At 54.9% G+C, this 57,671-nt stretch carries 51 protein-coding genes (2 of these 51 running past the window's edge); 41 read left to right on the forward strand and 10 right to left on the reverse strand.

What is annotated here, in order from left to right; translation table 11 throughout:
• The 27 genes from csrD to SAMA_RS19565 form a co-directional block, all read left to right on the forward strand.
• Positions 1-1,553: the 3' portion of an RNase E specificity factor CsrD gene (gene csrD, locus SAMA_RS02415; protein WP_011758569.1), read on the forward strand. 355 nt of this gene lie to the left of the window's left edge; only the last 1,553 of its 1,908 coding nucleotides appear in the window; its start codon lies beyond the left edge, outside the window; the stop codon is at positions 1,551-1,553.
• Between the two features lie 170 nt (positions 1,554-1,723).
• Entirely contained in the window at positions 1,724-2,593 is an 870-nt protein-coding gene (locus SAMA_RS02420) for a hypothetical protein (RefSeq protein WP_011758570.1), read from the forward strand.
• The gene (locus tag SAMA_RS02425; protein WP_011758571.1) at positions 2,590-3,192 is read left to right on the forward strand and encodes a PilN domain-containing protein; all 603 of its coding nucleotides are present in this window, start codon (positions 2,590-2,592) and stop codon (positions 3,190-3,192) included. Before SAMA_RS02420 ends, SAMA_RS02425 begins: the two co-directional genes overlap by 4 nt.
• The gene (locus SAMA_RS02430) at positions 3,189-3,842 is read left to right on the forward strand and encodes a hypothetical protein (protein WP_011758572.1); all 654 of its coding nucleotides are present in this window, start codon (positions 3,189-3,191) and stop codon (positions 3,840-3,842) included. Before SAMA_RS02425 ends, SAMA_RS02430 begins: the two co-directional genes overlap by 4 nt.
• A complete protein-coding gene (locus SAMA_RS02435; RefSeq protein WP_011758573.1) occupies positions 3,826-4,122 on the forward strand; it encodes an MSHA biogenesis protein MshK in 297 nt (98 codons plus the stop codon). The genes SAMA_RS02430 and SAMA_RS02435 overlap by 17 nt, the downstream gene beginning before the upstream one ends.
• A gap of 11 nt (positions 4,123-4,133) precedes the next feature.
• Positions 4,134-5,813, forward strand: coding sequence for a pilus (MSHA type) biogenesis protein MshL (gene mshL / locus SAMA_RS02440; protein WP_086015261.1), 1,680 nt, complete (start codon positions 4,134-4,136; stop codon positions 5,811-5,813).
• 1 nt (position 5,814) lies between these two features.
• Positions 5,815-6,717 carry an ExeA family protein gene (locus tag SAMA_RS02445; RefSeq protein ID WP_011758575.1) on the forward strand — a complete coding sequence of 301 codons (903 nt, stop codon included), beginning with the start codon at positions 5,815-5,817 and terminating at the stop codon, positions 6,715-6,717.
• The gene (locus SAMA_RS02450; protein WP_011758576.1) at positions 6,714-7,913 is read left to right on the forward strand and encodes a tetratricopeptide repeat protein; all 1,200 of its coding nucleotides are present in this window, start codon (positions 6,714-6,716) and stop codon (positions 7,911-7,913) included. The genes SAMA_RS02445 and SAMA_RS02450 overlap by 4 nt, the downstream gene beginning before the upstream one ends.
• On the forward strand, positions 7,910-9,673 hold the full coding sequence (locus SAMA_RS02455; RefSeq protein ID WP_011758577.1) for a GspE/PulE family protein: 1,764 nt from the start codon (positions 7,910-7,912) through the stop codon (positions 9,671-9,673). Before SAMA_RS02450 ends, SAMA_RS02455 begins: the two co-directional genes overlap by 4 nt.
• A gap of 2 nt (positions 9,674-9,675) precedes the next feature.
• The gene (locus SAMA_RS02460; RefSeq protein WP_011758578.1) at positions 9,676-10,896 is read left to right on the forward strand and encodes a type II secretion system F family protein; all 1,221 of its coding nucleotides are present in this window, start codon (positions 9,676-9,678) and stop codon (positions 10,894-10,896) included.
• A gap of 3 nt (positions 10,897-10,899) precedes the next feature.
• A complete protein-coding gene (locus SAMA_RS02465; RefSeq protein ID WP_011758579.1) occupies positions 10,900-11,391 on the forward strand; it encodes a hypothetical protein in 492 nt (163 codons plus the stop codon).
• A gap of 70 nt (positions 11,392-11,461) precedes the next feature.
• On the forward strand, positions 11,462-12,067 hold the full coding sequence (locus tag SAMA_RS02470; RefSeq protein WP_011758580.1) for a pilin: 606 nt from the start codon (positions 11,462-11,464) through the stop codon (positions 12,065-12,067).
• Positions 12,068-12,105: 38 nt separating this feature from the next.
• The gene (locus tag SAMA_RS02475) at positions 12,106-12,624 is read left to right on the forward strand and encodes a prepilin-type N-terminal cleavage/methylation domain-containing protein (protein WP_011758581.1); all 519 of its coding nucleotides are present in this window, start codon (positions 12,106-12,108) and stop codon (positions 12,622-12,624) included.
• Between the two features lie 118 nt (positions 12,625-12,742).
• A complete protein-coding gene (locus SAMA_RS02480) occupies positions 12,743-13,234 on the forward strand; it encodes a pilus assembly FimT family protein (RefSeq protein WP_011758582.1) in 492 nt (163 codons plus the stop codon).
• A complete protein-coding gene (locus SAMA_RS02485) occupies positions 13,224-13,751 on the forward strand; it encodes a prepilin-type N-terminal cleavage/methylation domain-containing protein (protein WP_011758583.1) in 528 nt (175 codons plus the stop codon). Before SAMA_RS02480 ends, SAMA_RS02485 begins: the two co-directional genes overlap by 11 nt.
• Entirely contained in the window at positions 13,751-14,599 is an 849-nt protein-coding gene (locus tag SAMA_RS02490) for a PilW family protein (RefSeq protein ID WP_011758584.1), read from the forward strand. The genes SAMA_RS02485 and SAMA_RS02490 overlap by 1 nt, the downstream gene beginning before the upstream one ends.
• Complete coding sequence (locus SAMA_RS02495) at positions 14,589-15,008, forward strand: hypothetical protein (RefSeq protein WP_011758585.1); 420 nt, start codon at positions 14,589-14,591, stop codon at positions 15,006-15,008. The genes SAMA_RS02490 and SAMA_RS02495 overlap by 11 nt, the downstream gene beginning before the upstream one ends.
• 46 nt (positions 15,009-15,054) lie before the next feature.
• Positions 15,055-17,625: a DUF6701 domain-containing protein gene (locus SAMA_RS02500; protein ID WP_049757761.1), complete on the forward strand. Its 2,571-nt coding sequence runs from the start codon at positions 15,055-15,057 to the stop codon at positions 17,623-17,625.
• Between the two features lie 213 nt (positions 17,626-17,838).
• Complete coding sequence (locus SAMA_RS02505) at positions 17,839-18,888, forward strand: rod shape-determining protein (protein WP_011758587.1); 1,050 nt, start codon at positions 17,839-17,841, stop codon at positions 18,886-18,888.
• Between the two features lie 45 nt (positions 18,889-18,933).
• Positions 18,934-19,863 carry a rod shape-determining protein MreC gene (gene mreC / locus SAMA_RS02510; RefSeq protein ID WP_011758588.1) on the forward strand — a complete coding sequence of 310 codons (930 nt, stop codon included), beginning with the start codon at positions 18,934-18,936 and terminating at the stop codon, positions 19,861-19,863.
• Positions 19,860-20,348 (forward strand): rod shape-determining protein MreD, encoded by a 489-nt coding sequence (gene mreD, locus SAMA_RS02515; protein WP_011758589.1) that lies wholly within the window; start codon positions 19,860-19,862, stop codon positions 20,346-20,348. Before mreC ends, mreD begins: the two co-directional genes overlap by 4 nt.
• 5 nt (positions 20,349-20,353) lie before the next feature.
• Positions 20,354-20,938, forward strand: coding sequence for a Maf family protein (locus tag SAMA_RS02520; protein WP_011758590.1), 585 nt, complete (start codon positions 20,354-20,356; stop codon positions 20,936-20,938).
• Positions 20,939-21,027: 89 nt separating this feature from the next.
• Positions 21,028-22,494: a ribonuclease G gene (gene rng, locus SAMA_RS02525; RefSeq protein ID WP_041410050.1), complete on the forward strand. Its 1,467-nt coding sequence runs from the start codon at positions 21,028-21,030 to the stop codon at positions 22,492-22,494.
• Complete coding sequence (locus SAMA_RS19720; protein WP_011758592.1) at positions 22,494-27,041, forward strand: YhdP family protein; 4,548 nt, start codon at positions 22,494-22,496, stop codon at positions 27,039-27,041. Before rng ends, SAMA_RS19720 begins: the two co-directional genes overlap by 1 nt.
• Positions 26,965-27,807 carry a carbon-nitrogen hydrolase family protein gene (locus SAMA_RS02540; protein ID WP_011758593.1) on the forward strand — a complete coding sequence of 281 codons (843 nt, stop codon included), beginning with the start codon at positions 26,965-26,967 and terminating at the stop codon, positions 27,805-27,807. The genes SAMA_RS19720 and SAMA_RS02540 overlap by 77 nt, the downstream gene beginning before the upstream one ends.
• A gap of 33 nt (positions 27,808-27,840) precedes the next feature.
• Positions 27,841-29,289, forward strand: a complete 1,449-nt coding sequence (gene tldD, locus SAMA_RS02545; protein ID WP_011758594.1) for a metalloprotease TldD — start codon at positions 27,841-27,843, stop codon at positions 29,287-29,289.
• A 261-nt stretch (positions 29,290-29,550) separates the two neighbouring features.
• Positions 29,551-29,724: a hypothetical protein gene (locus SAMA_RS19565; RefSeq protein ID WP_157608292.1), complete on the forward strand. Its 174-nt coding sequence runs from the start codon at positions 29,551-29,553 to the stop codon at positions 29,722-29,724.
• A 137-nt stretch (positions 29,725-29,861) separates the two neighbouring features.
• Here the strand turns inward: SAMA_RS19565 and SAMA_RS02550 are convergent, their stop codons facing one another.
• Together SAMA_RS02550 and SAMA_RS02555 are read right to left on the reverse strand one after the other, a co-directional pair.
• Positions 29,862-30,908 (reverse strand): NADP-dependent oxidoreductase, encoded by a 1,047-nt coding sequence (locus SAMA_RS02550; RefSeq protein WP_011758595.1) that lies wholly within the window; start codon positions 30,906-30,908, stop codon positions 29,862-29,864.
• 110 nt (positions 30,909-31,018) lie between these two features.
• On the reverse strand, positions 31,019-31,609 hold the full coding sequence (locus SAMA_RS02555; RefSeq protein WP_011758596.1) for a TetR/AcrR family transcriptional regulator: 591 nt from the start codon (positions 31,607-31,609) through the stop codon (positions 31,019-31,021).
• A gap of 460 nt (positions 31,610-32,069) precedes the next feature.
• On the opposite strand from SAMA_RS02555, the gene SAMA_RS02560 reads away from it, so the two are divergent.
• The 4 genes from SAMA_RS02560 to SAMA_RS02575 are packed head-to-tail and all read left to right on the forward strand — an operon-like array spanning position 32,070 to position 36,876.
• Positions 32,070-33,623, forward strand: a complete 1,554-nt coding sequence (locus SAMA_RS02560; protein ID WP_011758597.1) for a TolC family protein — start codon at positions 32,070-32,072, stop codon at positions 33,621-33,623.
• A complete protein-coding gene (locus SAMA_RS02565) occupies positions 33,620-34,588 on the forward strand; it encodes an HlyD family secretion protein (protein ID WP_011758598.1) in 969 nt (322 codons plus the stop codon). The genes SAMA_RS02560 and SAMA_RS02565 overlap by 4 nt, the downstream gene beginning before the upstream one ends.
• Positions 34,589-34,591: 3 nt before the next feature.
• Complete coding sequence (locus tag SAMA_RS02570; protein ID WP_011758599.1) at positions 34,592-35,719, forward strand: ABC transporter permease; 1,128 nt, start codon at positions 34,592-34,594, stop codon at positions 35,717-35,719.
• The gene (locus SAMA_RS02575; protein ID WP_011758600.1) at positions 35,716-36,876 is read left to right on the forward strand and encodes an ABC transporter permease; all 1,161 of its coding nucleotides are present in this window, start codon (positions 35,716-35,718) and stop codon (positions 36,874-36,876) included. The genes SAMA_RS02570 and SAMA_RS02575 overlap by 4 nt, the downstream gene beginning before the upstream one ends.
• 51 nt (positions 36,877-36,927) lie before the next feature.
• Here the strand turns inward: SAMA_RS02575 and yjgA are convergent, their stop codons facing one another.
• Positions 36,928-37,476: a ribosome biogenesis factor YjgA gene (yjgA, locus tag SAMA_RS02580; RefSeq protein ID WP_011758601.1), complete on the reverse strand. Its 549-nt coding sequence runs from the start codon at positions 37,474-37,476 to the stop codon at positions 36,928-36,930.
• Positions 37,477-37,642: 166 nt separating this feature from the next.
• On the opposite strand from yjgA, the gene pmbA reads away from it, so the two are divergent.
• Positions 37,643-38,986, forward strand: a complete 1,344-nt coding sequence (gene pmbA, locus SAMA_RS02585; protein ID WP_041409649.1) for a metalloprotease PmbA — start codon at positions 37,643-37,645, stop codon at positions 38,984-38,986.
• Between the two features lie 108 nt (positions 38,987-39,094).
• Here pmbA and SAMA_RS02590 read toward each other — a convergent pair whose 3' ends face one another.
• Positions 39,095-39,973 (reverse strand): substrate-binding periplasmic protein, encoded by an 879-nt coding sequence (locus SAMA_RS02590; RefSeq protein WP_011758603.1) that lies wholly within the window; start codon positions 39,971-39,973, stop codon positions 39,095-39,097.
• A 135-nt stretch (positions 39,974-40,108) separates the two neighbouring features.
• Between SAMA_RS02590 and SAMA_RS02595 the strand changes: the two genes are divergently transcribed.
• Positions 40,109-40,384, forward strand: coding sequence for a ribosome alternative rescue factor ArfA (locus SAMA_RS02595; protein WP_049757764.1), 276 nt, complete (start codon positions 40,109-40,111; stop codon positions 40,382-40,384).
• Between the two features lie 3 nt (positions 40,385-40,387).
• Here SAMA_RS02595 and rimO read toward each other — a convergent pair whose 3' ends face one another.
• Positions 40,388-41,812, reverse strand: coding sequence for a 30S ribosomal protein S12 methylthiotransferase RimO (gene rimO, locus SAMA_RS02600; RefSeq protein WP_041409650.1), 1,425 nt, complete (start codon positions 41,810-41,812; stop codon positions 40,388-40,390).
• 241 nt (positions 41,813-42,053) lie between these two features.
• Here rimO and SAMA_RS02610 point away from each other — a divergent pair, with 241 nt between their 5' ends.
• Positions 42,054-42,761 (forward strand): SIMPL domain-containing protein, encoded by a 708-nt coding sequence (locus SAMA_RS02610; protein ID WP_011758606.1) that lies wholly within the window; start codon positions 42,054-42,056, stop codon positions 42,759-42,761.
• 80 nt (positions 42,762-42,841) lie between these two features.
• Here the strand turns inward: SAMA_RS02610 and SAMA_RS02615 are convergent, their stop codons facing one another.
• Positions 42,842-43,339 (reverse strand): GNAT family N-acetyltransferase, encoded by a 498-nt coding sequence (locus SAMA_RS02615; RefSeq protein ID WP_011758607.1) that lies wholly within the window; start codon positions 43,337-43,339, stop codon positions 42,842-42,844.
• A gap of 280 nt (positions 43,340-43,619) precedes the next feature.
• On the opposite strand from SAMA_RS02615, the gene SAMA_RS02620 reads away from it, so the two are divergent.
• The gene (locus SAMA_RS02620; protein ID WP_011758608.1) at positions 43,620-44,540 is read left to right on the forward strand and encodes a zinc metalloprotease; all 921 of its coding nucleotides are present in this window, start codon (positions 43,620-43,622) and stop codon (positions 44,538-44,540) included.
• A gap of 55 nt (positions 44,541-44,595) precedes the next feature.
• On the opposite strand, the gene SAMA_RS02625 is transcribed toward SAMA_RS02620, so the two are convergent.
• From SAMA_RS02625 to putP, 4 genes are all read right to left on the reverse strand, one after another.
• Positions 44,596-45,054, reverse strand: a complete 459-nt coding sequence (locus tag SAMA_RS02625; protein ID WP_011758609.1) for a universal stress protein — start codon at positions 45,052-45,054, stop codon at positions 44,596-44,598.
• Between the two features lie 314 nt (positions 45,055-45,368).
• Positions 45,369-47,216 (reverse strand): M48 family metallopeptidase, encoded by a 1,848-nt coding sequence (locus SAMA_RS02630; RefSeq protein ID WP_011758610.1) that lies wholly within the window; start codon positions 47,214-47,216, stop codon positions 45,369-45,371.
• A gap of 230 nt (positions 47,217-47,446) precedes the next feature.
• Positions 47,447-48,550: a phosphoribosylaminoimidazolesuccinocarboxamide synthase gene (locus tag SAMA_RS02635; protein WP_011758611.1), complete on the reverse strand. Its 1,104-nt coding sequence runs from the start codon at positions 48,548-48,550 to the stop codon at positions 47,447-47,449.
• A 298-nt stretch (positions 48,551-48,848) separates the two neighbouring features.
• Positions 48,849-50,345: a sodium/proline symporter PutP gene (gene putP, locus SAMA_RS02640; protein ID WP_011758612.1), complete on the reverse strand. Its 1,497-nt coding sequence runs from the start codon at positions 50,343-50,345 to the stop codon at positions 48,849-48,851.
• 651 nt (positions 50,346-50,996) lie between these two features.
• On the opposite strand from putP, the gene SAMA_RS02645 reads away from it, so the two are divergent.
• The 6 genes from SAMA_RS02645 to SAMA_RS02670 all read left to right on the forward strand — a co-directional run.
• Positions 50,997-51,332: an ArsR/SmtB family transcription factor gene (locus tag SAMA_RS02645; RefSeq protein WP_049757767.1), complete on the forward strand. Its 336-nt coding sequence runs from the start codon at positions 50,997-50,999 to the stop codon at positions 51,330-51,332.
• A 29-nt stretch (positions 51,333-51,361) separates the two neighbouring features.
• Positions 51,362-52,375, forward strand: a complete 1,014-nt coding sequence (locus tag SAMA_RS02650; RefSeq protein WP_011758614.1) for an ArsJ-associated glyceraldehyde-3-phosphate dehydrogenase — start codon at positions 51,362-51,364, stop codon at positions 52,373-52,375.
• Positions 52,376-52,379: 4 nt separating this feature from the next.
• Positions 52,380-53,591, forward strand: a complete 1,212-nt coding sequence (arsJ, locus tag SAMA_RS02655; RefSeq protein ID WP_011758615.1) for an organoarsenical effux MFS transporter ArsJ — start codon at positions 52,380-52,382, stop codon at positions 53,589-53,591.
• A gap of 44 nt (positions 53,592-53,635) precedes the next feature.
• The gene (locus tag SAMA_RS02660; RefSeq protein WP_011758616.1) at positions 53,636-55,939 is read left to right on the forward strand and encodes a GGDEF/EAL domain-containing response regulator; all 2,304 of its coding nucleotides are present in this window, start codon (positions 53,636-53,638) and stop codon (positions 55,937-55,939) included.
• Positions 55,940-56,018: 79 nt separating this feature from the next.
• Positions 56,019-57,473, forward strand: a complete 1,455-nt coding sequence (locus SAMA_RS02665; protein WP_011758617.1) for an MBL fold metallo-hydrolase RNA specificity domain-containing protein — start codon at positions 56,019-56,021, stop codon at positions 57,471-57,473.
• Positions 57,474-57,536: 63 nt separating this feature from the next.
• Positions 57,537-57,671: the 5' end (the start) of a DMT family transporter gene (locus SAMA_RS02670; RefSeq protein ID WP_011758618.1), read on the forward strand. It continues 816 nt past the right edge of the window; the window shows 135 of its 951 coding nt (coding positions 1-135); the start codon lies at positions 57,537-57,539; its stop codon lies beyond the right edge, outside the window.

Genomic DNA, 57,671 nt, shown 5'->3' on the forward strand with positions numbered 1-57,671 from the left:
TGGAGCTTCCCCGTCCGTTTTCGGCCCACAGACTTGGTTGGCGTGAGCTGATGATTCTGCTGGTAGGTATAGTGGCGGTAGCAGGGTTTGTTCGCTTCGGATTCCTGTGGTTTTCTGCCGAGCTTGAAGGCATAGAGGCGCTGGCGCAGCGCAGTAAACTTATTCTCGATGGCAAGCTGGATGAGGCGGCCAAAACCCCGGGGAACGGTAAACCACGACTAATCAATCGTGCGCTCTCAAGACTGCTTGCTGAACTTGCCGATGCCCACAAAGAGCGGGCCCGCTTCGATAAATTTATTCGCTCCAATACCTTTCTCGATCCCCAAACCCGGATAGGAAACAGGCTGTTTTTACAGAACCGTCTCAACGCTCTCTCAAGCGACCAGGGAATGCTGGCACCCGGTGTCTTGTATCTGCTTGAAATGGAGGATCTGGATATTTTGCAGCAGGAGGCTGGCGATGAAGTGGTGCTTGAGCTGCTCCACAGCACCATCAATGCCATAAACCTGGTGCTGCAAACCCAGGCCAACAGTATTTTTGCCCGCCGCTCCCATAATCAGCTGGCTATCGTAGTGCCGCAAATCTCCCTGGTGGAGGCCGATGCCCTTGCTGATAAATTGCTGAAAATTTGTCTGGCGCAGCCGCTGCCGAAAATTGAAGAAGCCGATAACTTTTTCCATCTGGGGGGCGCTTACTTTAAAGAGGGCGACATGCCTGAACCCTTGCTGGACGAGGCTGACATGGCTCTGCGCGCTGCGCAGCTGCAGGGTGCCAGTGGCTGGTTTATGTATGACAAGGGCGCTGTGGATCAAGAGTTTGCCAAGGGCTCAGTACGCTGGCGCTCTTTTCTTGAAAATGCTCTGGTTAACCGAAATTTCGTTACTTTTGCCCAGCCTGTGTGCGAAGGCGATGGCAGTCATCATCACCATGAAATTTTTACCCGGGTGCGGGACCCCATGGGTAGCCTGGTCAGGGCGACTCTGTTTATCCCCATGGCGGTGAAATGTGGCCTGATGCCGCAAATCGAGCGGCAGGTGGTGGAGCGAACCCTGTTTGAGCTGATGTCAGATACCGGCACTGCCAAGCGACATTACAGCATCAACCTGAGTGTGGATTCCCTTACCAGCCGTGCCTTTGTGCGCTGGCTGCAAACCACCTTGCTCGAATACCGTCATCTGGCATCCCGGCTGGTGTTTGAGGTTACCGAAGATATGGTGATGAAGCACCGAAGTCAGCTTGAGCCCAAGCTTAATATGCTGCGTAAAATGGGCAGCCGTATCTGTGTGGACCATGTTGGGCAGCAGGTAGTCAGCACTCAGTATATCCGTGAGTTGGGTTTTAACTTTATCAAGCTGCACCGCTCAGTGGTCCGTCAAATAGATTTACGCCCCGAGAATCAGCTGTTTGTCCGCAGTCTAATCGGCAGTTTGTACCGCACCGATGTACAGGTGTTTGCCGAGGGGGTTGGTTCCTTTGAAGAGTGGCAAACACTGCAAATTTTGGGGGTCAGTGCAGGACAGGGCACCTACTTTGGCGATCCACAGCAGATCTGAGTGGCAATTTGTGCCAAAACCCTTGTGAAACACAGGCCCTCGGCCTATCTTATGGGGTAATATCTGCATAATACTTATTAAAAATAACTAATTAGTACGCCATCGCCGCCCACTTTCCCTGACTTGGCGCGTTTCACGCGGTACATGGCAAGGCGCATAATCACACGGACATGACTGCAATGGGCCGATCCTCTTTTTGGCACAAGAAAACTGAGCGGTGCGACCTGGGGCTCTACCTGGCGAACAACAGCTGTTGGGTGTTCCCGGCCGCAGGAGCTGAGACAGATGCTGCTGAAATTCCTCTCGATGGTGACAACTGGCAAGGGCTGATGGCGGCCATAGTGTCTCGCTTTGGCCCCGCGCGTCTGGCATTGGTATTGGGAGCGGGGCGCTATCAATTGCTGCTCACCGACAAGCCTGCCGTGCCCGAAAACGAACTGGCCGATGCCGTGCGCTGGTCAATTAAAGACATGGTGTCTGAGCCGGTTTCTTCCCTGAAGTTGGATTATTTTGAGCCTCCCCATACCCACTCCAACAAAATAACCGTGGTGACTGTCAGCCGCAGCGCCCTTGAACATTTGGTGCTGGCTGCGGATGACAAGGATTGCGAGATAGTCGGTATCAGTATTGAAGAGTTGGTCACGACCCGACTGTTTGCCACCGAGCCGCAGGCGCGCATGGTGGTAAGCCATGTGCCCGGCAATGAATTACTGCTGACGGTAATCAAAGACGGCGAATTGTGGATGCAACGCCGTGTGCGCGGATTCAGCGAACTTGACGAAATAGCCGAGTCGGATTTGGCTTATGGCGCCGCCGACAATCTGAGTTTGGAGCTGCAACGTTCCATGGATTATTTCGAGAGCCAGTTGCGTCAGCCGCCGGTGACGAGCATAGAGCTCTTGACTCAGGGAGCGACGCAGTCACTGGCCAGGTTGGTGGGTGCCAACTTCAATCAGCGGGTCACTGCGATGAATAACGAGCCCGTGGGGCTGACCTTCGCCCGCCTCGGCTGTGAAGAATTTTTGGGGGCACGCCCATGACCAAGACCCGTATCAATCTATACGACGAGTCTTTGCTGCCTACCCGGCAGCGGCTGAATTTCACCCTCCTGACCCAGTCGGTGGTGGCGGTGCTTGGCATACTGCTGCTGGCGGGCCTTGCAATTGGATGGCAGCTCTCAACGGTAAAGACAGAGCTTAATAGCGCCAGAGCCGAATCTGACCGCCTCGGCCAGCAAAAGCAGCAGTTGGAGGCTCAGCTGGCAAACCACAAGGCCGATGCAACTCTGGTGGCCGAGGTGACTGAGCTGCAGGACTTTCTGGCGTTGAAACGGCAACTCCTGAGTGAGCTTGGCAACCAGCAGCGATTTGCCAGCGGTGGCTATGGCTCCCTTATGACTGATCTGGCCTCTGCCGCTGACGGCAATGTCTGGCTCGAGCGCATTTTGGTGGCGGAAGGGGAGCTCAGGTTTGAAGGCTTTGCCAAGGCGCCCACCAGTGTCCCTTTGTGGGTCGAACGGCTTAAGCACACCCAAACCCTTCAGGGAAAACAGTTTTCAACCATGACAATGGCCCGTGAAGACGGTATGCCGCTGGGCTTTATTCTCACCAGTGGCGCACTGAGGGAGGAGAAGCCATGAGCCGTTTCGATTCTCTCGCGACAAAATACGACGCCCTGACCTTAAGAGAGCGGGGCATTATCTTTTTTGCCGCGCTGTTTGGATTGCTTATGCTGCTCTCCATGCCGGTGGAGAGCCTGTGGAAGGAATATCGCCTGGCAAGCCAGACGCTAAGTCAAACCCGGGCCACTAACCACATCAGTGAGCAGCAGCTAGCTCTGTATCAGGAGCGATTGGCTCAGGATCCCCATCGGGATTTTCTTCAGCGCAAGGCACTGCTGGAGAAAGAGCATCAACAGCTGGATAAAGCGTTGGAAGAGCAAACCCTGGATATGGTACCCGCCCGTCTGATGCCCACTGTCTTGGCCAGGATGCTGGATGGTGCCAAGGGCCTGACACTGACCGGTTTTGAATCCATTGCTCCCGTGCCCCTGATTGAAGTGGGGGAGGGCGAGCAGAAACTGAACCTGTATTCCCACGGCATGGCCCTGACGCTGGAAGGGGATTTTTTTGCGGTGCAGCGGTTTGTTGAGGCGGTGGAAGGTCTTGAAAACAAGCTTTATTGGAAGCGAATGGATTACCGGGTTAAGGCGTACCCCAAGGCCGAGGTGCAGTTGATGCTGCATACCCTGAGCGTAAACGAGGACTTTATCCGTGTGGCGAATCAGTAGTTTACTTTTGTGCCTGTGTGGCGCATCTCAGGCGGCAGAGCCCTTGAGGGATCCGACTCAGCCTGCGGACTTCAGGACACAGGCCGTGGGTATCAGTCAGGGAAGTCGGCTGACCAGCATCATCAATTCCCCCGAGGCGAAATATGCCGTGATAGGTAACCGAGTGCTTACCTTGGGCGACAGTATCGGTAACGCGAGGATAACCGCTATCGGCAGTGATTCAGTGTCCCTGTCCGACGGGAAAACCCTCAGGCTGTTTCAGGCTATTACAGAGAGATAATAGATATGGCAATTTCTGGTATCAAATACCTTACCCCTCTGCTGTCGCTGTGCCTGATAGCATGCCAAACCACTGACAGGCCCAACCCTCAGGCGTCCAAAGAGGCGCTCAGGGAGGTTGTGGCTCAACAAAATGCACAAGCTCAGCCACCGGCCAAATTGCCCGATTCAGTGTCCCGCGAATTGGCCGGCAGTAACACAGTATTTGCGCCAACGCTGCCACCGGAGCGCCGTTTCGATGTGGCTGCCAATGCGGTGGATGCCAGAGTGTTTTTTCCGAGTTTGGTCAAGGGAACGCCTTTCAGCGTGGCCGTACACCCCGATGTGCAGGGACGGATTTCTCTGTCGCTCAAAGGCGTGACCCTGAGTGAGGCCTTGCAGGTGATTGAAGACCTGTACGGCTATGAAGTCAGCCATGAGGGCAAGGTGCTAAAGGTATTCCCATCGGGCATGCGAACCGAAACGTTCCCGGTGAACTACCTCTATATGGAACGCATGGGGGTGTCTCTAACGTCTGTGACGTCCGGCCGTATTTCCGACAACAATAACAACAATAACAACGGCAATAACAACAACGGCAGCAATGGTAATAACGCTTTTGATAACGGCGGGGCCAACAATAACGGTGTCAACGGCAACAATACCAATGGTAACAATACCAACGGCACCTTTATCCAGTCCCGCAATAAAACAGACTTCTGGGGTGAACTGAAAGAAACCCTTGAGTCCTTGATTGGTGGCACCAGTAACAACCGCAGTGTGGTGGTCACACCCCAGGCCGGCTTGGTGACTGTGCGTGCGCTGCCGGGTGAGCTGCGTCAGGTGAGGGAGTTTTTGGCCACCGCCGAAACCCATCTGCAGCGTCAGGTGATTTTGGAGGCCAAGGTGCTTGAGGTGACCCTGTCTGATGGTTATCAGCAGGGTATCCAATGGAACAAGATTGCCGGCAGTGCACTGGCCGATGGCAACACCAAAATTAATTTCGCCACTTCAGCAGGCAATGAGTTCGGCAATCAAATTTCCAGTGCCTTGGGCGGCGTAACCTCGTTGTCCATCATAGGTTCAGACTTCGACGCCATGATAAATCTCCTCGATACTCAGGGGGATGTGGATGTGTTGTCGAGCCCCCGTGTCACCGCCTCCAACAACCAAAAGGCGGTGATCAAGGTGGGCAAGGATGAATACTTTGTCACTGATGTGTCATCCACCACAGTGGCGGGCACCACACCTGTGACCAGCCCCGAAGTCGAGCTGACACCCTTTTTCTCCGGTATCGCACTGGATGTTACCCCACAGATTGACGGCCAGGGCAATGTGCTGCTGCATGTGCATCCCTCGGTTATCGATGTGAAAGAACAAACCAAGACCATCAAAATCAGCAACAGCGATCTGGAGCTGCCCCTGGCCCAGAGTGAGATCCGCGAATCGGATACCGTGATTAAAGCCATGTCGGGGGATGTGGTGGTGATTGGGGGTCTGATGAAGAGTGAGAGCTTGGAGCTGGTGTCCAAGGTACCTCTGCTTGGGGATATTCCGTTTCTGGGTGAAGCTTTTACCAACCGCAGTCAGTCTGTTCGTAAAACGGAGCTGGTGATACTGCTCAAACCAACCGTGGTCGTAAGCGGCACCTGGCAGAAAGAGCTGGAGCGGTCAAAGGCCTTGTTGGACCGTTGGTATCCCGAGGGCGAATAAGGTGTATTTGCAGCACTTTGGTCTTCGGGAGATGCCGTTTGCGCTGACACCGAATACCGGATTTTTTTTCGCACTGGCGCCCCATGCAGAGGCGCTGCAAGTGCTGCAAACTGCCCTGCAAACCGGTGAAGGTTTTATCAAGGTCACCGGTGAGGTGGGCACGGGTAAAACCCTGATTTTGAGAAAACTGCTCAACGATCTGCCCGCGCCGCTCCGCTGTGCCTATCTGCCCAATCCCTGTTTGTCGCCCAACGAGCTGCGCTGGGCGCTGGCATTGGAACTTGGCCTGAAATACTCCGCCAATATCGATCAGCAGCAGTTAACCAGTCTTATACAGCATCAACTGATGGCGCTGGCCGCCCATGGGCACAGCGTTGTGCTTATTCTGGACGAAGCCCAGGCATTGCCACAGGAGAGTTTGGAAACCTTAAGGCTGTTTACCAACCTGGAGACAGAGAGCCGCAAGCTCTTGCAGGTGGTGCTCTTTGGCCAGCCTGAATTGGATGAAAGGCTGGCAAGCCCTGAGCTTAGACAACTGCGGCAAAGGATCACCTTCAGCTATCGTTTGCGCCCCCTCAACCGGCAAGAAATAGAGGCCTATGTGCAGCACAGACTAAAGGTGGCGGGGTTAAGCGATACAGGCCTTTTCGATAGCGCCGCCATAGCCGCCATCGCCAGGGCATCGAGAGGCATACCCAGGCTTATCAATATTCTGGCCCACAAGGCGTTAATGCTGGGGTTTGGCGAGGGGCTGCAACGCATTGGACGCCGCCAGGCGCTGGGTGCCATAAGGGACACAGAAGATGCATCCAAACCAATCTGGCCCAATTGGTTGCCGGTTCTCAGTCTGAGCTGCCTGATGGCTGCAGCCATGGGTTTGTGGTGGCGCGGGGGCGGTTTATGAGCGTCATCAATCAAATGCTGAAAGATTTGGATAAGCGTGCCGAGCCGCATCAGCTGCAGCAGCTGCCATCCACTGTGGCCATTCCAGTGAACAAATCTCCCGGGCTGCCCTGGCGTTGGCTTATCCTGCTGTCGCTGCTCCTTGTTGCCATCGCGCTGGTGCTTTGGAACCTGAAAGCATCCAATGCCAAAGACGCTATGGTATTAAGCCCTATGGTTTCAGGACAGCAAGCTGAGTTAAACACAGCAAGTGCTGCGCCGGTAAAAATGGAACCTGCGAGCAATGCTCAGGTGTCACATGTTCAGGAGCCCGCAGATGCCAGCAGCGACACAGCGTCGGGCTTGGCGAAAGAGCCCGCGGGCGAGTCAGATAAATCAATCAAAGACACGACGGGGAATGGCGAGTCTGAAACCTTAGCCGAGTCAGTGGCAGTATCATTCGCAGGATCAGCAAACGCGCCTGCCCCGTCAGAAACGTCAGTTGCAGGCGAGGCAACTGTACTGGCTTTGCAAGTCAATACCTCGAGCGAGCCGCCGGTGATTGACTCTTCCAGCGTCGCCATGAATACCAATACGCCATCCGCAGGCAGCATGGCTGTCACCGAAGTGGTGCTGCCCCCGGCAGAGCAAGCCGATCGCGCCATGCTAAAGGCCAATGGAGCTAGGGATGCAGGCAAGCTGGATGAGGCGATGCGCCAATACGCCATGGCGCTTTCTTATGAGCCCGCGCGCCATGAAGCAAGACGCCAATTGGCGGCGCTTCACTATGGTCAGGGGCAAGCAGGCGAAGCCATCAAACTGCTCGAGCGTGGGTTGGTGCAATTCCCTGAGCAGTCGTCTTTTGCACTACTTCTGGGCCGTTTGTGGCGGGAACAGGGCAATAAATCGCAGGCGCTGGCAGCCCTTGATGTCATTGGGGATACAGATTCTCTTTCTCGGGATAAGTGGCTATTGGTGGCCGATATTGCCCGTGAACAAGACGATCACGCGCTGGCCGAAGCCGCCTACCAAAAGTTGTTGGGCACCGGTATGGAAAAAGCACAATGGTGGTTGGGGCTTGCCTACGCACAGGATGCACAGGGCAAGATGGCAGATGCCCGTTATCACTATCAGCGTGCCCTTGGCACTGCCGGGTTATCATCCGACGCCCGCGCCTACATAGAAAACAGATTGATGCAGTTGGGAGATAACCAATGAAACCAAAACTCAAGATGCGCCTTGGGGATTTACTGGTCTCGGAACAAATCATTGGTGAGGATCAGCTGACCGCTGCACTTGCGCAGCAAAAGAGCACCGGCCGAAAATTGGGCCGCACCCTGATTGATATGGGATATATCGCAGAAGATCAGCTGCTTAAATTCCTGTCGCAACAGCTGAATATTCCCTATCTCGACATCAGCCGCCGTCCTGTGCCTCCCGCCGTAGTGAACCTGCTGCCAGAAGTTCAGGCCCGCCGCTACCGGGCCCTGGTGATTGAAGATAAGGGGGATGCGGTGGTGGTCGCCATGAGCGATCCGGCGGATCTGCAGGCACTGGACAACCTTGAAGTACTGCTGGCACCCAAGCGTCTCGATTTGGTGGTCGCTCCCGAGGCCCAGCTGATGCAGGCCTTTGACAACCTGTACCGCCGCACTGAACAAATCGCTCAGATGGCAGGGCAGTTGGAAGAAGAGTATGCCGCAGACGAGGCATTTGACCTTGCCGCGCTGACCGCTGGCGACAGCGACAGTGAAACCACTGTGGTTAAACTGCTGCAATCGATTTTTGAAGACGCAGTGCAGATGCGGGCATCCGACATCCACATTGAACCCGGCGATAAATCGCTGCGCATCCGTCAGCGCGTGGATGGCCACTTGCAGGAAACCATACTAAACGAGGTGACCATAGCCGCGGCGCTCGTGCTGCGTCTCAAGCTGATGGCCGGGTTGGATATCTCCGAAAAACGTTTGCCGCAGGATGGTCGTTTCCATATGGAAGTTAAAGGCCACAAAATAGACGTGCGTATCTCCACCATGCCGATTTATCACGGCGAGTCTGTGGTGATGCGTCTTCTGGACCAGTCGGCCGGTTTGTTGACCCTGAATGAAACGGGTATGCCGGATGCGATTTTGCAGCGGGTACGCAAACAAATTAAGCGCCCCCACGGCATGTTATTGGTGACAGGCCCTACGGGTAGCGGCAAAACCACTACTCTCTACGGCATCCTGAGTGAACTCAATACGGCCGATCGCAAGATAATCACGGTTGAAGATCCGGTGGAATATCAGCTGCCACGGATCAATCAGGTGCAGGTTAACCACAAGATAGGTCTCAACTTCTCCAACGTGCTGCGCACCACATTACGTCAGGACCCCGACATCATCATGGTGGGGGAGATGCGTGACCACGAAACCGTAGAAATCGGCTTGCGGGGCGCGCTGACGGGTCACTTTGTGCTCTCAACCCTGCACACCAACGATGCCGTAACCTCGGCGCTGAGACTTCTGGACATGGGCGCAGCAAGCTACTTGGTGGCCAGTGCACTGCGGGTCATCATTGCCCAGCGATTGGTGCGCCGCGTATGCCAAAATTGCGCCGTGGATTATCAACTGACCAGTCAGGACAAGGCTTGGCTGACCAGTGTCAGCAAAGGAGTGGATTTTTCTCAGGCCCGTTTTCGCATGGGCACTGGCTGCCAAAGCTGTAGTGGCACAGGTTACCGAGGTCGTATTGGTATTTTCGAGCTGCTGGAGCTGGATGAAGCCATGGTGGATGCCATGCGCACCGGCAACCCTCAGGCATTTGCCCAGGCGGCTTACGCCAGCCCTAACTTTACTCCCTTGCTCATCTCGGCACTCAATTACCTTAAGCAGGGCATGACCACGATAGAAGAGGTTGCCAGACTGGTGGAGGATGTCAGCGAAACCCAGATACCACTGTCGCAGGAAATGGCCCAGTTTGATGGTGCAGGAGCCTGACGATGCCGGTGTACAAGTATCGGGGGCGAAACGCCCAGGGACAGCAGGTAACAGGAGAGCTTGATGCTGCCTCCGAGAATGCCGCCGCCGATCAGTTGCTGTCGCGGGCGGTTATCCCGCTGGAATTTCGCGAAACCAAGCCCCGTGGCGAAGGCGTAAGCGTATCCAGCTTGTTTCGTCGCAGGGTCAGTTTGGAAGAGCTGCAGATTTTTACCCGGCAGATGTATTCACTGACCCGCTCGGGGATCCCGATTCTCAGAGCCATTGCGGGGCTTAGCGAAACCACCCATTCTCAGCAAATGAAGCAGGCGCTGGATGATATTTCTGTGCAGCTGACTGCGGGCAGGCCTCTGTCATCGGCGATGAACCATCATCCCGAGGTGTTTGATGCCCTGTTTGTTTCCATGGTGCATGTGGGCGAAAACACCGGTAAGTTGGAAGACGTCTTTTTGCAGTTGTCGGGTTATCTTGAGCGCGAGCAGGAAACCCGTCGCCGCATCAAGTCAGCCGTCCGTTACCCCACATTTGTGCTGATTGCTATCTCTCTGGCCATGGTGATTTTAAACATTATGGTGATCCCAAAGTTTGCCGACATGTTTTCCCGGTTTGGCGCCGAGTTGCCCTGGGCGACCCGGATTCTGATTGCCACATCCAATTTTTTCGTCAACTACTGGTGGCTGCTGGCACTGCTCGTGGTGGGACTGATTGGTGGTCTCGCCTACTGGCACAAAACAGAGCAAGGAGAAAAAAAATGGGACCAGTGGAAGCTGCATATGCCGGCGGTGGGTTCCATTATTGAACGTTCTACCCTGTCTCGCTATTGCCGCAGCTTTGCCATGATGATGGGCGCCGGTGTTCCCATGACACAGGCTCTGAGCTTGGTTGCCGATGCTGTGGACAACGCTTACATGCACGACAAGATAGTGGCCATGCGCCGCGGGATTGAGTCCGGCGAATCCATGTTGCGGGTGTCTAACCACAGTAAACTCTTTACCCCGCTGGTGCTGCAGATGGTGGCCGTGGGGGAAGAAACCGGACAGCTGGAACAGCTCCTTAACGATGCGGCCGATTTTTACGAAGGTGAAGTGGACTACGACCTGAAAAATCTCACCGCCAAGCTTGAGCCCATACTTATCGGCATAGTGGCTGGCATTGTGCTCATTCTGGCACTGGGTATCTACCTGCCCATGTGGGACATGCTCAATGTGGTCAAGGGAGGCTGAACCTTGTTACCACAGCGGGAAGCCGAAGGAGAACTGATTGGTATCTATCGCCGCATGCTGGCGGTGATAGTGATGCTGTTACTGCTGGCGGTCGTGGGGATCAGGTATTTTTCCGGCTTGGAGTCCGTTGCATCCCACAGCATGGTGATGGAGCAGGGGCGCTTGCAGAATGTGATATCCATGTCGCGCTCTAAATGGTTGGGGCAGGGGCGGGGTGAAGTACTCAAGTTGGAGTGGGAGCTGCTGGACAGAGACAAACCTGCAGCGCCTGTGCTTATCCATATGAGCGCCAACGGCTGGCCTCAGCCACCCCAGAGAGATGCCATCGGTTGCCGGGCATTGTGGCAGCAGCTGCTGGGTTATGGCACTGAAGGTTTACTCGATGTGTCTTTTAATAGTGGCAGTCGCAGTTGTCACTATTTGGGCGAAGCAGAAAGTCTAATCAGCTACCATTTGGACACAGGAAAAGTGACCTTGGTCAACCATACTAATTAGCTGTTATATATGAGACTTTTCAAGATGAATTTAGCTGCTACAATGGGGAAATGGACGATTGGGGGCACCTATGAAAGCTAAACAGCAGGGATTTTCACTGATTGAGCTGGTGATAGTCATAGTGATTCTTGGGCTATTGGCGGCAACCGCCATTCCCAGATTTTTGAACATCACCGATGAAGCAGAAGCGGCCAGCGTGGATGCGGTCAGCGGTGGCTTGGTTACGGCAGTAAGTTTCGTGCGCGCCCAATGGGAAATCGATGGTCGCAACAACGACTATGTGTTGCTGGATGGCACCCAAATAGGGCTCGACAAGCGCTTTGGCTACCCCACCGGCGATAATAATGTGTCCGCCACTGACATGACAGATGCCACCTGCCAGCAGGTATTTAACCTGATTTTGCAAAGCACGCCCCGTAATGTGCTTTACACCCAGGATGCCCGTAAGCAACGTTATACCGTGAGGGCAATTGGCGGCGCGGGTGGCAGTAGTAACGATCTCAATGGTCAAACGGTCAATGGCCTGGATTTGTGTGTGTACCATCAGGTGTCATCTCTGACCCTGGACCCCAACACCGGCATTGCCAACCCGGTACCGGATCTGACTACGTCAGGCGCTTCAGGTATTACCTATAATCCGGGTACCGGCAAGGTGCTCAGCTTCACCAACCCCTGAATGTCAGGCAAGTTAATTTCACAGAAAGGTAAGAAAGCATGAAAAAACAGCAAGGTTTTACCCTGATTGAGTTGGTGGTGGTGATCATCATCCTGGGCATTCTGGCGGTCACAGCAGCGCCTAAGTTTATCAATCTGCAATCGGATGCGAGAGTTAGCGCATTGAGCGGTGCCAAAGCCGCTATTCAGGGAGCAAATTCCCTGGTGTATTCACGTGCAGCCCTGGCTGGCGTGGAGAGAAATGCCAGCAACGCAACACCTGCACCATCTGTTGATATTGGGACTGGTACTCCCGCAGTAACCCATTTCGGTTACCTGCAGGCTACAGAGGCTGAATTGGAAAACGCTCTTGAGTTTGACTTCGATGCTGGCACCAGTGCCACTGATCCTACAGTTGCCAATGAGACAGCCGCTGAGTGGGTGATCTTTTCAGCAGCAGGGGTGGCAACGATCTGGCAGAAAGGATCGCCTGCAACATGTCGATTTACCTACACCCAGGCAACCAGCCAAACGGTAGGGCCGGTCTTCAGTGCTATGCCAGGCGCCGATGACTGTTGATAAGAAAGGCCTGCTTCGCAGGCCTTTTAGTTTAAGGTAGATAGTCAAGGTCTGAAATTTGCCTTATGGCACAAGTTGTTGGAAACTTGGATGACCTAGTATTGCAGGTGAGCGCTGGATGCAGTCACGTCATTCTCTATCGCGTGGTTTTACCCTGATTGAGCTTGTTACCACCATCATCCTGATTGGCATTCTGGCGGTGGTGGCCATTCCGCGCTTGTTATCTGCCTCTTCTTACAGTGCCTACTCCCTTCGCAATGAATTTATGGCGCAGCTGCGCAAGGCGCAGCTCTTTGCCATGAACAATACCGATCTCTGTATTCGTGTTGCTGTGTCCAGCGATAAGGGATACCGCATAGAACGGTATCAGAGCCGCACGTCGAATCAATGTTCTGGCGCTCAGGACGTGGCCCATGAGCAGCCCTGGCAGAGTTTTCAGGGGGGCAGTGAGCTGGCGCTGCTTGCTGGTGGTACCCGCAGTTTTAACCTGGATTTTGATACCCTCGGCCGACTCCCTGCCACGGGCTGCAACGGCGACTGTATCCTGGCTATTGCCGACGAAACCCTGGTGCTGGCGATCGAGTCCGAGGGCTATATTCATGCCCGCTAGTCTCAGCAAGATGCCGGTGTTATCCAAACGTACAGCGGGATTTACCCTGGTAGAGCTGGTCGTTGGCATGTTGGTGCTCGCCATTGCACTGGTATTGCTCTCCAGTATGTTCTTTCCCCAGGCGGACCGGGCGGCCATGACGCTGCAGCGGGTAAGAAGTGCCGAGCTGGCCCAGTCGGTGCTCAATGAAATCTGGGGAAAAAGGTACGATGAGCACAGCAATATCAATGGTGGCGTGCCGGCCTGTGGCTCGCCTTCAGCCTTGGCCTGCAGCACTCACATGGGGCCAGAGGGAGAAAGTCGCAATGATTTCGATGATGTGGATGACTACCATGGCTTGAATGAAACTCAGTTTATGCTGAACTCCAGCCAGCGCTATATCGACCGTTACCCCGGCTTCAAATTGACCGTGGAGGTCAGCACTTCGTCCCCTTTGGTGAGTAAACTCATCGCCATCCATGTCACTACACCTCAAGGGGAAGTAATTACTTACCATGCCGTGAGGAGCAACTACTGATGCGCCGCACTGGGATTGGGTTACACGCACGGGGGTTCACCCTGGTGGAATTGGTCACGGTTATCCTGGTGCTGGGGGTATTGGCCGTGGGGGTGAGCAGCTTCATCATCTTTGGTACCCGCATCTTTATCGAATCTTCGGCCGTCGAGCAGGTCACAGGGGAGAGCCGTTATGCCATCGAGCGCCTTACCCGAGATATTCGCCGCGCTTTGCCTGGCAGCCTGAGGCTCGTTGCCGGCAGCGATGGCTCCGACAGCTGGCAATGTCTCGAAATGGTGCCTATTGCAGCGAGCACCAGCTATGTGACATTGGCCATATCGCCAGATGCTGCGGCGCAGCAGGCCAGAGTGATCCGTGATGGCGCCAACACCGGCATTATCGCCGGGCAAATGGCTCATGTTTACCCCCTGATGGCGACAGATGTTTACCCGCCGCCGACGGGTGATACCGGCAAGCGCTTTGCCGTGAAGTCGGTGATAGAGGGCGCCGATTCGCTGGAGCTCAGTTTTGATACGCCGGTACGCTTCAGTCAGGGCTCACCGAGCCGCCGTATTTACTTCAGTCAGGACGTGGTGAGTTATTGTTTTATCGAGCAGCTCGCCAGTCATAATATCAGCCTGTGGCGCTTCAATGGTTATGGTCTCAGTGCCATTCAACCCGATGTGCCTGTCATGAGAGCTGCAGGGCGTTCGGCACTGATGGCAAACGCAGTGACTACACCTGCGCCCATCGCTTTGCTGGCGTCCACCCTGATAAACAATGCCATGGTACAACTGGACGTGGGCTTTGCCGTGAATGGCGAAACCTTCCAATATCAACATCAGGTACATACAGCCAATGTCCCCTAATTTCCCCATGCGTTCCCGGCAACGCGGCAGTGTGCTCATCATAGGGATCTTTGTGATCACTGTGATGTTTTTGCTCGCGGCGGCGCTGATCCGCATGGTCAGTGATGCCGATGAAGCCCTGACGCTGGAAGTGTGGGGCACCCGGGCGCTGGCCTCCGCCAACAGCGGCGCCGATGCGGCCATGGCGAAGCTTTTTCCGATCAATGGCGGCACGCCTGTGTGCAACAGCAGCGACAGCTGGATGCCGCCAGCTGTGGTGGGATTTCATGGTTGTGTGGTGAATCTGTCCTGCAATAGTTTCAGTGCCGAAGGGGTGACGCAGTACCTCGTTGTCAGCCGTGCATTCTGCGAAAGTGGTGATCTGAGAGTAAGCCGTAGCGTGGAGGTCACTGCCCGTGCCATACCTTAGACTTCTGCTGATAGTTCTGTGTTGCTGGCTGCCAGGGGCTCTGGCTGTGCCACTTTGCTCCGATATTTTTACCAAACCACCTACGGGTCCCAATAATCCCGGTATGCAGCCGCCGCCCAACTTGCCTTCCAAGGCAGGAAACTTTACCTGCTATACCCAGGGGAATAATCGCCATTGCTCAAGAAGCGACGCTTTTGGCCCCGGTGACTTCAACTTTGCCAATGGTGATTTTGAAAAAGGCTCTTACCTGGCAACCAATGGTGCCACGACTCGGCTTTACTTTGACAATCTCACCCTGAAAAATACGAGCATCCATCAGGGTTATAATCCTTCACATCTCATCGTCTATGTGCGGGGAAATCTACACATAGAGGGGCACAACTTTTTCAAAGGCATCCTGTACGTGGAAGGCAGCATCTTCATGTCGGGTAATGCCACCATCAGTGGTGCTCTGGCCGTTCACGGGAATGTTCCTTCGGGAGGGAACTTCACACCGATTATCGACCTTGGTGTCATTGATGATGCCGACTTTGGCGGCATGTGTGATAAGCAAGCAAACGTTCAAATTGACCACTTCCTGCTGCAATACTCCCAAAGCCCCCTGACCTGCAAGGCTGAGACTGTCACTGTATCTGCTTGCAAAAATAGTAATTGCAGTGAACTGGTCACAGACCCTGTCAGTGCCACCTTAACTGCGACCAATGCCGTAACGGGTTGGGAGGGCGGAAACAACATCAGTCTGGTCAATGGCAGTGCGCAAAAACGGCTTTGGCATACGGTGGTGGCGCCGCCGGTGACTATTGGTGTGGGCAGCTCTTCACCGGTGGCAGTGAATCCGACTCTGTGCCAGCGGGGAAGCGGTATGCCCAGCACGGCCGCCTGTACCTTTGCCTTTGCCGACAGCGGGCTTTTGTTTGATGTACCGGATAAACTCGCGGGTAAGGCGGCCAGCATTACCCTGAGCGCAGTGCGTAAAGACGACCAGTCACAGCGCTGTGTTCCTACCTTTCAAAATACGACCAAGCAGCTGGCATTCTGGAGCGACTACCTCAGTCCTGATGCAGTCGCTTTGGTGGGTAGTCCGAAAGTGACAGTGGAGAGTAGCGTTATCGGCACCAGCGCCCAGGACGCGACTTCTATCCCCCTGAGCTTTAACAGTCAGGGTGAGGCGAGGTTGAGTGTGAATTATCCGGACGCCGGTCAGCTAGCCCTCAATGCCCGGTATGTGGGTGGCGGCAGTGAAGGGAATTTGCAGCTGGATGGCAGCGACAGCTTTGTCAGCTTCCCTGTGGGGTTGTGTGTCAAAGCCAAAGACCCTGTGGCGAGCTGCCCGGCAGGGGATGCTACTTGCGCCGCCTATCGCAAAACAGGCGACAGCTTTGACTTGCTAATCTCGGCCCACGCCTGGGAGTCAGATACTGACAGTGAATTTTGCGATAACGCCACAACCCCCAACTTTGCCATACAGAACATCGCCCTTGGCAGCGCTCTGGTGGCGCCTGTGGGCGGCAGTGATGGGGTAGCAGGCACCGCCAGCTATTCCCATAAGGCCCAGGCAGGCGCCAATGAAATCGGCCAAAGTATCAGTGAGGTGGGGGTATTCCGTTTCAGCGCCCAGGCACCAAACACCTACCTCGGCAGCCAGTTTTATCGTATTCCGCTGGCACAGTCCGGCAATATTGGCCGCTTTGTTCCGGCAGGTTTTGCACTGAAAAACGTCAGTTTGATCCCCGCCTGCGGTTTGCTTAACTCGCCAAGTTTCAGTTACATGGGGCAACCCACTCCGCTGTCGATGCAGCTTGAAGCGCACAATCATCAGAATCAGGTAACGGTAAATTACCGGGATGATTTTGCCAAAGGCAACGCGGTATTGGCGGCAGAAAACGACAACGACGGCCAAGATTTGTCTGCCAGATTGAGCGTTTTGGCGGGCAAATGGCAGCAAGGGGTCATGGAGTTTGACAGCAGCTCGACATTCGTTTTTGAGCGCACCACGGCCCCTGGGGTGGATGGTCCCTTCGAGCAGTTGGATATTGGTCTCTGGGTGGATGATATGGACGGTGACTTGTCCAGGCTGGCGCCACTGGATATGAAACCTGACAGCACCGGCGACTGCAGTATTCTTCCCGGGGGCTGCAGCGCTCAGCGACTGGGTGCTGTGTCCATGCGCCACGGCCGGGCGGTGCTGGATAATACCTATGGTCCTGAAACGGATATCCTGCGTATGCCTGCCTATGCCCAGTACTGGAACGGCAGCGCCTGGACTCTGTCCTCCGAGGACAGTTGCAGTATCGCCTCAGTACCTTTGAGTTTTCAGGTGGATAACCCCGCTCTGGGCTATTTGTACCAGCCGGGACTGCTGGCAGGGCAAAGTATCGACCGTAGCGCCACCCCGGCAAGTTTCAGTCAGGGGCAACTGCCACTCTTTTGGCAGGCTTTGGGGAGCCCGGGTTACCGTGGACAGGTGACGGCACCACTGGACGTACCGGATTGGCTGCATTGGTACTGGAATTGGAGCGGCAGCGAGCCACAAACACTGAGCGATCCCAGGGCAAGTGCCTATTTCGGGCGTTATCGGGGTGACGATCGCATTATCTTCTGGCGCGAGATCAATTGACGACTGCAAATAATTTGGCGCTCAAATACGGTGGAATCCCGTCGGGTTTGGTTTGAAAAACTGCCGCATTTTTCATCACCTTACTTTCTGTTCAAAAAAAATCACTTCATTAGCGATTGTTAACCTCCCCAGTCTTGTGGAATCAGGGTGGCATTGATAAAGTTAGCTGATTTTTCTTTTCTCTGGCTCCTCTCAGAAAAACAGGCTGGTTACATGTTCAAAAAGCTGCGTGGCATTTTTTCCAATGATCTTTCGATCGACCTGGGTACCGCCAACACCCTTATCTATGTGCGTGAAGAAGGTATTGTCCTCAATGAACCTTCGGTGGTGGCAATTCGTAACGAACGCAACAGCTCAGGGCAAAAGTCCGTGGCTGCTGTGGGTACCGAAGCCAAGCTGATGCTCGGACGTACCCCTGGCAATATTCAGGCGATTCGCCCGATGAAAGACGGTGTAATCGCCGACTTTTATGTGACTGAGAAGATGCTGCAGCACTTCATTAAGCAAGTTCACAACAACAGTTTCTTTCGCCCAAGCCCCCGGGTGCTGGTGTGCGTGCCAGTAGGAGCCACCCAGGTGGAGCGCCGGGCCATCCGTGAATCAGCCATGGGCGCCGGTGCCCGCGAAGTGTATCTGATTGAAGAGCCAATGGCGGCCGCCATCGGTGCCGGTCTGCCGGTTTCTGAAGCGACAGGCTCCATGGTGGTGGATATCGGTGGTGGTACCACTGAAGTGGCCATCATCTCCCTGAACGGTGTGGTGTACTCATCGTCTGTACGTATCGGTGGTGATAAGTTTGACGATGCCATTATCAATTATGTGCGTCGTAACTACGGCAGCCTGATTGGTGAGGCCACAGCCGAACGTATCAAACACACCATAGGTACTGCTTATCCCGGCGATGAGGTGCTGGAAATTGAAGTGCGTGGTCGTAACCTGGCCGAAGGTGTGCCAAGAAGCTTCACCCTCAACAGCAACGAAATTCTTGAGGCCCTGCAAGAGCCGCTGTCGGGTATCGTCAGTGCCGTGATGGTGGCACTGGAGCAGTCTCCACCGGAACTGGCTTCTGATATCTCAGAGCGCGGCATGGTGCTCACAGGTGGTGGTGCGCTGTTGCGTGACCTCGACCGCCTGCTGATGCAGGAAACCGGTATCCCTGTGATGGTAGCCGAAGATCCGCTGACCTGTGTTGCCAGAGGCGGTGGTAAGGCCCTCGAAATGATCGACATGCACGGTGGCGATCTCTTCTCCGAAGAAAATTAACACCACAGGTGAAAGAGGCGGTAAGGCTACCGCCTCCTTTGTTTTATGAAGCCTATTTTTGTTCGCGGCGTCTCAAATCAATTCCGACTGACACTGGCAATTATTTTGTCGGTGCTGCTTATCGTGGCCAACGATCGCCTCACGCCGGTTCGACAGTCCATGGCGACTCTGCTCAGCCCGCTGCAGTATCTGGCCAATGTTCCCGGCGACATGCTGGATGGTTTTGCCGAAATGCTCGCTACCCGCACCATGCTGGAACGTCAGAACGCCGAAATGTTGCGTCAGCAATTGATGATGAGCGAGCGCCTGCAGCGTTTTGAACATTTGCGCCAGGAAAACGAGCGTCTGCGTACCTTGCTCGGCTCGCCGCTGCATATGGATGCCCGCAAGATGGTGGCGGAGGTGATGGAAGTGGCCAGCGATCCATTCCATCAGCAAATTGTTATTAACCGCGGTACCCAAAATGGTGTCTATGTGGGCCAGCCTGTGCTCGATGCCCAGGGTATTGTGGGCCAGGTGGTTGAAGTCAGTGCCATTACGGCGCGGGTGCTGTTGATGTCTGACACCAGTCATGCCATCCCGGTGCGTATCACCCGTAACGATGTGCGCATGATAGTGAATGGCACAAGCGAGTTGGATGAAGTTGAATTAAGACACGTCGCCAAAAGCACCGACGTGAAGGTGGGTGATTTGCTGGTGACCTCAGGCCTGGGCCGTCGTTTCCCGGAAGGATACCCGGTTGCGCGCGTCACCGTGGTAGAGCGTGACGACGCCCAATCCTATGCCAAGGTGATGGCGCAGCCGCTGGCCGCGCTCGACCGTATTCGTTACTTGCTGCTGATTTGGCCCGATGCCGGAAACAACCCCGTGAATACCGAAGCCGTTGAGGGCACCACCGTCGATGACGTCAATGCGCCGGCCCAGAATGAGCCTGCCACAGAGGCTGTTCCAACCGCCGCTGAGGAGGCCCAATGAGTCTGCAGGCCCCCAATCGTCGCATCGTGGTCTGGCTAACCCTGTTTGTCGGCTTGTTGTTTCAAATCATGCCGCTGCCTGATCTGGTTGCCGCCTGGCGTCCGGACTGGCTGCTGCTGGTGCTCATCTACTGGACCATGGCTTTGCCCCATAGATACAACATCCTGACCGCCTGGATTTTGGGGGTGGTATTGGATGTATTGCTGGGCGCGACCCTCGGCGTCAGGGCGCTGGCTTTTTCATTGGTGATTTACGTGGTGGCACTGCATTTTCAGCGTATGCGTAACTTCACTATCTGGCAGCAGTCTTTGTTGGTTGCATCCCTGGTAGGGGTGTTTCATCTGGTGGTGTACTGGCTGCAGTACGTGCTGACCAAGGCCACTTACTCCCACGCCATCTTCTGGCCTGTGTTGTCCAGCCTCGTTATCTGGCCCTGGGTGTTCTGGTTCCTGCGTCGGGTGCGTCGCCGTTATAAAGTGAGATAAATTTCATGACTCTGGTGCTGGCATCCCAGTCACCCCGTCGCCGTGAGCTTCTTGCTCAGGCTGGTTTGGGTGTAGCGGGATTTTCCTTTGAGCGCGTTAATCCCGATATCGATGAAACCCCGCTGGTCGGTGAATCCCCTGCGAACTATGTGGCGCGTCTTGCGGTCGAAAAAGCAAAGGCCGGGTTGGCACTTTGCGGACATATCCAGGCGCCCGTGGTGCTGGGCTCAGACACCATAGTGGTGCTCGATGGGGCGCTCCTTGGTAAACCCGGTGACAAAGCCGACGCCGTTGCCATGCTGAATGCACTCTCTGGCCGTGAACATGAGGTCATGACTGCGGTGGCTCTCACTGACGGTGACCGTACCTTGTGCGACACTGTGACCACCAAGGTTCGCTTTGCCGACCTGTCCCGGCAGGATATTCTTGCCTATGTGGACACAGGTGAGCCCATGGATAAAGCCGGTGCCTATGGTATTCAGGGGCTGGGTGGTGTCTTTGTTGAAGCCATCGACGGCAGTTACAGCGCCGTTGTTGGGCTACCTTTGGTGGAGAGTCGCCGTTTACTGGCTGCATTTTCACTGATTTAAGCGGCATCGGCCCCAATCGATTAACTGACTTTCCCTGAGGGGTAACCGTGAACACTGTGAGTAACTCCAGTCAGAAAAATCCGCGCAAGATTGGCTCTGAGCTTTTGATTAATGTCACCCCCAACGAGGCCAGAGTGGCGCTCGTGGAACACGGGGTGTTGCAGGAAGTCCATATCGAGCGCCGGATGAAGCGCGGCCTCGTGGGCAATATCTACAAGGGCAAAATCAGCCGGGTTCTCCCTGGCATGCAAGCTGCCTTTGTTGACATCGGCCTTGATAAGGCCGCGTTTTTACATGCCTCCGACATCATGCCCCATACTGAATGCGTGGCCGATGTGGAAAAAGGCAACTTTGTGGTGCGCGACATCGCCGAGCTGGTGCGTCAGGGCCAGGACATCATGGTTCAGGTGGTAAAAGACCCCCTGGGAACCAAGGGGGCGCGTCTGACCACAGACATCACACTGCCTTCCCGTTATCTGGTATTTATGCCCGGCTCAGCCCATGTGGGTGTTTCCCAACGTATTGAATCGGAAGATGAAAGAACACGCCTGAAAGAAGCTACATTGCCCTTTGTTGACGAGGATGGCGGCTTTATTATCCGTACCGCGGCCGAAGGCGCCGGTGCCGAAGAGTTGGCACAGGATGCCGCCTTCCTGCGACGGGTCTGGGCCAAGGTAGCAGAGCGGCGCAAGCGTAAGGGCAGCTCACTGCTTTATCAGGATCTTGCCTTGCCGGTGCGCATCGTACGCGACTTTGTCGGGACAGATCTGGATCGTATTCAGGTGGACTCCCGCAGCACCTTCGAAGAGCTCAAGCATTTCGCCCAGGAGTTCATGCCGGAGTTTGAAGAAAAAATTGAGCTCTACAGCGGCAGCGTGCCCATCTTTGACCTCTACGATGTAGAAAACGAAATCCAGCGTGCCCTGGGGCGCAAAGTGGAACTCAAGTCCGGTGGTTACCTGATTATCGACCAGACCGAGGCCATGACGACTGTGGATATCAACACGGGCGCCTTTGTTGGCCATCGAAATCTTGAAGAGACCATCTTCAACACCAACCTTGAGGCGACCCAGGCCATTGCCCGTCAGCTGCGGCTGCGTAATCTCGGTGGCATTATCATAATCGACTTTATCGACATGCTCAGTGAAGACCACCGCCAGCGGGTGTTGTCCAGTCTGACATCGGCCCTGGCCCACGACAGGGTTAAAACCAATGTGAGCGGTTTCTCCGGCCTGGGGCTGGTGGAAATGACCCGCAAACGCACCCGCGAGAGTCTCGAACATGTGCTCTGCGGCGAGTGTCCTGCCTGTAAGGGCAGTGGTTATATGAAGACGGTGGAAACGGTCACCTACGAAATTTTCCGTGAAATCATCCGTCTCGATAAGGCCTATGATGCCGATGAGTTTTTGGTGTACTGCGCGCCTGCGGTGCACGCTTGCCTCAGCGGCGATGAGCACCACCATGTGGCTGAGCTTGAAGTCTATATTGGCAAGCGGATCCGGGTGCAGATGGAGCCCCTGTATGCCCAGAACAAATACGATGTGGTAATGGTCTAGTGGCAGCATTCTGGCGTCCGGCCTCACTGGGCCGGATTTGTGGATTAACGCTGGCAACCCTACTGGTGCTGTTTGCACTGGGGGTCAGCCTCATCCGCAGCCTGCTGCCGCAACTGGAACAAGCCCGCGACAGGGTTACTGATTATCTGTGGGAAAACTACCGCATTGAAGTCAAAGTCAGCCGTCTGGCGGCGGAGTGGCAAGCCTTTGGACCGTCATTGACGGTTGAAAACCTGATTTTACCCCCCCAGGAAGGGTTGCCGCTTACCCTGATTATCAAACGCACCGACATCAAGCTGGACTTCTGGCAAACCCTGATGAACCGCGAACCCACGGTGGAACATGTGGCCTTCGAGGGGGTGCAGATTGCGTTGGACCTTGACGCCATGGGGGGCTCTGGCCCGCAAGAGTCTGTGCCTGTCAGCAACGACACTACACGGGTAAAAGAGACCACCCGGGTAATAGATTGGTTGTCACCCTTGCTGCTGGAACAGCTACAGCAATTTGCCCTTACCGACGCCACTGTGCAGCTCAAGAGTAAATACCACGATTTCCGGCCCATCTACGTGGGCGATTTGCGCTGGCTGAATCTGGACGGCCGCCACCGGGCCGAAGGCTATGTGTATCTGGACGACAGGGCATCTGTCTCCGAGCGTTTGTCGCTGCAAATCGATTTTAAAGGCGATGGAAGTCAGCCGGAAAGCATTCACGGCCAGTTGTATCTGGCCGCCCGGGCGCTGGATTTGGGTGAGTGGGCAGCGCGCCAGCCCAATCCCTTCAACGAGGCCGAACCCTTACCCTTGGCCGGTGTCGTTAACTTTGAAGCCTGGGCGGATGTCGCCAATCTCAGTTTGATGTCGGCGCTGGTGCAGTTTTCACCTTCTTACGTGCAGTGGCCCGGCCTCGAAAATCAGCAGCGCTTTGCCGTCGATGGTGGCAGTCTTGTGTGGCAGCGACATGGCCGTGGCTGGTTGTTTGGCAGTGACAAGCTTGTGCTCAAGAGTAATGGTACGCTCTGGCCGGAGACCGGGATGGCCGCCATGTATGATGGCGTTGAGCTTAAGGCTAAACTGGATGCGTTGGATTTGGGTGCCCTGTCGCCCCTGGTCCCCCTTATCCCCGGGCTCACCATTGACGGTTTGAAAACCCTGCTTGCCCTGCACCCCCAGGGGCAGTTACAGGACATGCGCCTGCACCATAAGGCTTTGCCTGGCACAGCTGAGCAGGAAAGCGCCCGTCAATTAGCGATAAGTGCCGGGTTCAGTGGACTGGGATGGCAACAGGTGAGTCATATCCCGGGGCTTAAACAGCTCGACGCAAGCGTGTTTTTCGATGGCGAATTACTGCGGGCTTCTTTACCTGCCCAGACCCTTGAAGTCGACTTTGGCACCCAAGCTTTTAAAGCGCCGCTGGTTTTCCATACCCCGGGAATAGAGCTTGGGTATGACCTGAGCGAGAACGCATTGCTCGCCCCCTCGGTACAGCTCGAGAATCCCGATTTGGCAGTGGATGCCGCCATGAAAATGGTGTTCAGCCAACCGACTCATCTGGCGCTCTCCGCCGGTGTTGAGGTGCGGGACGCTGCCCGTGCTGGCTACTACTTCCCCCGAGCGGCCATGGGCAGCGATTTGGCCGATTATCTGGAAGGGGCGATTATCGCAGGTCGCACCCGCGATGCGGCCGTGGTGTGGAACGGGGCGCTCCAAGATTTCCCTTATCGGGACAACAGCGGCATTTTTCAGGCAGGCTTTGTGATGGACGAGGCCAATTACGCCTTCCAGCCTGATTGGCCAGCCGTTACTGAGTTGTCGCTGCGTGCCCTGTTTGAAAACCTGCGTATGGATATCTGGGTGGATGAAGGCAAGCTCAGGGCGGTGAATGCCGCCGGAGCCCATGTGTATATTCCCGAAATGAGCCACGAAACCGTATTACACGTGGAGGCGGCGCTTGCCACCACGGGGCCTGCGGCCACAGCAGTATTGCAGGCGTCTCCTTTGAAGCACTCAGTGGGCGCCGTGTTGGATGTGGTGAAGGTACAGGGCGCAGTAAAAGGGGATCTGGACCTGGTTATTCCCCTCTATCACGGCGGCAAGCCTGACATCCAGGGGCTGGTGCTCTTTGATGATACCCCTGTCTATCTCGATACCCCGGGGGTGCAGCTCAACCGCCTCAAGGGTGAACTCAGGTTTGCCAACGACAGAATTGAGGCCGAGGGGCTAAGTGCCCGCCTCTTTGGTCAGCCCCTCAGTTTGGATGTGTTTGGCGCAGATGATGCCAAAGGCTATAAAGTTGATACCACACTCAAGAGCGGCTGGGATCTGGCCTCCTTACCGCCTTCACTGGACAACCCCCTGAGTGATTTCTACGCCGGTGTGTTGGCCTGGCAGGGCTCTCTGGGGCTGACACTGCCCAGGGCCGGTGGTTTTAATATCGAGGCAGAAGCCGAGTCCAGCTTGCGCAACGCCGAGCTTAAACTGCCACCGCCCTTTGCCAAAAGCGTGGGCGTGCCCATGCCACTGAAGCTCACACTGCAGGGAAATGGCGAGGGGTTGGCGTTGGATGTGTTCCTGGATAACAAGGGGCACTTTGCCGGACATATACTGCCTTCGAGCGGTACCATGGACAGTTTTCTGCTGACCTTGGCTGATAGCCTGAACGCTCCGGAAGGGGGCGGTGTGTCCGAAAAAGTCAGCGATTCCCAACATTCCACCACTCCCGACAATCCAGGTGTTTCAGAAGGTGTGGGCGTCAGCACAATCACAGCGGCAGACGCCAATCCAACTCAGGCGAATCCTGAGTCTACTCCGGCAGAGAATGCGATACAGGGCTCTGAGCCCACAGTCCCACAGTCAGCCTCGGTATCGGCGGTGACTTCTCTTGCACAGAGCTCTCGTTCCGCTGCAGGGGGGCGCCTCGATGTTACCCTGCGCCAGGCGAGTTTTAATGACTGGCTGCCCATCATCATCGGATTTGTGGACTCAAGCACAGCAGTGCCCGCATCTGACAATGCCCAGCAAGTCTCTCCAGAAGCGCTGGTCAATCCTGAACCTCAATCCACGGGCTTCTTTCCAAAGCTCGAAGGTATCTTTGCCGATATAGGTCAGCTGACACTTTTTGGGCAGTCCCTCGCCGATGCGCAAATCTTTGCCCGTCCGGAAGATGGCCTGTGGCGCGTCAGCACCTATGCCAACGAGTTCAGTGGTGATATCGATCTCTTCCCCGATTGGCACCGCGGCGGCATTAAACTCAGGGCCAGTAAATTATATCTGTCTCCCGAGTTCACCGAGGCGGAGGCCGAAGCCAAGGTGCTGGGAGATGAACAGTTCAGCAGTAATCTGCCGCCTATCGCGGTGGATGTAGATGACTTTCGGCTCTACGACCGTGCCCTGGGGCACCTGGTGTTACAGGGGCAGCCCGAGCCGGGCCGCTACAATTTTCAAACCCTGTCACTCTCATCCGGCGCTGCTACCTTAAAGGGGCAGGGTGGCTGGTTGATGGACGTCAATCAAACCCGCATGGAGTTCAGTCTCAAGGCGGATAAGTTTGATGCCTTGGCGCAGCAGCTGGGCATTACCCCGGGTATCAAGGATTCGCCTTTGGATATCAGCGCCGAGCTCTTCTGGCAGGGGGCGCCCCACGAGTTTGACCTTGGCAGCCTCAGTGGAGGACTCAAGTTTGCACTCGGCAAAGGCAGCCTGACCGAAATCAGTGACAAGGGCGCCCGTATTTTCTCTCTCTTCAGCCTGGATTCGCTGCTGCGCAAGCTGTCGCTGGACTTCACGGACGTGTTTGGCAAGGGGATGTTCTATAACAGTTTTGCCGGCACCCTGGAGCTGGATAATGGCGTTGTGAAAACCCGCGACACCGAGATGGACGCCATCGCTGGCAATATGAAGGTACGTGGCTTTACCGACCTGACCACCCAGAGCCTGAACTACGACATTCGTTTTGTGCCCCAGCTGGCCTCCAGTGTGCCAACTGTGGTGCTGCTCAGTACCAGTGCCTGGACCATGGGTCTGGGTGCCTTTGCCCTCACCAAAGTATTGGAACCCGTGATTGAGGTGATTTCGGAAATTCGTTTCCGTCTCTCTGGCACCATGACAGACCCCATGCTCGAAGAGCTGGAGCGTAAGAGCAAAGAGATAGAAATTCCCGAGTCGGTACTGCCAAGGCCAAAAGAGGGTGAGGCACCAGCATCTTCGGCAGATGGCGCTGTGTCGGCGGAGCAAGGGGGCGTAGAGCAGGCACAGGCTGCGCAGTCTGAGCCAGGGCAACAAGCCCCTGAACAGGCAAAGCCTGACTCTGTGCCTCAATCAGCGCCCGTAAAAGATCCAGTGCCGGAGCCAACAGAAGAGCCGGAGTCCCAAATTCCTGAAACGCCCTCAGCCGCCGAGCCCGAACCTTCGTCGCAGTTGCCCGGCGCATCCGAGCCGGTACAATTGAGTCATTATTTACGCCATGGAGAAAAGCATGCAGGTCAGTTTGCTGCAATGCCAGAGCAGCCGGGATGTAGAGGCCAATCTGGCCTTTATCGAATCGCAGCTTGAGCGGTTGCCAAGAGTGCCCGGTGAGCCCCAACTGGTGGTGCTGCCCGAGTGTTGCTTGCTGTTTGGTGGTCATGAGAGTGAACAGCTCGCCTGGTCCGGCGAAGATGAGCCACTGAAACACGCACTGGCAGCACTGGCGGCCCGCTTCGGGGTATTTCTGGTGGCGGGCACTATTCCCGCCCGCAGTGGCGATGGCCGGGTTTATAGCCGATGCTATGTATTTGATGATGCCGGCAATGTGCTGGGGCACTATGAAAAAATCCACCTGTTCGATGTGGATGTGGCCGATGGCACCAAAACCTACCGGGAGAGCGACACCTTCTGTCCCGGTGAAAACCTGGTGGTGGTGGACACCCCCTTCGGTAAACTGGGTCTCGCCATTTGTTACGATGTGCGCTTCCCCGACATGTTCCGCGCATTGAGGCTGGCGGGCGCCGAGATAATCGCACTGCCTGCTGCCTTTACCAGGGTGACAGGGGAAGCGCACTGGGAAATACTGCTCAAGGCCCGTGCCATAGAGAGCCAATGCTTTGTACTGGGGGCCGCCCAGTGGGGCGCCCATAATACCGGCAGCCGTGAAACCTGGGGCCAGAGTATGCTGATTGACCCATGGGGTCGCACCCTGGCCGAGCTTGTCCAAGGCACAGGTTGGGTGCAGGCGAGGCTAGACAGGGACGAGTTGACCAGGGTACGTGCCGCCATGCCGGTGGTCAGCCATAACCGTTTTGCCGCCCCCGAGCTGCTGCCCACGAAAGCCGGTCAATAACTACAGAATTTTATTAGGGAAAAGAGAAACCAGATGCCGTTTTTAACCCAAGTTGAACAGAGCCTGCTCGCCAACAACCTGAGCCTGGATAACCTGGCCGAGTACCTCAAACTCATCCACAACCATAATGTGGACTTTTCTGATCTCTATTTTCAGGGCAGCAGGCATGAAACCTGGGTATTGGAAGACGGCATCATCAAAGAAGGCTCCTTCCACATCGAACGCGGTGTGGGAGTGCGTGCCATCAGTGGTGAGAAAACCGGATTCGCCTACGCCGATGAAATCACCCCGGCTGCCCTCGAAGCGGCAGCGCTGGCAGCACGCGGTATAGCGCAGGTCGGCAGCGATTATCAGGTCAAAGCCTGGAAACGTCAGGGCGCCAAGACCCTGTATGACAGCGCCGATCCTATTGCCGCCATGGAAGAAGCCACCAAAATCGCCATGTTGCGTCAGGCCGACGCCTATATCCGCAGCCTCGATTCCCGCATCATCCAGGTGGTGGTAAGCCTCTCTGCTGTGCACGAAGAAATCCTGGTAGCCGCAAGTGATGGCACCCTGGCGGCCGACATTCGTCCGTTGGTGCGGTTCAACTGTTCAGTGATTATGGAAGAAAACGGCAAGCGGGAGCGCGGCGGTGCCGGTGGCGGTGGCCGCCACGATTTTGCCCCCCTCTTTGCCAATGATGACACCGGCATGCCGGTGTGCTTTGCCTTTGCCCGTGAAGCCGTGCGTCAGGCGCAGGTGAACCTTAACGCTGTGGACGCGCCTGCCGGTGAAATGCCTGTGGTACTTGGACCCGGCTGGCCGGGCGTGCTGCTGCACGAAGCCGTTGGCCATGGTCTGGAAGGCGACTTTAACCGCAAAGGATCCAGCGCCTTCAGTGGCAAGGTGGGTCAGCAGGTAGCTTCCAAGCTGGTGACAGTGGTGGACGACGGCACCCTGCCGGGCCGCCGCGGCTCCCTCACCATCGATGATGAAGGCGTACCGGCCCACCGAACCGTATTGATTGAAAACGGTATCCTGAAAGGCTATATGCAAGACAAGCTCAACGCCCGTTTGATGGGAGTGGCGCCCACAGGTAACGGTCGCCGTGAGTCCTACGCCCATCTGCCTATGCCACGTATGACCAACACCTATATGACAGCCGGTAACGACAACCCAGCCGATATTATCAAGTCGGTGGAAAAGGGCATTTACGCACCTAATTTCGGCGGTGGTCAGGTGGACATCACGTCGGGCAAATTCGTGTTCTCGGCCTCTGAAGCCTACCTGATTGAAAAGGGCGAGATCACCCGCGCCATCAAGGGGGCGACCCTGATTGGCAACGGCCCTGAGGCCATGAGTCAAATCTCTATGGTGGGTAACGATCTCGAACTCGACAAGGGGGTGGGAGTGTGTGGTAAAGATGGCCAGAGCGTGCCTGTGGGTGTGGGCCAGCCAACCCTGAGACTCGATCGCTTAACTGTGGGCGGCACCGCCTGAGGCTCTGACAGTCATTCAGACGATATTGATTTAGTAGGGCGGTACTGATTGTTAAAGACGGTACTGTTTTTAAAGGCGATCTTGGGATCGCCTTTTTTGTTGGGCACTTTCCGTCACTCAAACTCTTCACAACATCCGGCAACTGACCCAGGTCAATTACCTCAGCGGAAAACTGCTCTAAGGTTGGCTCACATCTCCAATCGGAGAAACCTGCGCTCGCAGTAAACCAGGGCCAGGAAATATCAAAGTGAGGACATTGAGATGAGTTGTTGTGGTGCGTGTGGCGGACAAGCTGAGCAGAGTAAACCGGCAGATAAACCGGATGCCAAAGCAAACAGCGGTGAGACAGCCAAGGGCGATCCTGTGGATGCGGGGCAGGCTGCTCTGACTGAAATGCCGGAAGCTCAAAGCCCAGTGCAGGCTTATCGTCCGTGAACGAATTCGGGCATCAGCCACTAAAAAAGCCTGTCCATTGGACAGGCTTTTTTCATCGATAATTTTTCCTGATTACTCCACTCTCAACGCTTGGAGCCAGATTCCTTTACTGCGGCCTTAAGGCTTGAGCCCTGGAGTCAGGCAAACATTGAGAGAGGCTGATTCACCTGGATAACCAGTTTGCCGAAGTTCTTGCCCTCGAGGAGACCAATCAGCTGCTCGGGGGCGTTTTCCAGACCCTGCTCAATTTGCTCGCGGTACTGGATTTTACCCTCGGCCAGCCACTGGCTCATGTCCTGTTCAAACTCACCGTAACGGTGGCCGTAATCATCAAAAATGATAAAGCCCTGCACCTTGATGCGCTTGGTCAAAATCAGCCCCATCAGCAGCGAAAGTCTGTCTGGTCCGGCAGGCAGCTCGGTGGCGTTGTACTGGGAAATCAGGCCGCACACTGGAATGCGGGCATTGGTATTCAAGAGTGGTATAACTGCATCGAACACGGCCCCGCCCACATTCTCAAAGTACACGTCGATGCCATCGGGGCAGGCGGCGGCCAGCTCGGCAGCAAAGTTGGCTGACTTGTGGTCGATACAGGCATCAAAGCCAAGCACTTCAACGGCATGGCGACACTTGTCGGCGCCGCCGGCAATGCCTACCACCCGCGCGCCCTTGAGCTTGCCAATCTGGCCCACGGTAGCGCCCACAGGCCCTGTGGCAGCGGCCACCACTATGGTTTCACCGGCTTTGGGCGCGCCAATGTCCAGCAGGCCCATGTAAGCGGTAAAGCCGGGCATACCCATCACGCCAAGCGCATAGGAGGGATGGCTTGGGTTGGCGCCCAACTTAAGCAGACCTTCGGCGCCGGACACGGCATAGCTTTGCCAGCCCACGTTGTAGGCGAGTACCCACTCACCCACGGCAAAGTCAGGATGGTTGGACACTTCCACCTGGCAGACGGTGCCGCCAATCATCACTTCACCCAGGGCTACGGGCTCGGCGTACGACTTGGCATCGCTCATACGGCCACGCATGTATGGGTCAAGCGACAGGTAGATGGTGCGAAGCAGCACTTCACCCTGCTTGGGTTCGGGTTTGGCCAGGGTTTCCAGGCGGAAGTTATCGCTGGTGGGGGCGCCAACAGGGCGTGAAGCCAACACGATACGGCGGTTGATGGAATCAGTCATAACTCTATCCTTTACTTAAATTAGACCAGTCGTCTAGTGATTGTTTCAAAAAATCCGCTATCGAAATAGCGGCTTGGATTTGGGGCTATTCTAGTGTTTGGCTACCCGGCTCAGGCCGTTGGCTGTAATACCTGTCTGGTGGTCAGCAGTGCCTGCTGCAGGCTGGCATCGTCCAAACGTATCTTGTTCAGCAAACTGGCGCCAATCCACAGGTTGTACAGCTGCTCTGCTGTCTGGCGGCTATTACTGATGCTTATCTCGCCAGCAGTCCGGGCCTTTTCAAGACACTCGGCCACCCGCTCTATGATGCGATTGGTGCCAGTGAGGAGGGCCAGGCGCATGGGCTCGGATAAGTCTGATACCTCACCGGCAAGCTTGACTACCAGGCACTTTCCAGCCTGACCCTGACAGCTGTTTTGCTCGCTCCAATGCTGCCAGTAGTGCATCAGTTTTTGATACTGGTTACCCGGAGCCGTCTCCAGCAACTGGTTCAGTTGACGCAGGTACTCGCTGAAATATGCCTGGATAAGGGCTTCGCCAAACTGCTCCTTGGACTTGAAGTAGTGATAGAAGGAGCCCTTGGGCACCTCGGCGGTTTTCAGCAGTTCCGACAGGCCCACACCGGCAAAGCCTTTGTTGACCACCAGTTGGTAGCCTATGTCGAGTATGTGTTGCCGGGTGTCTTGGGTTTTGGTATTCATGACGGCGATAATAACGGCGATTAGACCAGTCGTCTAGTTTTTTGTGCCAATGGATCGCCGCTTCACTTTGAATGGCGTCTTCGGGGAGAAGGGATGGGTAGCCTTGTATGGGCAGTTTGCTATCCCTAGCTCAGGCTCATGTTTATCCGGCAGATGCGCCCTGTCGCGGCCACAGCTGGTGTTAATTTTTCTCCGGGCTGCGTCCAGGTGTTTCCTGTATTTTGCTCGTCTGAATGATGCGAACCTCCTTTTGCAGCATCCTTCGCAAAGGTTTAAAAATTCACCAAAAAAGATTAGGATCCTTGTGCTTACTGAGGTGCATGCGCGAGTGCTGAGCGGGTGTTGCCGCTTGGTTTTTCGTTGTGAAAGGCAAGGACTAACTGCATAGGACTGGCACCACTTGCCGGTGTGCGTTACAGGTCACGACCTGGAGCTGCGTATTGGTGCCTCAGAGAATGGAATGCTATCATCCGCCACTGGAATTAGAGTTAAAACTCTAGAGGTGTCAATGAAACCTATCACCACACTGGTTTGTCTGCCAAAAATGGTGTGTTCGTCCCGTCAGCGGACAAAACTTGCGCTTGTTGCGCAAAAGGGCCGTGTTGCTAAATCGGCTCTGTTTGCGACCGTGCTTGCGTCTTGCGCTGGTATGTCTGTGATAGCCACAGCTGCCCATGCCCAGAGTTTTGATGCGGCCTGGCAGCAGCTGCAACAGGTTAGCGATAAGCTGGCGGCCTCCAGTGCCAAGGTCGACCGTGCCCGGGCCGAGCGTGACGCCGGTGAAGACATGAATCTGCCGGAGTTGTCGCTCAATGGCAGCTATACCCGGCTGGAAAAACCGCTGGAGATGGATCTTCGGGATCTCAATCCTATGGCGTCTCTCGACCCCGCAAGCCTTCCGCCCGCTTTGGGTGCGGCCCTTGGCAGTATCCCCGGCGAACTCTTTATTACTCCTTTCACTGAGCAGGACATTTTCCGTGCAAGCCTGTCGGCGATGTGGCCCATCTATACAGGCGGTCGCATCAGCGCGGCCCAGGGTATACACGAGGCCCTGCTTGCCGAAGAAGAGCAGCAGCGTGAGCTGACCCGCCGCGAGCTATTTACCACTCTGGTGGACAGATACTACGGTGTGATGGTGGCGGCGGAGCTGGTCCGCACCCAGGATAAGTTGGTGGCGTCCCTCGAGAAACACGTCGATCATGCCCGCAAGCTTGAGGCCCATGGACAAATCGCCAAAGTCGAGCGCCTCAATGCCGAAGTGGCGCTGGATAACGCCAGAGTGCAGGCCTCCAGTAGTCGTCGTCAGTACGAAATGACCAATATCGCCCTGAAAAGCCTGCTGAAAAAGGCCGAAACACCTTCATCAGGGCTTTTTATTGCGCTCAGCGAGCCCTCACTGCCACAACTGGCGGAACTGACACAAAAGTCACATCCGGCACTCAAGTTACTGGATGCGAAGGAAACCCAGGCCAACGGGCTGATTGAAGTTGAGCGCGGCGCCTATAAACCGACGGTATTCCTTTACGGCAATTACACCCTGTATGAGGATGACAGCCTGTTCGCGAAAATGGAGCCGGACTGGATGCTGGGGGTCGGTTTTAAGATGCCGCTGCTCTCCCGCGATGGCCGCAGTGGCAAGGTCGAAGCGGCCCACAGCGCACTGTTGCAGGCCCGTCACACCAAGGCACAAACCCGGGAAGACTTGAGTCTGCTGCTGGAGCAGAGCTTTCGACAGCTTAGGCAGGCCGAAGAAGAATATCGTGCCCTCGACAGCTCGCGGGCGCTGGCGATGGAAAATCTGCGGCTTCGTGAACTTGCCTTTAACCAGGGCATGTCCACCTCCATCGAGCGGGTGGACGCCGAGCTGAAACTCACCGCCGTGGATACCCAGCAGCTGGGTGCCAAGTTTCGTTATGTGCAGGCCTATGCGCGCCTGATGGCCATCTCGGGCCAGTTGGATGAATTTATCGGTCAGGCCCAGCGAGCGTCTGCCACCATGGGAGAAAAACAATGACAGTCAATCGTTTGCTGGCAACGTCTGCACTGGTCGCGCTGGTGATTGCCCTCGGCTGGGGGCTGATGCTGGCTCACACTCCTGCCAAGGCCCCGTTGCAGGGGCAAATCGAAGCCCGTGAATACCATGTGTCTTCCAAGGTGCCCGGCCGCATCGAACAGGTGATGGTGCGCACCGGCGATACAGTGGCGGCAGGGGATTTGCTCTATGTGATTGACAGCCCCGAACTAAATGCCAAGTTGATGCAGGCCGAAGGGGGCCGGGATGCGGCCCGCGCCATGCAGCTTGAGGCCGACACAGGTGCCCGCAAGCAGCAGATTGCGGCCCAGAAAGAGCAGTGGCTCAAGGCAAAGGCCGGGTTGGAACTCGCGAAAACCACCTTCGAGCGGGTGGATAACCTCTTTAACGAAGGCGTGGTGCCACGGCAAAAACGCGATGAAGCCTATACCCAGTGGCAGGCGGCCAGATATACAGAGCAGGCGGCACTGGCTGTGTATCAGATGACAGAAGAAGGCGCCCGGGAAGAAACCAAGGCGGCAGCCGCCGGTAATGCCCGCATGGCCGAGGGCGCTGTGAAAGAAGTGAGTGCCATTCTGGCCGACAGCCAGATGCGCGCACCGCGGGGCGGTGAAGTGTCGGAAGTGTTGCTGCAATCCGGCGAGCTGGCGCCGTCCGGCTTCCCTGTGGTGAGTCTGGTGGACATGAACGACGCATGGGCAGTGTTCCAGCTGCGGGAAGACATGCTTAAGGATGTGAAAAAAGGTGAACTGAAACAGCTGTATATTCCAGCACTGGATATCAGCGCCGGGTTTAAGGTGAGCCACATAGCTGTGATGGGCGACTTTGCCACCTGGCGCTCCACCGAGAGTGGTCACGACTTTGACCTGCGCACCTTCAAGGTGGAGCTGGTGCCCCAGCACCCCATTGAAGGATTGCGGGTTGGCATGTCTGCCATTTGGGAATGAACCATGAAGACCCTGCTGCGCCGTGAGCTTGGTGCACTGTGGCAAAACCCCTGGCAACTGGCGCTGGTAAGTTACCTGCCCATTCTTGCCATGTTGGCACTTTGGTGGCTCTTCAGTGCCGCCTTGCCGAGGCAGCTGCCAGTCGCCATGGTGGATCTTGATAACAGCAGCCTGAGCCGTGAACTGGGTCGGCATATAGCCGCAAGCCCTGTCATCAGTCCCATCTCTTTCGCGTCATTGCCACAGGCCGAGGACGCCATGAACCGGGCCGAGGTCTATGCTCTGGTGGTGGTACCCCACGGGTTTTCCCGCGATCTGAAAACTGGTGCTCAGCCCACGGTGGATGTGCGATACAACGGCCAGTTTTTATTGGTGGGCAAACTGCTTGCCGCCAATTTGCAGCAAGCCATCGCCGATGCCATGAAGCCTCTGGCCTACAGCAAGCAGCTGGCTCATGGCGCCAATCCTCATCAGGCGCACATCAATATTGCCCCCATCGCCACCCAAACCACGGCGCTCTTTAACCGGAACAACAACTATGTGGGCTTTTTGGTGCCGCCGGTGTTGATTGCACTGTGGCAGCTCACGGCCATGTTGGTGTTTGCCAACGCCCTCAACCGCGAGTTGGAACCCTCGGCGCGGTGCGATTCTGTGGGCTTGCTGCCCAGGCTGGGCGCCAAGTTACTCTGCTATATGCCGCTGTTGATGTTGCAGGGGCTGTTTATCCATGCGCTGTTGTTTGGCTACTTAAAACTGCCGGTGGCTGCTTCGCCACTGTGGCTCATTCCTGCCATGCTGGCCCTGTTGCTTGCAGTATTTTTGATAGTGGCGGTGATATTTTTGCTGATGCAGGAGTCTGCCCGTGTCGTCAGTTTTTGCACCGCGCTCTTTGCTCCGGCGTTTGCCTTCATGGGAGTGACCTTTCCGGTTCAGGATATGCCGGCAGCGGCGCAGTATTGGCGTCTGCTGATGCCATCGAGCCACTATATCGACTCCCATATTGCTCTGGTGAGTTATGGCGTAAGCGGCATGGAGTTACTGGGTAAGAGTTTCACTTTTATGCCGTTTCTGCTGCTTCTGTTGCCCATTGCGCTGCTGGCACGCAAGGGGCTTAAGGAGGCGCAGTCATGACGCTGCTTCGGCTTATCCTTGAAGAGCTCAAAGCCATAGTCGCCGATAAGGCGATTGCCGTTACTCTGTTTGGTGGCGTGCTGTTTTATGCCTTGCTGTATCCCTTGCCCTATTTGAATCAGGTGCCCACCGAGCAGGCGCTGGTGGTGGTTGATCTGGATAATACCAGTCTGAGCCGGGAGCTTATCCGCCATGCCGATGCCAGCCCGAAAATCCGGGTGGCAAGGGCCGCCGGCAGTGTAGCCGAGGCGCAGCACTATATTGCCAGCGGCGACTTCCATGGTTTGCTGGTGATCCCTGCGGGTTTTAAACGTGACCTGCTGCTTGGTAAAGGGGCCACACTCAGCTATGGCGGTGACGCCAGTTACTTTTTGGTTTACTCGGCACTGGTGGAGGGCTTGGTAACGGCCGGTATGGATGCTGCCAGGTCGGTACAGCTGCTGGGTATGCTCAGCCGGGGCGAATCTTTTGCCGGTGCCAGCCTCAGTCTGTTGCCCATGCACCTGAATGCGGTGCCTGCCTATAACCCGGGCCTGGGTTACACCCCCTATGTGGTACCCGGCCTGTTCCTGCTGATTTTGCATCAGACGTTGCTGATTGGCACCGGGATACTGGGTGCTGGGCAATGGCGTAAAGCGGGCTATTGGCAGCAGGTGTCGTCGCTGGAGTTGTTGATAGGTCGTATTGCGGCTTTTGGTCTCATCTATGCAGCCCTCGGCGCCTTTTATATGGGGTGGTGCTATCACTGGTATGGGGTGAGTGTGCAGGCAGGGCTTGGGGATATCGCAGCCTTTATCGTGCCTTTCTATCTGGCGACCGCCGCGGCTGGTGTGGCCGCGAGCTGTCTTTTCCGCCGTCGCGATATGCCCACGCAGGTGATGCTGCTGGCCTCCATGCCGATACTGTTTGTCAGCGGTTTTGTGTGGCCGCTTTCTCTCATTCCCGAGCCTCTGGTCATGGCAGCCCAGACCATTCCGGCGGTGCCTGCCATCTTTGGTATGCTCAAACTCAATCAGTTGGGGACAGGATTCGACGGCGTCTTCTCTGAGTGGTTAACGCTTTGGCTGCTGGCACTGGTGTATCTGGCACTGGCATGGTGGGGCCTGGTTGTCAGGCAGCGGGAAGTGAATCAACTGAGTCCCCCAAAACAGGGGTAAGAAAACGCCCCGCATTGCGGGGCGCTAATCTGTCTGACGGCGTGGCAGTCTTCAGGACTCGGGAGTATTGTCCCGCAAGTACTTGAGGAGCTCCTTGGCAGCCTTGGACTCAAGACCTTTTTCCGCGTCTTTGCCGACTTCCTTGGCGGTTGCACGCACCATCTGACGCAGTTTCTGGCGGTCAAAGGTTGGGTGCTCCTCTACCAGTGCCTGGATCTCGCTGTCACCGTCGGCAAGCAAACGATCGCGAATTTTTTCAAGCACATGCTGACGGGCAGCCTGGTTGTTGTTTTTGTTGGCCAGCTTGTCCAGCGAAGCGACTATGGCCTCGGTGTCCAGGTTACGCATCAGTTTGCCAATAAATTGGATCTGACGGCGCAGGGCCTCACTGTTGGGTTTAATTTTTTTGGCTGCAGCCAGGGCATCCAGCAGGTCTTCTTCCAGATCCAGCTTTTCGAGCTGGCTCTTGCTCAGACCAAGCAGACGCTTACCCAGGTCCTGTGCAGCATGGGATTCCCGCTTGAAAGATGACTTGCTGACATAGTTTTCGTCATCATCATAGGGCTGTTTGAAATTCTCTGGATCGCCAACGACGTTCATTCGCTCAAAACCTCTCTACACGCAATCCGGCAATCTTACCATTAAGCAGGGGAAACTGCTGCCTCGGGCGCAGATTTTGTCTGCAAAGGGAGCACATTTGTGGATGTGATTTGCCACAGGGCTTTGTTATGCTTAGCCCCATCAGGCAGTGAACAAGAGCAAGACAGTGTCATCTAACAAAATTGAATTGGAATTGAACGCCCTCAAGGATGCCGTGGCCATGGCGCTGGATTACGCCAACACCCTGGGAACAGGCGCCGCCGAAGTGGCTATCAGCAAGCAACAGGGATTGTCGGTTTCTACCCGTCTCAAGGAAGTGGAAACCGTTGAATTCAATAAAGACGGTGCACTGGGGATCACGGTATTCCGCGATGGCTGCAAAGGCAGTTCATCCACCTCGGATTTAAGCCCCGAGGCTATCCGGCAGGCAGTAAAGGCCGCCGATGATATTGCCCGCTATACCTCCGCCGACCCCTGTAACGGTTTGGCAGAAGCCAGTTTGATGGCTAAAACCGTGGCTGATTTGGATCTCTATCATCCCGAGAGCCTGACACCGGAAGAGCTGACCGAACTGGCCATTCGCGCAGAGGCGGCAGCCCTTGACGCCGACCCGCGCATTAAAAATTCCGATGGCGCCAGCGCCAACGCCCATACCGGCATCAAGGTGTATGGCAACAGCCATGGCTTCCTCAATGGCTATTGCTCCTCACGTTACTCCTTAAGCTGCGTGGTGATTGGGGAAGAGGACGATGGCAACATGCAGCGGGACTACGATTACAGCATTTCCCGCAAATATGCCGAGCTGCTCTCGCCCGAGCTGGTGGGGCAGAAGGCTGCAGCCAAGACGTTAAGCCGCCTCGGTGGCCGCAAAATTGCCACAGGTACCATGCCAGTGCTCTTTGCCCACGAAGTGGCAACCGGCCTGATTGGTCATCTTATCAGTGCCATCAGTGGCTCCAGCCTGTATCGCAAATCAAGCTTCCTGTTGGATGGGCTGGACACCCAGGTGTTTCCCGAGTGGTTGAATATCCGCGAAGAGCCACACCTGCTGGCAGGTCTTGCCAGTGCCCCATACGACAGTGAAGGTGTGGCGACTGTGGACAGAGACATCATCAAGGACGGATTGCTCGCCACCTACCTGCTGACCTCCTATTCGGCCCGTAAACTGGGGATGACCAATACAGGCCATGCCGGCGGTATTTACAACTGGACCCTGAATGACACTGGTGTGGATTTCGATGCGCTGGTACGCCAGATGGACAAGGGGCTGATTGTGACTGAGGTAATGGGGCAGGGGGTGAACATGGTGACGGGTGACTACTCCCGTGGCGCCGCCGGATTCTATGTGGAGAACGGTGAAATCCAGTACCCGGTGGAAGAAATTACCATCGCCGGTAACCTCAAAGACATGTATCGCAGTATTCAGGCGGTGAGTCAGGACAGAGACCTGCGCTCTTCCATCCGTACCGGTGGTATTTTGCTGGATAGCATGAAGGTCGCCGGCAACTGAGGCTTTTAAGGCTAAGTGGTTTGTCGATGAAGCCCCGTTGATACGGGGCTTTTTATTGGCAGATATGTGGCGCCGGGAAACGGCAATAGCAAGAAGAGGGGGCGGATTTTAAGGCTGTTGACTCTCAGCCCCGGCAGAGTTTGCCTTAGTGGCTTTCTTTGCAGAGGCGGGAGAAATCCCGCCCTCAGGATGTAACACGGCCTTTCTGTACGCGGCTATGGTGCCATCGTGCATCATCTCGGTAAGCGCCTGTACCAATTGTGCGGCAACACTATTGGGTGCCGGTATTCCTGGCTGATTGGTTGCGGATACCGGCATGTCGGCCATAAAGTCAGGGTTGGCTATCCCTTGAAAATGTGGGCTTTTACGGGAAAAACCAAAGAACATGTTACGGGGCTTTTCACAGCAATCAGGGTGCAGTTTAAGGCCATCCCCCCCTTCCTGATGGAGGTAATACTCCAGGGTAAATTCATCATAAATAAAGAAGTCGCCCTTGTTGGCCCTGAGCATGGTAAAGGCCTTGGGGATATCCAGGTCCTGGGGGCGGCGCTGATTGAGTCCCTTGGGCAGACCACCAAGGTCGTAACTGCCGGGTGCCATCAAAAGCACCATCTTGTGGGGAACCAGCTCTTCGAGTTGTTTAATATCCGGTGCATTCATCCGGCTGATCCCTGTATAGCGCTCTGGCAGGCCGTTAGGGAAAAACCAGGCATATTTGGCACGCTTCGGAGTAAAGCTCAAGCTGGGGTAGAAATCGATATGGCCCAGCTCCAATTCGCGAATAATGCGGTTTTTCGGGGCACGGATTACGGTCAGGTCGCAGCCGATGCGCCTGGTTGCCTCCTCAAAGAGGGTGGCAAAAAGTCCGGTGTCCTTGGGCTCTGCGTGAATATAGGGCAGACGTTCGTTGGTGCGGTAACCCATGGTCAGCTCGCAGCCAATAGCGGGCACACTCAAGAGCAACAGCAAGAATATCGACAGTCTCACTTAGCACATCTCCTTGATTGCTCTCTTCTTTAGCTTCATGCCCGCATAAAAGTGACACAAAAATGTCGCGGGACAAAACAGAACCGTTCGGGTCTTTTCAGAAGTTTGATCTGGATCCCGGCGGCCATTGGTCTTATGCTTGGCCGGTTTTTAACCAAAGGAGCAATATCTGTGAGTAACCATCACGATCACGGCCGCGGCGACGTACGCGACAATGCCATTAAGGCGCTGGTGACCTCAGACCTGTTCAGGTCGAAGGTCGAAAAACCCAAAAAAGGCAAAGGGTCTTATCAACGTAAGGCGCGCAACCAGAAGGGGCATCAGCTTAAGGGCGATGCCCCTTTTGATTTAAGGGCGTTTGGCACGGTAAAAACAAAAAACGGGCATAAAGCCCGTTTTTTAATGTGCTGAATCTTAGTCTTCCAGGGCAACCAACTCGGCCCAGAGATCGTGCTCATCTGAGGCAACGATGCGGGCACGCACCATATCACCGGGAGTCAGCTCGGTTTCGCCATTGATAAACACCATGCCATCGATTTCAGGGGCATCGGCGTAAGAGCGGCCGATGGCGCCTTCTTCGTCAACGTCATCAATCAGAATGTCCAGCTCACGACCAACCAGACGGGCCAGACGCTCGGCGCTGATCTCGGCCTGCACTTCCATAAAGCGCTCGTATCTGTCTTCTTTCACTTCTTCGCTGATTAGCTCAGCCAGGGTGTTGGCCACGGCGCCATCCACCTCGGAATACTTGAAACAGCCAACGCGATCCAGACGTGCTTCACGCAGGAAGTCCAGCAGCATTTCGAAGTCTTCTTCAGTCTCGCCGGGGAAGCCCACGATAAAGGTAGAGCGGATCACCAGATCCGGGCAGATCTCACGCCATTTTTTGATGGCATCCAGCTGGCGGTCAACCCGGCCAGGGCGCTTCATCATCTTCAGAACGCGTGGGCTGGCGTGCTGCAGCGGCAGGTCGAGGTAAGGCAGAATGAGTCCTTCGGCCATCAGTGGGATCAAGTCGTCAACCCATGGGTATGGGTATACGTAGTGCAGACGCACCCAGGCGCCCATCTTGCCCAGCTGGCGCGCCAGGCTGGTGATGTCTTGTTTTACCGGCATGCCGTTCCAGAAGTCGGTGCGGCCATCTTTGTCTTTGCCGTAGGCAGACGTGTCCTGGCTCACCACCAGAATTTCCTGCACGCCGCTTTCTACCAGACGCTTGGCTTCATCGAGCACACTGCCTACGCCACGGCTGTCCAGATCGCCACGCAGGGCAGGGATGATGCAGAAGGTGCAGCGGTTGTCACAGCCTTCAGAAATCTTCAGGTAGGCGTAGTGCTTGGGCGTCAGCTTTACACCTGTCTGAGGGATCAGCGAGGTGAAGGGGTTGTGCTCTGGCTTTGGCACATACTTGTGCACGTGATTCAGCACGGCCTCATAGCTGTGGGGACCGGTAATTTCCAGCACATCGGGGTGCACTTCGCGAATTTGGTTTTCTTTGGCGCCCAAACAGCCGGTCACTATTACTTTGCCGTTTTCTTCCAGGGCTTCACGCACGGCGTCCAGCGACTCTTCCACGGCGGCATCGATAAAGCCACAGGTGTTTACAATCACCAGATCGGCATTGTCGTAGCTGTTGGTTACCTCGTAACCGTCGATACGCAGTTGGGTCAGAATGCGCTCTGAGTCCACCAGATTCTTGGGGCAGCCCAGGCTGACAAAACCGATACGGTTGCCCTGAATGGTGCCGTCGCTGGCCTTGGCTTCTGCTGCCAGTGTCTTGGCTGGGGTCTCGAGCGTGGTAGTCTGCTTGGGATCAAAAGTTTCGACTGTCTTGTTCAAAGTGCGCGTTCCGATATTGCGTGACGGGTTTGATTTACTGCGCTGGGCCCGATGCACAGTGGCCTCGGCTGTGGGCAGTAAAAAAGTGCGCGCGATTATACCGCAAGTGCCCGAAAGGTACAGGGTGTGTGGTGAAAATTTGTTCAGCAAAATAACGGAAAATTTTTTTGAAAAATTTAACCCTTTTTAAATTTTATGCCGTTTGTAACGTCAGACAGATTTGAAAACCAAGGAGAATCCCATGAAAAAAACTCTGACAGCCCTCGGCGTGAGCGCCCTGTTTGCCGTGACAGCCCAGGCTTCATCAGCACAGGCAAACGAGTTCCCCACCCTGGACACCACTGGGGTGGCCGAGCTGAAAGTGACGCCCGACACCGCGGTTATCTCGGTGGAAGTGGTATCAAAAGGTAAGGATCCCCGTTATGTAAAGGGCGCGTCTGACAAGGCGGTGGCCGGTTTTATCAAACGTTTGGAGGCCGCCGGTGTAAAGCGCGAACAGATTGAGAGTGCCAATCTCATCATCAATCCCGAGTACAAGTACCACAAAGATGCCGAGCCTCAATTGATAGGGTATGGCGCTAACCGCCGGGTCACTGTGCGTATCACTGATGTGTCCAGAGTAAACGAGATAGTGGACTCGGCGCTGACCGAAGGCATTAACCGGGTGGGCAATATCAGTTTTGAGCTCAGCGACGACAGCGCCGCCCGTGCCAAAGTGCGGGAGCTGGCAATTGCCGATGCCAAGTCCAAGGCCGAGTCCCTGGCCCAGGGCTTTGGCGCCAAAATTCAGGGGGTGTGGCATATTCGCTACTACGATCAGGGGCCGGTTCGCCCCGTGATGTATAAAGCAGCCATGATGGAGGCCGACAATGGGGTGGGGCAGAGCTATCAGTCCGGCGATATTACCCTGTCAGATAGGGTCGAAGTGACCTATCGCCTGAAAGACTGAGCTGAATTCGTTTGCTCTGGCGTAGGTGCGAACAGCAAAGAGAGTCGATACTGGCTCTCTTTATCTTTTAAAGCACAGGATTATTCGCTTAGCTTCAGCTGATAAAACGCCAAATCCAGCCAGCGGTTAAACTTGTAGCCCACCTCTTTTAACGTGCCGGCATGTTCAAAACCGAGCTTTTTGTGCAGGGCGATGCTGGCATTGTTACTGGCATCTATACCGCCCACCATCATGTGCAATCCGGCGTCCTTCGCCGCTTGAATAAGTGCCTGCATCAGCTTCAGCGCCACCCCTTTTCCCCTGTGATCCGAATGAACATACACAGAGTGCTCCACCGAGTAGAGGTTTGCCGGAAAGCCCCGGAATGGCCCATAGCTGGCAAAGCCCATCAAGTCACCCTTTTCATCAAAGGCGCCCAGCACAGGGTATAAACCTTCCTTTTGTGCAAACCAGGCTGCAATTCTTGCCATGTCCCTTGGCTCATATTCGTAGAGTGCAGTGGTGTTGGCGATGGCGTGGTTAAAGATGTGCTGAATGATGGCGCCGTGTTGTTCGAATTGGCAGGAAGCTATGTGCATAGTGGTAAGGAGTCAGTGAGAAGACGACCAGTATGCCAAGGGTGTAGTGCCCTTGCCAGCGTCTCGCCGGGCTATAGCTGTGCTGATGAAAGCCCCGAAGGTTGGAAGTACTGGCCTTACCATTGTACTTAACAATGCTGGATCATTTGATTAACACGGAGTGATTCGCTAGCTTTAGGGTTACATCATGTAGTTTGTGCCGTTTCAGGCTGCGTCGTTGGTGTCTGTGTCGCACGGTGCGCCGTGATTTGACTAACAAGATAAAGACAAGGAGCCCATTGTGAGCTTTATTGCAAAGACCTCGACCCTGATAATGGCACTGGGTTTGGCTACAGTGCCTGTGATTGGCAATGCCAAAAACGACAATGCCTTCGACAATGCCAACCCCAATGCATCCTTCCTGCGCTGTGGTACCAAGCAGCCCAGCATCCAGGAAGCCGAATTACGTGAAAAACATTTTCAAACCTTGAAGGCCGCCAAAGGTAAGCCCGGTGGCGGAGGCGGTGGCAGCACCTACCAGCCTCGCCCCAATGGCAGTGTAGCGGTTGACGTATATATGCACGTAATCACCGATAACAGTGGCAACGGTAACTTGTCTGCAGGTGCAATAGATGCCCAAATCAACGTGCTGAACGATGCTTATGCCAATACGCCCTTTACCTTTAAAGTGGCAGGTATCACCCGTACCGCCAACAACAGTTGGTACACGGCTACCCATGGTTCGACCGCTGAGAAGGAAATGAAGGCGGCACTGCGTCAGGGCGATGCTGCCGATTTGAACTTCTACACCAATAACATGGGTGGCGGCCTGCTTGGCTGGGCAACCTTCCCAAGCAGCTATTCCTCTGACCCGGTGAATGATGGTGTGGTAGTGCTTTACTCCAGCCTGCCCGGCGGCAGCGCCGCGCCCTATAACGAAGGCGATACAGGCACCCATGAAGTGGGCCACTGGCTCGGGTTGTATCATACCTTCCAGGGTGGCTGCAGCGGCAATGGTGACTATGTGGCCGACACTCCAGCCGAGCGCAGTCCGGCTTATGGTTGTCCGGTGAACCGCGATTCCTGCGCCGGTAACCGTTATCCTGGCCTCGACCCCATCACCAACTTCATGGATTACACCGATGACTCCTGCATGTATGAGTTTTCGGAAGGTCAGGCCAATCGCGCTGATGAGCTGAGCTTCATCTACCGGAGTCTTTAATCTTTGGAATAGTCAAAAGGCACCTCAGGGTGCCTTTTTTGTTGGAGAGGTTGCCCTACCTGACCACCAATACGGGGCAGTGGGCCTTGTTCACCACCTGCGCTGCCACATTGGGATGCAGCCAGTGGGTGAAAGGGGCATGATGATGGCAGCCAATGACGACCATGGCAACATCCTCCCGCGCCGCTTCGGCGAGGATTTGGCTGGTGGCATTGCCTTGGTCTATTTGGATTTCGATCTCCTGATCCGGTGGCAAGTTGGCCAGTAAAGCATTGATCCTTTCTTTGGCATAGGCGGCTAAATGGGCCTGCTGCTCTGTGGCGTTGGCGACCACTATGCCGAAGTTGTCTTCGTGGTGTGGCTCTGTGGTGATGTCATCGCCATACGGACGACTTATCACGTGCAAGAGGCGTAGTTTTTGATGGCTCTTTTGGGCGAGTTCCAGAGCCTGTTGCAGGGCGTGGGTGGAGCTTTCAGAGAAGTCTGTCGGGTAGAGAATATATTGCTTGTCCATACTTCCCTCCTTTGGCTGAATGTAGGGGAAGGGCACTTTAAATTATAGTGTTTTTTCCCTCGGCTAAAGGTTTGACACAGCGGTTTGTATAAAGGGTAACAGGGTTTTATGGTAACAAAAAAACCGACATCGGCCGGGCTTCTCGAAAGAAAGTAAGCTCGCTGTTTTAAGGTTCTTTGTTCCATGGTCCAGTGAGGCGCAAGTTCGATATTGCTATCCTACGCTGTAATCGCCAGCGTAAAGCGCGCAACAGAAAAGGCACCCATGGGGTACCTTTTCTGTATATCGCCAAAAAGTGCTTGTGGACATTGGCTTTAAATAATCTGAGTGCCTTTGGTTTGCACCTTTTTAAACAGCGCCGAGTCCATATCCTTGGTCACGATAAAACTGGTCCAATCGGCCGGGAGTTGCCCAAAGCATTGTTCCAGCACCTTGTCTTTGCCGGTCCAGCCGCTCACCTTGATGGCAAGCACTACCACAGGGCTGTCACGGAAGTACTGCACCGACTTTTGGCAAAGCCACACATCCTCCACCCTGTCTATCGCAATCAGCCGCGCGGCGAGTGCATCTATGGCCTCTTTGGGCAGGGTTGGTGCCATCAAGGGGTCTTTGGCGCCGACGGTGATGCGTTCCTGCCGGGCGCGCTCGGCTATCTCACCGTGGGCAACCAGTTTATCCAGCCACTCGTTGGCCTGATTGCCGTCGCCCTGATGCAGGTAGTAGCCATAGGCGCCCATGCAGGCATCGTTAACCAGTTCATCCTTGGCAAGGCAGGTCCGGAACAGTGGCAGACAACGTGGATTGCCTGCTTTGGCGTAGAGTTGTGCCAAACGCAAAGCCGTGTCGAGATCATGGGGTTTGGATGCCATGATGCCGTCGTAGAGTGCCACGACCCGTTCGGGGTCTCGCCGGAACTTATCCAAAAGGAACGCCAGTTCCTCTTTTTGATCCAGCGATAACTGATTGGGGTCCATCGGCTCAAGTTCCTTGAGTCTGGCCAATTGTTCCTGTGCCAGCTGGTACTGGAATTGCCACTCCTGGCCGTTATACATCAGCCAGTTATCATTGAATTCTTTAATGATCTTATGGGCCGACTTACCGAGCAACTGCCAGGCATTGTTTTCCCTGAGTTTCAGTACGTCTTCATCGAATGCGCCCAGCGCTTCTACTCTGTCTTTGGTGCAGGGGTGGGTATTGTGGGGCGAGGTGCGTTCGGCCATCACCTTTGCAAGTCGCAGCGGCAGGTCGCCAAATTCACCTGCATCTATAAACTGCTTGAAGGCGGTATAGGGCAGGGTATCAGGGGCGGGTTGCTCATAGGCACGGCGGTAATATTGTGGCCAGAAATCTTCATCTGTGATTTCGGCCAGCAGTGAGGTTTTGACCAATGCCGACTGAAAAGTGGCTGCCGAGGTCTGCTTGGCGGCAGACAAATCGGCTTCGTACTCGTTGAGTCTGGCCAGTGCGAATGAATAGGCCGAAAAGCGCGGCGCATACCAGCTGAAAAACTTGCGCATGGGGTAGGTAACCAGGGAGCCGGAGCTTTCGAAGCTGTGCATCATTTGCTCCCACATGGCGCGGGCCCGGTAAATCTTGCCGTTGAATTTGGCGTGGTCGCCGCTCAGATGCCCAAGCTCGTGGGCCAATACCGCCTTGAGCTCTTCTTTGGACAGTGACATCAGCAGCTCAAGCCCTATTATAAGCGTGTTCTCGGTGGGGCCGCCCACAAACCAGCGGGGCGTTTGCGCCATGGCGGCGTTAAATTCCGGCGTGACAATGATGTTGTGCACTCTGGGCGTCTTTAGGCTTTTGGTCAGCTCATTGACCAGCCCAAACAGCAGGGGAGCCTCGGCGCGTCTGAGCCTATATCCCTCGGGTTTACCGGCCCCGAGAAAGAGTGCTCTTCCCAGCATCCAGCCGATAATCAGCAGCGGAATAATCAGCTTTTTCTTGAGTAATAACACCAGGAATACAGAGCTTGTGAACGCCAGTCCCACAGTGCCTGCCACCAGGCCGACAAAAAGCAGCAGCAATAACAGGATGACGCCGTAGGCCATCCAGACATAGAGGTTGAGTTTACGTTTGTAGCTTTGCTGGTCGCTGCTGAGGTCCTGTTGGGCCTTTAGCATCAGCTCGTCGAGTGTTCCCTGATTGAATTCCATGGCTATGCCTTTATCTTGATCTTCCCTAAACAACTATGATGTTAAGTGGCTGCTTTGGCAACACTTTTATGCGCGTGGCTTGGTAGGAAGCCCGCTTGTACAGTGGAAAATAGCTCGGCTGTTGTCTCAGTGGCTTGGGCAGGCTTAAGGTTGTCAGCGAAATAAAAAACCCGACATCGGCCGGGGTTTCTTGCGAGAAATTAAGCGCGCCGTTTCAGAGCGCGTAAGCCTTAATCCACCAAAGCGTACTGCTCTTTGAGGATGGCGATGATTTCCGCCTTGGGATTGTCGGACAGCTCAATCTTGCGGCCGGTGACCTTCTCGGCGATACCTGTGTAGGTGCGGGATACGTTCATCATGGCATCCAGCGGCAGGGCGTTGTCGCGGGCCAGGGCTTCACGCTCAGGCATCCGGTCTTTGTTGAGCAGGATGTCCGGATCCGGGAAGTGGTTCAGCAGGAACTGGCGGAAACCTTCTTTGGAGTTTTCCACAATCTTGCCGTCGCGGTAGGCGGCGCCGTCCCAAATACGGGAAGAATCCGGTGTGCCCACTTCATCCATGTAAATCAGCTTGGAATTACCGTTGCTGTCGGTGACATAGCCAAACTCAAACTTGGTATCCACAAACACCTGGTCAAGCTTTGCCAGCGCCTCGGAAATCACCCCAAAGCCTTCTTTCAAAAGCTTTTCATAGAGGTCGATATCTTCTTTCTTTTCAAAACCAAAGGCTTCGAAGTTAGCTTCGATATCGGCGCGGCTGATGTTTACGTCATCCTGTTCTGGCACGCCGGGAATACCGGTGAGGATGCCCTTGGTGGACGGTGTGATCAAAAGCTCAGGCAGTTTCTGATCCTTCTGCAGCCCCTCAGGCAATGTGATACCGCAGAACACCCGCTCACCTTTTTGGTAGGCGCGCCACATGGAGCCTGTGATGTACTGGCGAATAATGGCTTCCACTTTAATGGGTCGGGCCTTTTGCACAATCCACACAAAAGGATGGGGGATGTCGAGGATATGACTGTCTGCCAGGCCGTTTTCTTTAAACAGACCAAACCAGTGGTTGGAGATGGCATTGAGGGCCGCACCCTTACCGGGAATACCACGCAGATCGCCTTCACCGTGGAAGATGCAATCGAAGGCGGAGATACGGTCAGAGATCACCATGATGGCCAGCGGCGTGTCGGCAGGCACATCGTAGCCGCGTTCACGGATAAGGCGGGCGCTGTCGGCCTCGGTCAGCCAATAAACGCTGCGAACCTTACCGCTGTGCACGGGTTTGTCGGTACGGATAGGCAGGTCGTTGTTCACGGCCAGTACGGAATCAGCAAGACTCATGACGAGTATTCCTCTGAATGTGTGGGGTAAGGGTTAAATCGGGCAGGCTTATTGTGGTTTGTGCCTGTTTCCCGGGGTATTGGGTGTTGCAGCGCATGATACAAGGCCACATTTGGCGAAATGCGTTTGGTATCCAGACTGTGATTGGGATGGCTCACTGACTATCTGCCCACTGCAAAAGATGGGGTATTTTACAACGATTGGGAAAATTTGCCATGGCGGTGGTAGCCCATACCGCTAAAAGACTGTTCGCGCTGTTAAATAGCAAAAGGCCCGCATGGGGCGGGCCTGTGTGGGATCAGCTGACTTGTTTCAGCCTATCCCGGCTGAGCTTGAAGGCTTTCTGAGTCGATTTACAGGGGGCCTGGTCTGCATAACTCACCAGTACTATGGCGAGAGTGCTTACGATAAACCCGGGCACAATCTCATAAATGAGACTGGATAAGGGTAAGCCGTTTTCGAGCAGTGGAACCTGGCTCCACACCAACACAGTGCCTGCGCCACAGAGTATGCCTGCTACTGCGCCGCTGTGGGTCATGCGGGGCCAGAATAAACTCAGGAGTACGAGGGGGCCGAAGGCGGCGCCAAAACCGGCCCAGGCATTGCTCACCAGCGAGAGGATGCTGGCGTTATTGTCCAGCGCCAGCAGCGTTGCCACCGCCGCCACGGCCAGCACACCGATACGTCCCGCCGTAACCGTGGCTTTCTGGTCCATCTCTTTGTGAAACAGGGCGCGGTACACATCCTCCGACAGAGAGCTTGATGACACCAGTAACTGCGAGGAAATGGTGCTCATGATGGCCGCCAGAATGGCTGCCAGCAGGAACCCACTGATGAGCGGATGAAACAGGATTTCAGCGAACAAAATGAAGATGGTCTCGCCATCGTCCAGTCCCGGCTTGAATTTATTCACGTAAGCCACGCCGATAAGTCCGGTTGCCAGCGCGCCTAATATGGTGACCAACATCCAGCTCATGCCGATATTGCGGGCAACAGCAATGTCCTTCACCGACCGAATTGCCATAAATCGCACAATAATATGCGGTTGCCCAAAGTAACCCAGCCCCCATGCGAGGCTTGAGACTATCGCCAGAATCCCCATGTGCTCAAAAGAGTCGGCCAATGGGGTAATGCTGCGGCTGGCCTGCGCCAGCATGTCGGTACTGCTGTTGAATTCCTGAAGCGCAACCAACGGCACCAACACCAGTGCAAGAAACATGATACAGCCCTGAACAAAGTCAGTCAGGCTGACCGCCAGGAATCCGCCGAGCAGGGTGTATGCCACCACCACAGACACAGTCAGCAACAAGCCGGTTTGATAGCCCAGTCCAAAAGCCGACTCAAAAAACTTACCCCCGGCGACCAGTCCGGCTGAGGTATACAGGGTGAAAAACAGGATAATCACCGCCGCTGAAATCATCCGCACCGAGCCGTTGTCTTTATTGAAGCGCTTGCTGAAAAAGTCTGGCAGTGTCAGGGCGTCATCAGCTGCTTCAGTAAACACTCTGAGTCTGGGTGCAACCAGCAGATAATTGAGCAGCGCCCCCAGCAGCAGGCCAGCGGCAATCCACAGAGCATCATAGCCCATGGTAAACATGGCGCCGGGCAGCCCCATCAGCATCCAGCCGCTCATATCGGATGCACCGGCAGACAGGGCGGTGACGTGCGGGCTGACCTGACGCCCGCCAAGCATATAACCCGCAAGATCGTCGGTGGAATTACGATAGGCAAACAGCCCTATTGCCAACATGGCAATAAAGTAGAGTGCCAGCGAAATATAGCTGGAGTATTCCATTTAAAAATTACCTGATTTTTGTAGGAAGTATATTTTTGATATTGGCTGATAGCCAAGGAAATATATAACTTGAGAGAATTAGCCAAAAGCAGGCTAATTGAACTGAGTAAATAAGCTTATTTTTAATAGCGGTAGTATCCAATAACACTTTCGTGTCTGGATCCTGTGAGTTAGAGGATGACATGATATTTTCCTTTTAACTACTTGATTGTTATCTTGGAAAAAATCATTTGAAAGCCAACTAAGTCAACATTTTCATGTTGTATTTTTTAGCATTCGAATGAATTTGACCGGGCTATTATGTAAATTATCAGCTGAATTTTCAAGGCGAGTTGAAGATGTGGTCTATTTCTGTGGTGATTATGGTGATGGCCAATTATTAATATTTTCCCATAGGGCAACAACTTACGGTGAAATAATTTTTTAGAAATTTTCTTATGAAATTTTAATAAAATCCGTGGTTATTTAGCAGTCTGGGAGGAATATTTGCTCATCAGACAAGTTAATTCTGATTGGTTGATACTGATACAGGAGTGTCTGTCCAGGTATGTGTGGACAATTACGCGGGGGCACGGCCTGACATAAAAGTGTAATTTTACACATATGGAATTTCATATATGATGGTGACCATACATGCCAGAGGAGGCGGCGATGGACGTAGTGAGCTTTTTCAAAGCGCTGGCCGATGATACCCGGCTTAGAATCCTTATGCTGATTGTGGGGGAAACCGAGCTTTGTGTCTGTGAGCTGACGGAGGCGCTTAATCTCAGTCAGCCCAAGATCTCACGCCATTTACGTCTTTTAAAAGACGCAGGCTTGCTGACAGACAGGCGTCAGGGGCAGTGGGTGTACTACCGCCAGGCCGAGGACTTGCCACTGTGGTGTGCCGGGCAACTGGCACATTTGGCACAGAAAGGACCAGACTGGCTGGCCGATGAAAAACAACGCTTGACGACCATGGGTTGCAGACCCGGACGCTGCTGTTAATGGCGTGTCTGACAGGAAAAGAGGGCAAGATGAGTAAGATTAAAGTAGGTATCAACGGTTTTGGCCGCATGGGGCGCCTCACGCTACGCTCAGCCTGGGGCAATGATGCGTTTGAATTTGTACATATCAATGACCCCGCGGGGGATGCGACCTCGCTGGCGCACCTGTTGGAATTTGATTCTGTGCATGGCCGCTGGCAGCATCCGGTGGCGAGCGATGGCTGCAATATTCTGATTGGTGACAAGCGAATCAGCACCAGTATGAACAAGACCATTGAAGACACCGATTGGTCGGGCTGTGATCTGGTGATTGAAGCCTCCGGCAAGATGAAAACCAAGGCAGTGCTCCAAGCCTATCTTGCTCAGGGCGTTAAGCGGGTCGTGGTGACGGCACCTGTGAAGGAAGAAGGCGTGCTTAACGTGGTGATGGGGATTAACCACGAACTGTATAACCCGGATGTGCACCCGATAGTTACTGCGGCTTCCTGCACCACCAACTGCCTGGCACCCGTGGTCAAGGTTATCCATGAAGGCCTGGGTATCAAGCATGGCTCCATGACCACCATTCATGACATCACCAACACCCAAACCATCCTGGATGCGCCTCACAAGGATCTGCGACGCGCCCGTGCCTGTGGTATGAGCCTTATTCCCACGACCACAGGCAGCGCCACCGCCATTACCCATATTTTCCCCGAGCTCAAGGGGCGTCTGAACGGCCACGCAGTGAGGGTGCCGCTGGCCAATGCCTCGCTGACCGACTGCGTGTTTGAGGTGGAGCGCCCCACCACTGAGGTGGAGGTGAATGCACTGCTCAAGGCCGCCGCAGAAGGCGAACTCAAGGGTATTTTGGGATTTGAAGAGCGACCACTGGTGTCCATTGATTACCGCACAGATCCTCGCTCCAGCATCATAGATGCCCTGTCCACCATGGTGGTGAACGGCACCCAGGTAAAGCTATATTGCTGGTACGATAACGAATGGGGTTATGCCAACCGGGTAGCGGAACTGGCGCTGATGGTGGGCCGGATGGATAAGGCTTGAACTCATGTTTGCCAGACGCCATGAACTGACGCCCGGGCAGCGCCAATACCTGTTGGTGACTGCCAACTATTGGGCGTTTACCCTCACCGATGGTGCGCTGCGAATGCTGGTGGTGCTGTATTTCCATCAGCTCGGCTACGCGCCGCTGGCGATTGCCATGCTGTTCCTGTTCTATGAGTTTTTTGGGGTGGTGACCAATCTCGTTGGCGGCTGGCTTGGTGCCCGCATTGGCCTGAACCGCACCATGAATTTGGGCATGGGGCTGCAAATTCTTGCGCTGGGTATGTTGCTGGTGCCCTCTGCCTGGCTCACAGTGCCCTGGGTGATGGCTGCCCAGGCATTGTCGGGTATTGCAAAAGATCTCAATAAGATGAGTGCCAAAAGTGCCATCAAGACCCTGGTGCCCAAAGAAGGTGCGGACGACAAACTATTCAAATATATAGCGCTGCTCACCGGTTCGAAAAATGCCCTGAAAGGGGTGGGCTTCTTTGTGGGTGGTGCGCTCTTGTCGCTGCTTGGATTAACCGGCGCCGTGGCTATTTTACTTGGGCTGCTGGCGTTGATTTGGTTCGATAGTCTCAGTGGCCTCAAACAGGAGCTCGGTAAAGCCAAAAACAAACCCAAGTTTAAAGATATCTTCTCGAAGAGTCGCAATATCAACATCTTATCGGCGGCGAGGCTATTTTTGTTTGCCGCGCGGGATGTGTGGTTTGTGGTGGCGCTGCCTGTGTATCTGGCGGTGCAGTTTGGCTGGGATCACTGGCAGGTGGGCAGCTTCCTTGCCGCATGGATCATTGGCTATGGGCTGGTACAAACTTTGGCGCCGCGTATCACCCGACGGTCGGGGCGCACGCCGGGTGGCTTTGAGGCGGCACTCTGGGTCAGTTTGCTTATGTTCACCCCAGCCATTATCGCTCTGGGGCTGGATTGGGGGCTTTATTGGCTGCTTGCAGGGCTACTGATTTTTGGCGTCCTGTTTGCCATTAATTCATCACTGCACAGTTTTTTGATTGTGCATTATGCCGATGAAGACGGGGTTTCACTGGACGTGGGATTCTATTACATGGCCAATGCCGCCGGCCGCCTCATGGGAACCCTCTTATCGGGAGCCGTCTTCCAGTTTTATGGTCTGGAAGCCTGTTTATGGGCCAGTGCGCTGATGTTGGGTGTTACCGCTTTCATCAGTTTAAGACTACCTGGCAATAGCGTTGGCTAACATTATCGGGTATTAATTGCTGCTACACTTGAACCAAGTCTTTAATGCAGGAGCCTGGATGGAACGGTCAGTGCGAGTTGCTGTTAATTGCGGGGGGGCTTATCGTGGGTAAACTGTTTGCCAGTGCCCGTAAACTTGATGAACAGCCGCTTCAGCCTGAGGCGCCTGTTGCACCCTGGATCATCGGTATTATTGACGATGAGCCTGCCATTCACGATGTCACCCGTTTGGCCCTGAAACATGTTCGTGTATTCGGACGGCCCCTTGAGTTTGTATCGGCATTCAGTGCCAAAGAAGGCTTCGACCTGGTGAAAAAACACCCCGAGATGGCATTGGTGCTGCTCGACGTGGTGATGGAAACCGATGAAGCCGGTTTGATGCTGGTGGACCGTATTCGCAATGAACTCGATAACCACCTGTTGCAAATTGTCCTCCGGACAGGCCAGCCAGGTTATACCCCCGAAGAAGAAGTTATCCTCAAGTACGAAATTAACTCCTACAAGACCAAGAGCGAGCTGACGCGCAATAAGCTGTTTACCGTGGTGGCAACCGGACTGAGATGCTTCAGTCAGATGGATGCGTTGGAGCGCAGTCGTCAGGGATTAAGGTCGGTGATTAATGCGGCCGCCAATCTGTTTCAGGAACGATCGCTCCATGAGTTTGCCGGCGGGGTGCTCGAGCAAATCGATGCCCTCTTCAACATCAAGGCCGATAGCCTCTTCTGTGTATCCAAACGGCCGATGAACGGGCCCTTTGCCATAGATTCCGGTAATCACGAGTTTTTTGTGGTTGCTGCCAGCGACAAGTTCCGCCCCTTCTACGGTAAAAGTCTGGACGAGCTGAGTCCCGAGCTTGAACAGCGCAAGCTGGTGCAGGAAACCCTCAACGCCCACCAGCATGTATTTCATCCCAATTGCAGCTGCTTATATCTGTCGACGCCATCGGGCTGGCAAGGCGTTATCGTCGCGGAAAATGCCACCGGTCTGACCAAGGTGGATCAGGAGCTGTTACAGGTGTTTTGCCTGAATGTGGCGCTGGGGCTGGAAAATGCCAAGTTTTTTGCTCACCTCAATAAGGCGGCCTTCTTCGATGAGCTCACCGGCCTGCATAACCGCGCCGGATTGGTGGAATATGGCGCCAGCTTCCTGAAACAATTTGACCCGGGAGCTGCGAGTCTCTTTATGGTGGATATCGATTATTTCCATCAGATTATCGAGTCTCTGGGTTACGAGTTTGGTAACAACATTCTGGAAAAAATGTCCCGGGTATTGCGTAAAGAGTTTTCCACCCGCGCCCTGATTGCCCGCTTGCATGCGGATGTGTTTGCCGTGCTGTTGCCGGAGTCAAAGCTGACGGCCCATGAATTGGCGGTGCGCTGCGCCAAGCCACTGATGATAGATGAGCAATCGATTCGATTGGGGCTGACAGTGGGCTGCTCTGTGCTGGATGCCGCGCAGGAGCCGGATATGGAGCAGATGCTCCGGCATGCTGAGTCGGCGCTGAAAGTTGCCAAGGAGCACAGGCGTGGCTCTGGAGAGACCTTCAATAAGCGCTACGAGCAGGCCTCAAGAGACAGCATGACTGTGTTGAGTGACCTGCGTATTGCACTGGATAACAGAGAGCTCTATCTGGTGCTGCAACCCAAGGTGAACATACACACCGGTGCCGTAGTGGGCTATGAAGCCCTCATCCGCTGGCAGCATCCGGAAAAGGGGAATATCCCCCCGGGAGCCTTTATTCCTGCGGTGGAAAAATCGGGACTCTATTACGGCCTGGATCTCTATGTAGCGCGGGCGGCCTGCGAGCTTATGACTCAGCATCCTGAGTTGAATGTGCCTGTGTCATTGAATATTTCTGCCAATTCACTCCATCACGAGACCTTTGTCGACGATCTCAAGGCCGAGTTTCTCCGTGCGGGAGTGCCCTTCGACAGGGTAGAGCTGGAAATCACCGAAAATGCACTGGTGCACTCAGACCGGGCCATCAGTGAGCTGCATAGGCTGCACCAGAGCGGCTTTATCATCTGTTTGGATGACTTTGGGGCCGGTTTCTCATCGCTGGGATACTTATTGAGATTGCCGATACAGGTCATCAAGATTGACAGGGCCTTTATCTCTCATCTCACCGACAGCGATGAAGCTATCGCCGTGTTGCAGGGCATCTTGCGCATAGGGCGTGATCTCAATAAACAGCTGATCATTGAAGGGGTTGAAACCGAAGCGCAACTGGAGCTGCTTAAATCCATGCAGGTGGATTTTGTGCAGGGATTTTATTTCCACCGACCTTTGCCAGTTAGTGAGGCGTTGGCGCTGCTCGAACCTGTGCGGAGTACCACTTCATATCTTTAAACATAAAACTTTTTGAGTTTTATACGCTTTTTCGGCAATCTGCTTATGTACTTACAGCGTGATTGCAGGAGGCAATGCCATGAGTATGACCCTGACGTTTTGGGGAGCCACAGAGGAAGTCACAGGCTCCTGTCACTTGCTGGAACTCAACGGTAAACGCCTGCTGCTGGATTGCGGCCTCCTGCAGGGAGGCAAGCAGCAGGAAGCCCGAAATCGCGAGCCCTTCCCCTTCGACCCCGCAAGCCTGGATGCCGTGGTCTTATCCCATGCCCACATTGACCATTCAGGACGATTGCCTCTGCTGGTAAAGCAGGGTTTCAGTGGTCCCATTTATACCCACAGCGCCACCCTCGACCTTTGCGCTATTCTCCTCAAAGATGCCGCCATGTTGCAGGGCCGGGACACAGAGCGGCAAAACAAAAAGCGGTTGAAACAAGGTTTGGAACCCCTCGAAGCTCTCTTCGATGAGCAGGATGTGGATATTGCCATGACCCGCTTTATACCGCTGGAATACGGTATGCGGCTGGACCCTGTTCCGGGGGTGACCATCACCCTCAGGGATGCCGGGCATATTTTGGGCTCGGCGCTGCTGGAGTTGGAGTTGGATGATGGCCAGCGGCAGAAGCGTCTGGTGTTTTCAGGCGATCTGGGGCGAGCCGGAATGCCCATACTGAGGGATCCTGATTTGGTGGAGGCGGCCGATCTGGTGCTCATGGAATCCACCTATGGCAACCGTCTGCACCGCAGCTGGGAAGCGACACTGGAAGAGCTTAAAGGGATTTTTGCCAAGGCCATCAGCGACAGCCGTGGCAATATCCTTATCCCGGCATTCTCGGTTGGCCGTGCGCAGGAGCTGCTGTATCTGTTTCATTTGAATGCCAAAGACTGGGATCTGTCGCGCTGGACCATTTGCCTGGATAGCCCCATGGCCATTGAGGCTACCAAGGTGTATATACGCCACTTTCCCTTGATGGATGATGATTTCAAACGCTTTGTTCGCCAACACCCAGGAAAACACCCCTTGCTCACTGACGTGGCGTTTATTCAAAGCACTGACGAATCCATTGCACTGAATGAAGTACATCAGGGGCTCATCATTATTGCAGGCAGTGGTATGTGTAACGGCGGGCGTATTCGTTGCCATCTGGAACACAACCTCTACCGACCCGAATGCGACGTGATTATTTGCGGCTATCAGGCCGAAGGCACACCGGGCAGGGCGCTGGTGGATGGGGTAGATAAGTTGACCATCAACGGACAATCCATTGATGTGCGTGCCCGTATTCATACCGTGGGCGGTCTGTCGGCCCACGCGGATCAGGCCGAGCTGCTGCGCTGGTATCATCACTTCGAGGGACGGCCGCCGCTGGTGCTGGTGCATGGTGAAAAAGAAGCCCAGGAAATTTTAATGGCCACCCTTGAGAATGAGCCCGAACCGCCCAAGGCAATCAGCGCGGCCAGTTATGGCGATCATCTGGATCTGGCTGCTTTACCACGGCTCAGCTGGTTGTATCAGGGCAAAACCCCCGGCTGATAGTGCTGGAGTTGTCTCTGTGCTTGCTGCATCATTGGCGCTTTCCTCCGTGGAGAGCGTGAAGTGGATGCAGCATCGTTCCGGGCCGGTTTTATTTATGTCGCCATCGCCGTGTTTTTTTGGGGCATGCTCCCCATCGCACTCAAATTGTCAGGCGACTTTATTGACCCTGTTACCCTGACCTGGTTTCGATTTTTG

It is taken from the genome of Shewanella amazonensis SB2B (genome assembly GCF_000015245.1).
Taxonomy (GTDB): domain Bacteria; phylum Pseudomonadota; class Gammaproteobacteria; order Enterobacterales; family Shewanellaceae; genus Shewanella; species Shewanella amazonensis.

What these genes read in the sequence shown, in the direction of transcription:
- SAMA_RS02420 (WP_011758570.1), top strand. Translation starts at nt 1,724, where the DNA reads ATGACTGCAATGGGCCGATCCTCTTTTTGGCACAAGAAAACTGAGCGG.
- SAMA_RS02425 (WP_011758571.1), top strand. Translation starts at nt 2,590, where the DNA reads ATGACCAAGACCCGTATCAATCTATACGACGAGTCTTTGCTGCCTACC.
- SAMA_RS02430 (WP_011758572.1), top strand. Translation starts at nt 3,189, where the DNA reads ATGAGCCGTTTCGATTCTCTCGCGACAAAATACGACGCCCTGACCTTA.
- SAMA_RS02450 (WP_011758576.1), top strand. Translation starts at nt 6,714, where the DNA reads ATGAGCGTCATCAATCAAATGCTGAAAGATTTGGATAAGCGTGCCGAG.
- SAMA_RS02455 (WP_011758577.1), top strand. Translation starts at nt 7,910, where the DNA reads ATGAAACCAAAACTCAAGATGCGCCTTGGGGATTTACTGGTCTCGGAA.
- SAMA_RS02460 (WP_011758578.1), top strand. Translation starts at nt 9,676, where the DNA reads ATGCCGGTGTACAAGTATCGGGGGCGAAACGCCCAGGGACAGCAGGTA.
- SAMA_RS02470 (WP_011758580.1), top strand. Translation starts at nt 11,462, where the DNA reads ATGAAAGCTAAACAGCAGGGATTTTCACTGATTGAGCTGGTGATAGTC.
- SAMA_RS02475 (WP_011758581.1), top strand. Translation starts at nt 12,106, where the DNA reads ATGAAAAAACAGCAAGGTTTTACCCTGATTGAGTTGGTGGTGGTGATC.
- SAMA_RS02480 (WP_011758582.1), top strand. Translation starts at nt 12,743, where the DNA reads ATGCAGTCACGTCATTCTCTATCGCGTGGTTTTACCCTGATTGAGCTT.
- SAMA_RS02485 (WP_011758583.1), top strand. Translation starts at nt 13,224, where the DNA reads ATGCCCGCTAGTCTCAGCAAGATGCCGGTGTTATCCAAACGTACAGCG.
- SAMA_RS02490 (WP_011758584.1), top strand. Translation starts at nt 13,751, where the DNA reads ATGCGCCGCACTGGGATTGGGTTACACGCACGGGGGTTCACCCTGGTG.
- SAMA_RS02495 (WP_011758585.1), top strand. Translation starts at nt 14,589, where the DNA reads ATGTCCCCTAATTTCCCCATGCGTTCCCGGCAACGCGGCAGTGTGCTC.
- SAMA_RS02505 (WP_011758587.1), top strand. Translation starts at nt 17,839, where the DNA reads ATGTTCAAAAAGCTGCGTGGCATTTTTTCCAATGATCTTTCGATCGAC.
- mreC (WP_011758588.1), top strand. Translation starts at nt 18,934, where the DNA reads ATGAAGCCTATTTTTGTTCGCGGCGTCTCAAATCAATTCCGACTGACA.
- mreD (WP_011758589.1), top strand. Translation starts at nt 19,860, where the DNA reads ATGAGTCTGCAGGCCCCCAATCGTCGCATCGTGGTCTGGCTAACCCTG.
- SAMA_RS02520 (WP_011758590.1), top strand. Translation starts at nt 20,354, where the DNA reads ATGACTCTGGTGCTGGCATCCCAGTCACCCCGTCGCCGTGAGCTTCTT.
- SAMA_RS02540 (WP_011758593.1), top strand. Translation starts at nt 26,965, where the DNA reads ATGCAGGTCAGTTTGCTGCAATGCCAGAGCAGCCGGGATGTAGAGGCC.
- tldD (WP_011758594.1), top strand. Translation starts at nt 27,841, where the DNA reads ATGCCGTTTTTAACCCAAGTTGAACAGAGCCTGCTCGCCAACAACCTG.
- SAMA_RS19565 (WP_157608292.1), top strand. Translation starts at nt 29,551, where the DNA reads ATGAGTTGTTGTGGTGCGTGTGGCGGACAAGCTGAGCAGAGTAAACCG.
- SAMA_RS02550 (WP_011758595.1), bottom strand. Translation starts at nt 30,908, where the DNA reads ATGACTGATTCCATCAACCGCCGTATCGTGTTGGCTTCACGCCCTGTT.
- SAMA_RS02555 (WP_011758596.1), bottom strand. Translation starts at nt 31,609, where the DNA reads ATGAATACCAAAACCCAAGACACCCGGCAACACATACTCGACATAGGC.
- SAMA_RS02560 (WP_011758597.1), top strand. Translation starts at nt 32,070, where the DNA reads ATGCTATCATCCGCCACTGGAATTAGAGTTAAAACTCTAGAGGTGTCA.
- SAMA_RS02565 (WP_011758598.1), top strand. Translation starts at nt 33,620, where the DNA reads ATGACAGTCAATCGTTTGCTGGCAACGTCTGCACTGGTCGCGCTGGTG.
- SAMA_RS02570 (WP_011758599.1), top strand. Translation starts at nt 34,592, where the DNA reads ATGAAGACCCTGCTGCGCCGTGAGCTTGGTGCACTGTGGCAAAACCCC.
- SAMA_RS02575 (WP_011758600.1), top strand. Translation starts at nt 35,716, where the DNA reads ATGACGCTGCTTCGGCTTATCCTTGAAGAGCTCAAAGCCATAGTCGCC.
- yjgA (WP_011758601.1), bottom strand. Translation starts at nt 37,476, where the DNA reads ATGAACGTCGTTGGCGATCCAGAGAATTTCAAACAGCCCTATGATGAT.
- SAMA_RS02595 (WP_049757764.1), top strand. Translation starts at nt 40,109, where the DNA reads ATGCTTGGCCGGTTTTTAACCAAAGGAGCAATATCTGTGAGTAACCAT.
- SAMA_RS02610 (WP_011758606.1), top strand. Translation starts at nt 42,054, where the DNA reads ATGAAAAAAACTCTGACAGCCCTCGGCGTGAGCGCCCTGTTTGCCGTG.
- SAMA_RS02615 (WP_011758607.1), bottom strand. Translation starts at nt 43,339, where the DNA reads ATGCACATAGCTTCCTGCCAATTCGAACAACACGGCGCCATCATTCAG.
- SAMA_RS02625 (WP_011758609.1), bottom strand. Translation starts at nt 45,054, where the DNA reads ATGGACAAGCAATATATTCTCTACCCGACAGACTTCTCTGAAAGCTCC.
- SAMA_RS02630 (WP_011758610.1), bottom strand. Translation starts at nt 47,216, where the DNA reads ATGGAATTCAATCAGGGAACACTCGACGAGCTGATGCTAAAGGCCCAA.
- SAMA_RS02635 (WP_011758611.1), bottom strand. Translation starts at nt 48,550, where the DNA reads ATGAGTCTTGCTGATTCCGTACTGGCCGTGAACAACGACCTGCCTATC.
- putP (WP_011758612.1), bottom strand. Translation starts at nt 50,345, where the DNA reads ATGGAATACTCCAGCTATATTTCGCTGGCACTCTACTTTATTGCCATG.
- SAMA_RS02645 (WP_049757767.1), top strand. Translation starts at nt 50,997, where the DNA reads ATGGACGTAGTGAGCTTTTTCAAAGCGCTGGCCGATGATACCCGGCTT.
- SAMA_RS02650 (WP_011758614.1), top strand. Translation starts at nt 51,362, where the DNA reads ATGAGTAAGATTAAAGTAGGTATCAACGGTTTTGGCCGCATGGGGCGC.
- arsJ (WP_011758615.1), top strand. Translation starts at nt 52,380, where the DNA reads ATGTTTGCCAGACGCCATGAACTGACGCCCGGGCAGCGCCAATACCTG.
- SAMA_RS02660 (WP_011758616.1), top strand. Translation starts at nt 53,636, where the DNA reads ATGCAGGAGCCTGGATGGAACGGTCAGTGCGAGTTGCTGTTAATTGCG.
- SAMA_RS02665 (WP_011758617.1), top strand. Translation starts at nt 56,019, where the DNA reads ATGAGTATGACCCTGACGTTTTGGGGAGCCACAGAGGAAGTCACAGGC.